This window comes from Stenotrophomonas sp. CASM101, assembly GCF_049384845.1.
In the GTDB taxonomy this organism is placed as follows: domain Bacteria; phylum Pseudomonadota; class Gammaproteobacteria; order Xanthomonadales; family Xanthomonadaceae; genus Stenotrophomonas; species Stenotrophomonas hibiscicola.
The window spans coordinates 1-56365 of record NZ_JBMRFR010000009.1; the positions used below are offsets into that span (position 1 = coordinate 1).

The following is a 56365-nucleotide window of genomic DNA, read 5'->3' on the forward strand; positions in this document are numbered from 1 at the left end:
GGCGATGAAATCCGCGCCAACCATGCAGCCGATAGGTCGCCACCCAGCGCCTGACCGTGGAGGCCTCCAGGCTGTGGCGACGAGCAACGGCTTTGACTGATGTGGAGGTCTTGCAGGCCTCTTTGGCAACCTGCAGTTTGAAACGAGCGTCATATCTGTTCATGTATCCCTCGGGGTTGGATCTGGCGTCCAACTCCCGGGGGTCACTTCACGGACGGGTTTACGGCGTCCCCCGCAACCGGACCCACCCCGCCATCCCACGGAATGCACGCTTTTGCCGTTGATGTTGCCGGCCAGCGGCCGGCACTACCGGGGTGCAGGGCGCAGCCCTGCCAACAAACCCAACCCTCAGAACATCAGGTTGATCATCAACACCACCACGCAGGTGTAGATCAGCGACAACGGTCCGCCGACCCGCCACATCTCGCGCGGGGTGTAATTGGCCGGGCCAGTGATCATCGAAATCACCGGGTTGGAGGCCGTCATCAGGTTGTTGGACGCCGACAGCGCCACGATCAGCGCGAACGCGGTCGGGTTGCCGCCCGCCGCCAGTGCCAGGTTCACCGCGATCGGTACCATCACGATGGTCGCGCCCACATGGCTGATCACCAGCGAGAACGCCGTGGTCAGCAGTGCCAGCGCCACCTCCAGCACCCACACCGGGATGCCGGTGGGCAGCTTGTCGATGGTGTGGCCGGCCACCCATGCCGCCGCACCACTGGAGTCCATCGCCCATCCGAGCGGGATCAGCCCGGCCATCATGAACACCGTTTTCCAGTTGATCGAGGCATACGCCTCGTCCATGCGCAGCACGCCGGTCAGCAGCATGCCGGCCACGCCGGTCATCAGCGTCAGCGCGACCGGCAGCTTGCTGGTCAGCGCGATCAGGATGGTCAGCGCGAAGATCGCCATCGCAATCTTGAACTTGTGCGGGCGCTGCTCGCCGGTCGGATAGTCGGTCACCACCACGAAGTCGCGGCTCTTGGCCGCCTGTGCCAGGTCGGTCCAGATGCTGTGGAAGACCAGCATGTCGCCTGCACGCAACTGCACGTCGCGCACGTCCTCGCGGATCACCTGCTTGTCGCGGTTGATCGCCAGCAGGCTGATGCCACGCTCCTTGCGCAGGCGCAGGTCGGCCGCGCTCTTGCCGATCACGTTCGAGGTCGGCGGTACCACCGCCTCGGAAATACCGGCGCGGCTCGGGTTGAACAGGTCACCCAGGTGCTTCAGGCGCGAAGACATGCGCAGGAACTGGTTCTGCGCGAAATCGTTGATCTGCTGGCGCGGGCCCATCGCACCGAGCACGCTGCCTACCCAGATGCGCATCTCCGCCGGCGGCGCCAGGCGGGTGTCATTGCCGGTTTTCAGGGCCAGCAGCAGCGGGGCGTCGTGCAGGTTCTCGGCCTCGCCCAGGGTCATGCCCACCAGCGGACTTTCCGCGCTGACCACCAGCTCGAACACATCGCCTTCGATGCCATAGGTCTTGGCGAAATAGCTCTCGGTGCGCGCGGGTGTGACCCCGTCGTTGACCAGGGTTTCTTCCTCGATCAGCTTGCGGTCGCCGTAGTAGCGGAAGTACAGCAGCGAGGCGATCAGCAGTGCCACGCCAATCGGCAGCGGCGCGAACATGCGCAGCGGCTCGATGGTGGCCAGGCCGGAAGGCAGGTTGTTGTTGGCCGAGGCCAGCAGATCGTTCAGCAGGATCAGCGGCGAATTGCCGACCATGGTCAGCGCACCGCCCATCACGATCGCCGCCGAGATCGGCAGCAGCAGGCGCTGCATCGTCAGCCCGGTGCGCGCTGCCAGTCGCGAGGCGACCGGCAGATACAAGGCCATCACCGACGGGTTCTGCATGAAGGACGAGTTCAGGCCGGCGATGGCGGTGGTCATCATCAGCAGCCGCTGTTCGACGCCGTGGCCGCGCCGCAGCAGCCATGCGGCCAGCCGGTTCAGCGCCCCGGTGCGGTCCAGGCCCGCACCGAGGATGGTGGTGGCGATGATGCTCATCACCGCGTTACCGGAGAATCCGCCGAAGATCTCCTCCGGCGCGATCAGGCCGGTGACACCGAGTACCACCAGCACCACCAGCGCGACCACGTCGGCGCGGATGCGCTCGAACAGGAACATCGCCATCGTGAAGCCGACCAGCCCGAGCACGAGCTTCATGTCGTTGGTCAGCGTCAGCGCGGTATCCATGTGGGGCGCGGCGTCCTCAGGCGATCGTCAGGTGCGGTCGTACAGCAGGTCCCAGACGCCGTGGCCGAGTTTCTGGCCGCGGGTCTCGAAGTGGGTCTGCGGGCGCCAGTCCGGACGCGGCACGCTGCCACGCGGGCCGGCGCGGTTGACCAGGCCGGCAGTCGCGTCAAGCACGTCCCACATCTGCTCGGCGTAGTCTTCCCAGTCGGTGGCGCAGTGCAGGCGGCCACCCGGGCGCAGCTTGCGCACCAGCAGCTCGGCGAATGCCGGCTGCAGCAGGCGGCGCTTGTTGTGGCGCTTCTTGTGCCACGGGTCCGGGAAGTAGATGCGCACTTCATCGAGCGCGCCATCGGCGATCTCGTTCTGCAGCACTTCCACCGCGTCATGGTGGTACAGGCGCACGTGGTCGGCATTGTCCTCAGCCAGCGCGTTCAGCAACCGGCCCACGCCGGGGGCGTGCACTTCGATGCCGATGTAGTCGCGCGACGGATCGTGCTGGGCGGCGAAGCGCAGCGCGGCACCGTTGCCGAAGCCGATTTCCAGCACCTTGTGTGCCGGGCCGCCGAAGGTGGTATCCAGGTCACGCGGCTGGCCGGTGTAGTCGAGGCCGAAGCGCGGCCAGCGTTCGTCGAACGCGCGCTGCTGGGCGGGGGTGAAACGTCCCTGGCGCAACACGAAGCTGCGCACCTCGCGGCGGCCCTCGCTTACGGTGAAGGGCTTGGGTGGGGCCTTGGAGCCGGCGCTGTCAAAAGGATTGGTCATCAGCCGATCAGCCCGTCCACCGGAGAGGATGCGCTGGCGTAGCGCTTGCGCGGGATGCGCCCGGCCAGGAAAGCCTCGCGGCCGGCCTCGACTGCCTTGCGCATGGCAGTGGCCATCAGCACCGGGTTGCGCGCACCGGCAATGGCGGTGTTCATCAACACGCCGTCGCAGCCCAGTTCCATCGCGATCGCCGCATCCGACGCGGTGCCCACGCCGGCATCAACAATGATCGGCACCTTGGCGTCTTCGATGATCTGCAGCAGGTTGTACTTGTTCTGGATGCCCAGGCCCGAACCGATCGGCGCGGCCAGCGGCATCACTGCGGCGCAGCCGATCTCTTCCAGGCGCTTGGCCAGGATCGGGTCGTCGGAGGTGTAGACCATCACCTCGAAGCCGTCCTTGACCAGCTGCTCGGCGGCCTTGAGGGTCTGCACCACGTCCGGGTACAGGGTCTTCTGGTCGCCCAGCACTTCCAGCTTGGTCAGGTTGTGGCCGTCCAGCAGCTCACGGGCCAGGCGGCAGGTACGCACCGCGTCTTCGGCGGTGTAGCAGCCAGCGGTGTTGGGCAGGATGGTGAAGCGCTCCGGTGGCAGCACGTCCAGCAGGTTCGGCTCGCCCGGGTTCTGCCCGATGTTGGTGCGGCGGATGGCCACGGTGACGATCTGGGCGCCAGCAGCCTCGGTGGCCAGGCGGGTTTCTTCCAGGTCCTTGAACTTGCCGGTGCCGGTGAGCAGCCGCGAGCCATAGGTCTTGCCGGCGATCACCAGCGAATCGGGGGAGACATGAACGTTCATGGCGCGATTATCGCCTATCCGCCTGAAGATGGGATCACGCAATGGCGTGCCGGCCGTGGATCGGCATGGGTAGTGCCGGCCGCTGGCCGGCAAACCCGGACAGGCCTCAGCCCCCGCCCAGCGCGTGCACGATCTCGACAATGTCGCCTTCAGCCAGGACATGCTCGCGATGGCGGCTGCGGCTGACGATCTCGCCGTTGACCTCCACTGCCACCCGGCGCTGCAGCAGCTGCTCGGCCTCGAGCAGGTCGTGAAGGGTCGCCGAGGCGGGCAGGGTGCGGGGTTCGCCGTTGAGCTGGATGTTCATTCCTGCATTGTCGCTTATAGCCCTTCGTGATCGGAACGTTTGCAATTTGATCGGGGCGCCAGCTCCAGCACAGCAGGCTTCGGCGTGCTCAGGCGACAATCCATGCGGCGGCGCAGCGTGAGCAAACGGCGGCCCGGTGAAACCATTGACCGTGCGCCGGCGTACGTGTGCCGGATTCCAACCTATTTACCCCACAGGAGTTCCTAGATGCAGCTCAGCAAACACCCGATCCGCTCCCTGATGGCGGCTGCGATCGCACTCGCCGCGCTGCCGGCCATGGCAGGCGAAAGTCCGTATTCCAAGGCCGTGTTCTTCGGCGACAGCCTCACCGACGCCGGCTATTTCCGGCCGCTGCTCGATCCGGGCGTGCAGCCGGTCACCGGCCAGTTCACCACCAACCCGGGTTGGGTGTGGGCACAGCAGGTCGCCAACTACTACGGCCTCAACGGGGGTGCCAACGGCAACGGCCAGAGTGGCGACAACTACGCCGTGGGCGGTGCCCGGGTATCGGTGGACGAGGCCGGTGGCCTGGGCGTGATTCCGTCGCTGAAGTCGCAAGCAACCCGCTACCTTGCCGCGAACGGTGGCAAGGCTGACGGCAACGCCCTGTACACCGTATGGGGAGGCGCCAATGATCTGTTTGCGGCCACCCGTGCGGCGGCAGGTGGCGCGTCGCAGGCCCAGGTGCAGGGCATCATCGGCGCAGCGGTCACCGACCAGATCGCGCTGGTAGGTGCGCTGAAGCAGGCTGGTGCCCAGTACGTGCTGGTACCGAACCTGCCGGATGTGGGCATCACCCCGCAGTTCCGCGGCCCCAATGCCGCCGCCGCCACCGCACTGTCGGCCGGCTACAACAAGGCGCTGTACGGTGGCCTGAAGCAGGCAGGCATCGAGTTCATTCCGCTCGATACCTTCAGCATCCTGCGCGAAGTGACTGCCAATCCGGGCATGTACGGCTTCACCAACGTCACCAGCACCGCCTGCAGGATCGATCCGAACAACTCCACCGCCAGCATCATCGGCTGCAACCCGACCAGTTACGTCAGCCCGGATGCAGCCAACACCTACCTGTTCGCCGACGGCGTGCATCCGACCACCGCCGGCCATCAGCTGCTGGGCCAGTATGCTGTCTCGGTGCTGGAAGGCCCGCGTCTGCAGCAGGTGCTGAGCCACTCGGCCCAGACCATCGGCCGTTCGCGTGCCGACCAGGTCAGCATGCACCTGGGTGGTCGCCCGGCCGATGGCCTGTCCTGGTGGGGCGGCGTGCGCGGTGACCTGCAGCGTTATGACCATGCCGACCTGTACGACGGCCTGGCGCCCGCCGGCCTGTTCGGTATCGACTGGGCACGCGACGGCATGGTGTTCGGCGGCTTCGCCGGCTTCGGCCGCCTCAACGCAGACTTCGGCAACAGCCGTGGCGACTTCACCCAGAAGGACACCACTGCCGGTCTGTTCGCCGGCTGGTATGGTGACCGCATCTGGATCAATGGCCAGGTCAGCTACACCTGGCTGTCCTATGACGTGAACCGCAAGGTCCAGCTGGGCCCGGCCACTCGTGAGCACGGCGGTTCGCCGGACGGCAGCAACCTGACCGCCGCGCTGAACGCCGGCTACGAGTTCGGCACCGAAGGCGGTTTCCGCCACGGCCCGATTGCTTCGGTGATCTGGCAGAAGGTGAAGATCGATGGCTACACCGAAAGCGCTGCGGCCGGCACCCTGGCCACCGCACTGGGCTACGACCGCCAGAACGTCGATTCGACCGTCGGCCGCATCGGCTGGCAGGCCCGCTTCGATGGCGGCACCGTCAAGCCGTACGCGCAGGTGACCTACGACCACGAGTTCGAAGACACCAAGCAGGCCAGCGCATGGCTGCAGACCCTGCCGGAACTGGGCAGCTATCGCGTGCCGGGCCTGAACTTCGACAAGAACTACGCCACCGTGGTGCTGGGTGCCCGTACCGAGCTGTTCGGCCTGCAGAGCAACTTCGGCCTGAGCGCTTCGGCCGGGCAGAAGCGTGCCCAGGACGCGACGCTGTTCGCCAACTTCAGCGGCAGCTTCTAAGCAGAAACCAGGCGGGGCCGGATCCCTTTCGGGAACGAAGGGGATCCGGCCCCGCTCTGATGCGGGGGCACCATTGCGCAACACCGGCCCCAGCGCATAGACTTTCCACCGCAACGCGGGCGTAGCTCAATGGTAGAGCTGTAGCTTCCCAAGCTACTGACGTGGGTTCGATTCCCATCGCCCGCTCCAATCAACACCGAGATCCGCGCTAAGTGTCTGGAGGCGCGAGGGTTTTTGGATTGGATAACGGCCTCTCAAACGACCTTCCTGGGTATCGTTTGAGGTATCGCCAAACATGCCAAAGCCATTGCTTTTGGCCAGACCAAGCGGGGTCTATGCCCGTTTTCTCGTCCCGAAAGACTTGCGAGCATTGGTTGGCTCGCGCTTCCTCGTTCGTCCGTTGCACGCTCCCTTCGGAGACGTGGCCAGGCTGGTCGCTGCCCGCATGGGCATGGCACTCTCTCAGGCATTCCAAGCATTGAGACAGGGGCAGGCGGTGGACATCGACGAGGTGTTACGCAGGGTGCGGCGGAATGGTGTTCAGCAGCTGATCTTGAAAGGGATCACGTTCCCCAACGGCGCGGGCGTGACTGAGGTGGAGATCAAAACGCCGGAAGACATGGCGTTCTGGCGCGAGACCCTCGAAAAGATGGCCAGCGCCGATCCAGTAGAAAGCATCGGCCTGCTTCCTGAGCATTTTCTGCTCAAGCAGCAGGAGGCGCATGCGAAGAGGGAGGCGACAGGTCGTTCGGTTGGACTGTCACTGTCTAAGGCCATCGAAAACCACCTGACGGATTTGACCAACGCGAAGTTGCAGCCAAAGACGGTTCTGGAGAGCCGTCACACGTTGCGGTTGTTTGCTGGCGTGGTAGGGGAAGATCTGCCTGTGTCCGAGCTTTCGCAAGATCACGTGCGCGAGTTCTTCAGCGCAATTCGATGGTGGCCTTCGAATGCATCCAAGCGGCCTGCTTACCCAGGAATGCCGGTGCTGGAGGTGATGGCCCTGGCAAAGACCAACGATGAGCCCGAGCCGGCCGCCTGGACCATCAAAAAGCACCGCCAGCGTCTGCCGGTGTTCTTTATCTCCTTGGTCGAGGCCAAGCGAGTGGAGGTCAATCCATTGGCAGGCGTTCGAGCGGTGGCGACCCCGGACGAAGAAGACAGGGGATCTCCCTTCACCGACAGCGAGTTGGGCGCCATTTTTGGAAGCGCGTTTGTTCCCTGGGCGTCGAAGTATCCGCATCGGTGGTTTGGTCCGATGCTCGGGCTCTACAGCGGTGCACGGGTCAACGAAGTGGCTCAGTTGCAAGTGGATGACATCGCAACGGTCGATGGCGTTCCCGGATTCTACGTCCGGGTGGTGGCCAGGGGCCAACGGATCAAGGGCAAGCATTCGCGCCGTTTTATTCCCTTGGCGCAACCCGTGCTGGAGGCCGGGTTCCTGGACTACGTGCAGGAGGCCAAGGCCGCAGGCCATGTGCAGTTGTTCCCCAATCTACCGAACAGCACCGGTCTGGGATTTGGCAGGCAGCTGTCGCGCCAGTTCTCCACCTACATCAAGCGGCAAGGCGTCGAGGAAAAGGGGCAGGGCTTTCACGGTTTTCGCCACACCTTGGCCGATCGCCTCGACGCCGCGGGTGCGTCGGCAGCGGCCATAGGCGCGGTCACCGGCCATGCTGCGGGGCAGACGGTTTTGGAGAAGCACTACATTCACCGCTCCACTCTGCCGGACCGCGTGGCGACGTTGGGCAAGTTCTCGCCGCCGGTTGTGTTGCCGCGCTATCAACCGGGGCAGTTTGACTTGGCGTTGCGCTCGGCCGAGCAGAAGCTGCGGGAAGTTGGTCGGCGCGGAGGAAAGAAAAAGGCCCCCAGGTGAGTGGGGGCCTTCCCGAAGCTGCACTGGAGCTTCTACTCACTTGCTGGCGTTGGCGGTGAGCAGAGCGGTTACCGCTCTACAAGCCCATGCTTACTCCAGCGGGCGAGGAGAGCGTTCCACGCCGCCTGAGAACGTCTCTAGCAGCCCTGCCGCTCGCTTGTCTGCTGACAACAGTTCAGCGGTGCCAAGTTTCGGACGATCCAGCAGTTCCGACGCCCTTGAGTCACCCAGTAAGTAGGCGACCTTGAGATACGCGGCGCTGTCCACCAAGGAGCCATGGCTGGGGTCGTCGTAGTAGATCTTGGATAGCCCATAGTAAGCGAACAAATTGCCTGACTTGGCTTGCTCATAGAGAAGCACGGAGCCTTCCGTGAACTTCCCGGCCTCCAGGGCAATTCTCTCCGCGTAGACAACGGCGGCCGGTCTGTTGCCAGACGCTGCCATCTCTTGGAGGGACTGCAGGCTGGCGGCATGCAACTTGGCGTTTTCCTGTTCGGAGGGATAGCCATGCTGAATCAACCACTGGGCCTCGGCCGGAGAGCGAGCGCTCAGCGGGCCGGCGCTCGCACAGGACGGATCCACCGCAGGGCACAGCCTCTGCTGAACTTCGGCAGAGCGCTCGGCTGCGTTTGCGCCGGCGTTGGAGGATGGCGTGGGGCGTGGGGTCTCGCTTTTGGGTGTATGGTCGTCCCGCTGGGCTTTCTGTTCGGTCGTTTGAACGTCCGCTGCGGGGGGGGACTTATCCGCGCAAGCGGAAAGTGCGCAGGCAAGCATGGCCACGATTGCGAAGTTTTTCATGCGCTCACCTGTCAAGGAATTGAACATTGCTGTTGGTCCAGTTGCGTCCACCATGTTGAGCACTGGGCATCTTCAGAAACAAATTTCCATTTCTCTTTCAGGGATTTCTCCAGCTCAACCGCACCTGCCCCTTGCGGGGTGATGTACTCCTCCACGGGCACGCCGTAGCGACGTGCCCATTCTACGAAGGTCTCGACGAGGCCTGGTGCCCCCACCTCATCGTCTATCGCCTTAAGGATGCCGAGACAGTATGACTCAGGAATGGTGATGTTTATGCCCGCCCTGGTCGCGCTTGATGCTTGAAGCTGCTGTTCGCATGCATGCATAACCGCGTAGCGAAACTCCCCGGTTGCGCTGTTGAAGTCCTTTGTCAGGTTGGCGTAATTCTGGGTTTGGCGTTCCAGGGCGTCCTTCATGGAAGCCTGAGCGTTCGGATCAGGCGGCACGGTTCGACCAAACCCGTGAGTTCGGCCTTCGCTGAAGGAAATCGCCATCAGGACAGTAGACTTTGCCCCCCAAGAAGCGCCAGGCAAGCGATCTTTCGCGTAGCTGGCCCCCGACGGGAACGGGATGCGTGCAGGGCAGGAGGCGGGCTTCCTGGCAATGTGTTCTGCGCAAACCCGCTGTTTCCAAGTGTCTGCCGAGGGGGGGGAGGAACTGCCCCCACCACCACCTCCCTCGCCTGGATCGTAGCCCCCAATTCCGGGAACCGAAGGAGGATCCATGGGGGGGGTGTAGGGGGGGACGTAGGGAGGCGGTATCGCATCAACGGGGGGAAGGTTGGTCGTTCCTCGGTCGTTGGTGGTGTCGGCCATGCCTGATTGGGCTGCGAGCAATGACCCGCCCACGATCAGTGAGATGCGAAGGATGTCGCGGATCTGGCGTTTGAGGTTCTGCGATGTGGAGATGTCTTCGGGAGTTAACGTCGGTTTGTTCTTCATGAATCACCATCAGTCCTTGGGGGCTTCAAAGCGGGCGATGCGAGCTTCTTGCACGTTCCAATGCATGTTTGAATGGCTTCTTCGAGGTCTGTTTTGGAGGGGAGGGGGGATGCGGCGTAGGTCGAGGCAATTCGCCGGGCAAGCGGTGGGGAACAGTTCTCGCTGACGGCCCGCACGGCGTCTTCGGTCACGGCTCCCGTGAACAGCAGGGCGTCAGTTGCCCTGACGTCCAGTTCTCTTCGTGCTTCTTGCCACACGGAGACTAGGGCGCGCGCCGCTGCCAACCACCGCTGCATCCTTGCGGGCTCGGGCGTGTGCTGCCCGGTGAGGGAGGCGTCGTTCCACGAAGCAACGGTTGCCAACTTGTCAAACATCAGCAGCCAGCAAATGTAGAGCGGGAACAAACTGCGTTTGCGAGCGGCGAGCTTGATCAGCAAGGAACGTGTGATCCGTCCGTTTCCATCGGCCAAAGGGTGGATCGTCAGCAGCTGATGCGCCAGCGCCTCGTCGAGGTGCTCGCTGCAGTTGGATTGGTGCTGGGAGAGGGTGGCCAGGAGATTGGCGAGTAGCGGATTGACGACCGCGACCGGTGGCAGCACGAGCACCGCCTCCTTGGGGCCTCGTCCTGCCACCCAGGCACGATCTGATCGAAGCGAAGGTGCCTGTAGACCTGCTGCGGACGCCAGTGAGGCGATCAAGGCGTCGGTTGTGCGCAGATCCGCTGGGCTCAGGGGCGCGATTGCCTTGTGGGCTTTTTCGCCGGCGCTGACGGGCAGCAGGAAGTCCCCGTTGTAAGCTTGGGAGTGAACCCGATTCAGTCGTGACGAAAGCAGCAGGAGCGGGTGAAGGTCCGGCTCCAGGAGCTTGGGCTCGTAAGCCTGCCGCAGCTCAAATGCTTCGGAGCGCAGTGGTTGGGGTTGCGAAACCACGACGCCGTGGGTGCCCCAGATCTGTGCTTCGCCCGCTGATCGGATCAGGGGAGAAGGAATGTAGTGCAGTGTCACGGCGCGTTCCAGGCGAGTGAAGTCCAGCGCCTGAGCGTGCACTGCCGTTCGTTACAGTTGTCACCGTCTTGGATGGTTGTGAGTGGTGTGCTTCCCCACGAAAGCGATCGCAGCGCACGCTCAGCCGAGCTGCATGGTTCAAGGGGCGGGCGGGTGAAAGCGGAACTTGGGAAAAAAATTTCGCCCGATCTGCTTTTCGAAAACGGGAAAAGCGTGCACAAGCTTTTCCTTAAACCCCAATAGCTTTGCCAAAGCCCCCCCCTGCTTTGCCCTTCGGCTGTCGGGTCCCCTCCGTGTCCCCTCCAGCCGAAGGGCAAAGTCTCCCCATACCCCGCTGACTAAAGCGGTGGGGTGACTTGGCCCGTGCGTCGGTCCCGTGGCGGCGACCCCCAGCACTTCAGGGCGCGGTGATTCCCTAATCTGCACCGCTTCGACAGGTTCACGCGATCAGTCGCGCCGGGTCCGGGTCCTGTCACCCCCATGCGAGGGCGTCTCTCCGGTGTTGCTTTACTTTTCCCGTGCCCAGGCGCGTTTTTCCTGGGGCTTCTCCTAGCAACGAACCATTGGTAACGGGACCGCGAATGGGAGACGCTGCTGGGGCCAGATTGAGTACTCCCCAGTTACCATCGACATCTGCGTTACCTGGCTGGCGCGAGTTGCCAGGCCATACCGCGCCCTGTGTCCCCTCGCTTTAAAACCGGTGCACGCTGGTGATGGTCAGTCCAAGCCCGCACTGGGCTCCCAGGATTGCGTTGTGCACCGCCGGTCACTCCACCGGCACCGTGATACGGCTACCAACGGCCTTTGGGCTGACAGACGGGGAGGAGAGGAAGAGAGGGAGGCTTGCGGTCCATCCGAGGCTTGCTAGAGTGGCCTTGAGGGGCCAGTGCCTGGGCATGTCGTAGCTGTCACTACCTTGCTCGCCTCCGAGTCGGTCAAACTCGGGGGCCGTGAACTCAAAGTAAAACGCCCTCGGCTTTTGTCAAGCCGGGGGCGTTTTTTTAGCTGGCGGTTCCGTTCTTCCCCATCAAGATACCTGCAAGCATCAGTAGCGATGCAGTGATTGCGTCCATTTGAAGCATCACTCCCTGCCAAATTTCCAAACATGCGGGTGCTAGGAACACCATGCCCTTAACCTGTAGGGCAATCGACAACGCCTTCCTTCTGTTGCTCTCCACTCTTAACCTCCGTTTGCGCGGATGCGCACTCATAGGCTAAAGGCCTCCAGATGCAGGGAAGTGCTGTAACCGAGGCTATTTTTAGTGGGGTTAGGCCGCATTTTGGATTTGTTGCCTCCTATGACCCTTTAGGAATGGAAGTTGGGCGGATGGGTAAGTTTGTGTCGTTGCTCCACAGGAGGCTGTCGAACAAGAGGGCGTCCCGAAGCGTAAGAATGGGGCGAGGTTGGTCGGCTTCAAACGCGCGGATCTGATCTATGACAGCGTCATATGCGTCCAAGGAAAGCCATTCTTTATGCCCTCCGCTTCCATAGGCTACGTAGTTCGGAGGTGGAACTTTATACGCGGAAAATTCCGAAAGCACTGCTTGTTCAGCTGCAAGGGCTATCGCCCTTTCCCCGCTGAAACTTATTCCTACGCTGCGACCGAGGTCCAGTTCCTCCAGTTTTCCCCTGGAAAAAGCATAGGCACGCTGAGTCCAGTATCCAGATTGTCCAACCTTGAGCTTGGCCTCGGCTGGCACGACAAGGACATAAACTCTGTGGAAAGGGATGTTGATTCGTGCGTATATGTGCGTCGGCACGCGAATTTGGAATCGCTTCAGCAGCGTTGAAACAAATATTGGCTTGAACTTGCTCTTTTCGGCGCTTTTCCTGACCTTGGCCTCTCCAACTTGGGCGACTAAGTATTGAAGCCGCTTTGCGTCCATATCACCATCCACATGGACTCCATAGTTGTCTTCGGGAAGATCAGGGAAGACGGGGGGCGCGGGTGCAATAGACATGCCTTGCCTCAGTGGCCGGGGTTTGGCCGGATTCTAGCGTTGAGCGGTGAGTTAGCGGACGGAGGTAGAGTGGATGAGGCTATAGGCGATGCCGCCCAACATGGGCAGCACCACGTGCGCAGGCACCAGTGCGAGCCCGGCCAGTGCCATCCACCCGCGCACCTGCTCGGGATTGGGCAGCAGTTCGGCGAAGCCGCTGATCAGGAACACTAGCATGTGGACAGCGATGACCCCGGCCCAGGTCCAGAGGAAGCCCCGCCAGAAGCCCCCACGGGGGAGGCCCTGTTCTGCGTAGTGGGGGAACGGCTGGCGGTTGATCCACGCCCGTCGACGGTTGGCCCGCTGGGTGATCCAGAAGAGGAAGGCCAGCACCAGCCAGGTGCCAATGCCTCCCAAGACCGCCAGCCACCCAAATGAGCTTCCGTTCTGGAGCATCTCCAAGCCGCCACCGACGAAGACGAGACCGGCCCCTCCGAGAAGAACAGACGCGCAGCCCACGTTCGCGTAAGAGCTCATAGTCAGGGCCTGTGGGCGGTCCAAGTGCCATGGGACTTGCTGAAACGAACGGGCTCCACGATCGGGCGCACCAGTTCGGCGCCTGACACATTGAGGACCACCTCTCCTCCAAGGTCACAAACGACCCCCTCAGAGGGGGCGGCGTTTCGGCAGTTTGAAAGCGTGAAGTCCCGATAGCCGATCACGGTCATGGATCCACTGGAAACCTGAGTGAAGGTGGCCCCGATGGCAGTTTGGGCTTCTTCGACGGACGGCTGGTTGCTGCTGCATCCAGAAAGGCTCAACGCGGCAACAAGCGATGCGAGCACGGTGCGAACGGGCTTCATGATCAATTCCTTGGCAGTCCACCGGATGGCGGCATCTGCCATTTTGGCAGATGCGTGCCTTATCATGCCAGTCCGTGCAGACTAAGGAGCTGATCCATTGCCCGTCCCCCATGCCCGCTCCGTTGCCCGCAATCTCTGTCTTCGGCCTTCGCCTCCGTGCAGCGCGTCAGGCTGCCGGGTTGTCGCAGGTCGAACTGGGGGCGTTGATCGGCATGAATGAGAAATCGGCTTCTTCACGCCTGTCCCGCTACGAACGTGGGGAGCGAGAGCCCGACGGCGAAACCTTGGAGGCCCTAAGCAAGGCGCTTGGCGTGCCGCCGGCCTACTTCCACGCGAGCTCGGATGTGTTGGCGGAAGTCATTTTGTTGGTGGCCAGACTGCCCGTTGAGCAGCAAAAAGAGGTGTTGGGCCTCATCAAGGGATACACCGGCGACAGCATCGCACCCTGACAGGACGCGCATTTGCGTTCTTAGCGCGGTCCCGGCCGTCGAAGGTGCGGGGGCTTCCACCGCGGAGGCAGAATGCCGGTGTCCGCCCCAGGCTGCTTGCTTGGTGACTGCTCTGTTGCGGGCGACGGCGCCACAGGCGGCCACTGGTCCGGGAACCGGAAGTCCTCCGTGGGATGTGCTTTCTGGAAGGCTTGGAGGAGGCGCTGGCGCTGGTGCTCTGCTTCTTGGGTTGCCTTTTCCTGAGCGGTGATCGCCAAGTGCTCGGCTTGCTTGGCGTAGACCGCCTGCTCTTCGGTCAGTTTCACCGCGTCTTGCAGGTCCCGCAGGGTCCTGGGCGTCCAGCCCAAGCGCTGGGCGAGCCTGTCTTTGCCCTTCAATCCCGCTTCGCCTTGATCGCGGTAGTAGCGGGCGTCGTGTCTGGCCCGTCGGGCCTGTTTGAGGTCGGCCGCCGCTTGGGTTCGTACGACGAGGGTCAACTGGGCTTCTCCCTCGGCAGAGAGGTAGTCCCGGGCCAGCGAGCGGGGCAGGGGATCGGCATGGTTCTGAGCCCAAGCCAGGGCACGCCGGATCAGATCGGCCACGTCTTTTTCCACCTGAGCCAGCCACAGGTTGGCCAGGTGGGCCGCTTGTTCGCTTTCCCTCGTTCCGTTACCGGTGACCCGGGTGTGGACCTGCGGAGGCAGTTTGGCCGCTGCCTCTTTCCCCCGGTGACCGATCACCCGAGTGGTCCTTTTGGGCACTGAGGATCCGGGTTGGAGGGAAGCGCGACGGACCTCACGTGCCGGAACGCCCGTCTTGGCTTTGGGTGGGGTGGGAACGAGAAGGGCGTCGGTCGCAGCCTGCAACCGCTGAGCCCCTGCCTTGCGGCGTTCTACCAGTGCGCGGGCATGCAGGGCTTGTTCGTCCACGGTTGCCAATCGGCCTTCGGCAGCGGCCTTGGCTTTGATTTCCTCGAAGCGACGGGAGTGCTGGTTGAATCGCCGCTCCCCCGCCGTCTTCAAGCGATCGTTGCGTTTTGCTCGAGGGAGGCGCTCGCCCCTTCGGCGGGCTTGGGTGACCGCCTTGCCTTCGTGCCTGGAGGGCTGGCGGTCCAGCTTGGCGGCGGCGCAGAAATCGCCCGCTTCGATGGCGCTGCCTTGCTGGTCGCGCAGGCTGCGGTGGTCCACGCGTGCCGATTGGCTGGCAGCGCTCAGGGCATCGTTGATGCGCTCACCGATCAAGGCCCGTAGTGCTTTCAGCTCCTGAGCACCTGCCTTGAACTCATCCAGGACCTTGGCCGCGCTGTCGCCAAACCCGGTTGAGCCCACTTGGCGAGGGGTCATGAGAATGTGCGCGTGGTAGTTCCGCTCATCGCCTCCCTTGTCCGGGGCGTGGAGACCGATCTGCACAGCCACGCTGTAACGTTCCACCAACAGTTGGCCGACGTCCCGAGCCAGCGCCCGGCGTTGTTCGGGCGTAAGTTCGTGGGGCAGGGCCATCAGCACCTCGCGCGCGACACGCGCGTTCTTCCGCGTCTCGTGTTCTTCAACCTTGGACCAGAGTTGGTGCGGATCCAGTGCCCACGCCGGCGCCTTAGTGGGGGCCAGCATGTCCACGGAAAGCACGCCGGTTTTGCGGCTGTAGCTGTGGCGTGCACCGCTGGGATCGTCCAGGTCGAGACCAGCCCGGTAAGCGGCGGCAGCGGTCGCGCTGTCGCCCTTCCCTCGGCTGAGACTTTTCACTTGAACGCTGTAGATCGCCACTGCCCAAAGCTCCGATGCACCGCAGCCCCCTATGGGGGCGAGGATTGGGGAGAAGGCGACGCGCAAGGCGTGGCGTTCGGGTGTCGGGGCGAAGCCCTGACCGCACGGTTTTGCGAAGCAAAACCATAAGTGCGCTATTGCTGGGTTGTTGGGGGCGAAATCGCCCCCTGCCAACTGCATAGAACCGGGCCGCTCGCTGCCGCTCGCCGGGCCCCCTTCTCAGGGTTACATGCACGTCAGAACTGTCAACTTTTTAGCCAAGAGCAAAAGCGATGCTCGCTAACCGCTCGCATCCATGATGGGGCAGGCCCCCCCTTGCGCTCCGCGCCATTTCTGGTTGCATGGATCAACGAAGCAAGAGCAAGCGTGCTGTGGGAAACGTTGAAAAGCAGAAGCTGAAGTTGGAGCGGATGGTCGGAGCGCTGGCCAAGGAGCAAGCCAAGCTGCTGCTCGTCGAACGCGAAGAGCAACGCAAGCGCCGGCGTGCAGAACTGAAGCAACGCGAAGCGGATCGCCGTGCCGATGCCCACCGGAAGATCGAACTGGGTGGTCTGGTAATCGCTGCCGGGGTGGACAGTTGGGATCCGGCAGAAGTTGTCGGAGGATTGTTGGTTGTGAGCGAGCAGCTGTTGCTACAACCGACCCGACGAAATGCCCTGCGCGAGAAAGGCATCGCCCATTTGGAGGCGAGGGCTGCCACTCGAAGGGCAGGGCAATCATGACTTGGACGCCATTACACGAGGCCGTGGTCATGGGCGATGTTGCCGCGCTCAACGCTGCACTGGCCGCGACCATCTTTCCTGATCCGCGCGATCGCCACGGTCAGACACCGCTCCACTTCGCCGCCCATCTGGGAAACGTTGAGGCAGTGTCCGCGCTGTTGCTGGCCGGTGCTTCCCCGAATGCACGTGATCGCCATGCCCAGACCCCGCTTCACTTGGCAGCACGCTCAGATCACTTTGGGTCTTCCGGACCCGCCGCGGCGGCTCTGGCCGCGCTGGCCGATGGGCGCCCCTGGACGTCCGTTCACGCCACTAGGTTTCTGGATGCGTGGGAACGGCGTGACCCTGCCGCCACGTGTGCGACGCTCCTTGCCGCAGGCGCTGAGCCAAACGCCCCGAATTGCCGACACGAGACGCCGTTCGGTCTGGCTTACCCGCGAGCTTTGAAGGCTTTCCTCTCGGCGTGAATTGAGACGCGTTTGCGACATCCGCGGCTGCGGAGTGAATTGGCGTGTTTCTTTGTGAATTAACTATATCTGGTGTTGATTTTGTAATTTTTACACAAGATCACGGGTTTGGGCGGTCGTCGCCCAAAACCATTGTCGAGGTCGAAATGGGCAAGAATCAGCACGTGGTGAAGCGGCCGGATGGCTGGGCGGTGCGTGGCGAAGGCAACTCGCGCGATACCTCTCACCACCGGACCCAGGAAGAGGCAAGGCAGCATGCGCGTGAGATCGCCATCAACCAGCGCAGCGAAGTGGTGATCCACGACCGTCAGGGCCTTATCCGGGACAAGGACAGTTACGGGAACGACCCAAATCCTCCCAAGGGTTGATCAACAAGGCCGCCGTTTGGCGGCCTTGTCTTTTGCTGGAGCTTGGTTTGCCGACGGGGCAATGCGCACCCGAGCCATCCCCAGCAGTGGGAGCAAGTGGGACGCATTGCCCCGCTGCTTGCTGGCCCTTCTGCAAGCCTGTTAGGCTTCCAGGTATCGTTTGAGGTATCGTTTTTTTAGTCGAATGTTCCGGGGATTTTCTTATGGGACAGTCGGTTAGGTGGATTTGGGTTCGATTCCCATCGCCCGCTCCATGTCTCCAGGGTATTCACCCCCGGCAGACGCGGCGTACTCGATGCACCACACCCAGCTCGAGCGTGTGGCAGCAGCGCCGCAATCTCCTTCTCAGTGTTGGGCTGTGGCCCCTTCGAACCATAGCTCGAGTGGCTTATGCGCCCGCTTGCGGCCGGGCGAAGTCCACCAGGTCGGAAGGATAGTGCGGGCAGGTGCGCAGCGCTGCATCGTCGCCGCCATACAGCACCACCAGCGCTGCTACCTCCAGCGCCCAGTAACCCCATGCATGCGGTCCGGTCAGCCGTCGGGTCCGCTTCTGAGCCTGGGGCGACAGTAGAAAGAAGTCACGGTAGTGCACCTGCAGGTAGCCGGTCAGCAGGGATGGAACGAACGCTTCACCGTCGCGCAACGGCGCGAACAGCTCGGCGAACGGGCGCGGATGGAATATCGCATCGCTGGCTTCGGCAAGGCCCAGTGCCGGTGCGCTGAGGTAGTCCAGCACGCGGTCGGTGTCGAAGCAGAGCACCTTCTCCACCAACGCTGGAAGACGGTCCTGCGCATCCAGCAGCACGCCCAGTGACAACAGCTGCAGGGCGTACTCGTAGTGCTGCGTTGTGCGCGGTTGCAACGGCGCGGCCAGCGCGATGTCGTGGCCCTGCTGTTGCAGGCTGTTCCGGGCAATGGCCAGCAAACGTGCATGCTCGAGCCAGAGTTCTGCAACGTCGGCATGCATCTGCTGCAATGCCGTGGGGGCGAATCCACGGTCGATGCCTTTCAGCAGCAGGTTGCTGCCGGTCTGGGCAACCGCTTCCCAGCCGTACGCATGTTCCAGCGCCGCATGCCCCTGCAGCGGTTCCTCCGCAGGTTCACCGCCATTGCGCGCATGACGCGCAAGCAGGGCCATGCCCGCGTTCCAGTCTGCCTGCCAGTCCGGCAGGCGAAGCATGCGGCGCGGTACTCCCGGATCCTTGGCCAGTGCTCTCCATCGCGGTAGTACGTCCAGCAGCAGATTCCGGCGGTTCACGGCAGTCATCGGTTCCATCATCAGGGAAAGTCTAGCGGCAATGCCGGTTCGACCCCCATTGCCTGGCACCGCGTTGAAGGTTTGAATGGTGCGCAATCGCAGTCACCATGCCCGCATGACCGTTGATCGAATCGCCCTCCGCCGTTTCACCCAGTGGCTGCCGTTCCTGGTCCTGGTCGCCATCTGCGTGGCCTGGTGGTCGCCGCTGGGCGTGGTTGTCGCCCTGGCCGCGTGCCTTGCAGTGGGTGGTGTGCTGCAGCGCCTTGATCTGGTCGGCGATACCGTAGGCGGCGCACTGCTGCGCTCGCGGGCGACGCTGCCCTTTGCTACCCGGCCGCCCACGCATGATGTCCTGTTGGATTGGGGCGAACTGGGCATGGGAGGTCCGGCCTACAGCACCCAGATGCTGCGCGATGGCGCCATTGTCGAGGGCGTATCCACTGGAGGCAGCCACGACGCCAGTGGCGAGTGGCAGACGCTGGCGGGAAGCGGGCTGCGTGTGGCCAGTGGCTATGTTGATCGCAGCGAAGCGGTGATCGTCTACGACGAAGCGGACAAGCGGGTGATGCACCTGCAGGCGATTGTTCCCAGCCTGTTCTGGCAGGAACTGCACGAGCGCCGGCAGCTTGGCGGGGATGCCGAAGCAGCAATGTGGTTGCGGGATATCCCCTGTCGATCGACCACGCTGCGGCCCTGCCGGGGTCTATGGCTGGAACCGGAGCATCCCGCGCTGGCCGCCGGGTTGCCGCAGGCATTGCGGCATGTCCTGCCGGATGCCCGGGTGCTGCAGGCCATACCGCTGCTGCCTGACGATCTGCGCCTGACCGCGCATCCGACGCTGTTCGCGCGCGTCTGCCCGTACGCGCTCTGTCTTGATGGCGAGCCCAGTGACCGTCACGCCTGCGATCTGGAAACGGTGATCACCAGCCCGTCCGGACGGTGCGTGGCGGTGGCGGGCAGCGTGCTTGATGGGGATCTGCGTCCCATCGAGGGCGTATGGCTCGTCCGCTGGCAGGGGTGTTGGCAGGCCATTGGCCACCGTGCGACGGGCGGCAGCGGCAAGGCCCGCAGTGGTGCCTGGATCGATGTGATCGAGGCCGGCGATGACGGTTGGCTTCGCTGCGAAGCCTATGAGGAACACTGGACGTTCGACGCGATCACACGCATCTCCACGCCACACACGGCGCTCGCCCTGCCTGTGGAATGGCGGGAAACCGCGCTGGCCGTGCGTGTCCGCGATGGGCACTTCTCGCTGCGCCTGCCCCCGCGCTGATCAGCGGCGGCAGGCATCCCTTGGATGAGCCATGAGGATGTCCCCGGCGACGGTGCGGTCATCGCCGGAGACGGTGCGGCGACTATCGGCTGTCAGTCTGAGTAGAAGCCGTTGCCAAGGGTGCCGGGCAGGCTGGGTTCCGGCCACGGCATCAGTGATGTGCAGGCGTCATACAGCGTGCAGAAGTCCTGCCGCAGTTGCGCAGGCACCCAGCTGCCGTAGGACACGTCGGTCGAGTCGCCCTGGCAGGCGTAGGAAACATCGATCCAGCGGGTGTTGGCGTGTGAGGCAACGCCTTGGTGCTGTGTCTTGCCCGTGCAGTAGCGCAGGCCCTGGCCGATCAGGGTGTTGTTGGCATCGAAGTAGAGCCGGGAGACTGCGTGGGTCGGCGCAGCCCGTACGTCTGCGGCGCCTCCCACCAGGCCAAACAGCAACAACAGCGGAATTCCCATTCGCATCTGTGGTTCTCCTTGGATTGTGCAAGCCGGCCGTTTCTGTCCATCAGCCGGCAACGGCATATTCGCACAGCCCCGGCAGGCATGCAGATGCGGTGGCCTGCGGGGCATCATCCACCCGCCACACGCCCGCGCTATGCTGCGCGCCTGCCGCCCGATCCTGCCGCGATGAAGCTCGCCATCCTGTCCCGCAACAGTTCCCTGTATTCCACCCGCCGGCTGGTCGAGGCGGCACGCACGCGTGGCCATACCGTTCGCATCCTCGACCCGCTGCGCTGCTACATGCGCATCGCCGCTGATGGTTTTTCGATGCACTACAAGGGCCGGCCGATGACCGGCGTGGACATGGTCATCCCGCGCATCGGTGCCTCGATCACCCGCTATGGCACCGCCGTGCTGCGGCAGTTCGAGCTGATGGGCGCACGCACCCCAAACCCCTCCGACGCGATCCTGCGTTCGCGCGACAAACTGCGTGCGCACCAGCTGCTGGCCGCCAAGGGCATCGACATGCCTGTCACCGTGTTCGGTGACAACCCGGATGACACCGTCGACCTGTTGTCCATGCTCGGCCCGCCGCCCCACGTGGTGAAGCTCAACGAGGGTACCCAGGGGCGGGGAGTGATCCTCACCGAAAAGGCCAGCGCATCGCGCGGTATCGTCGAGGCCCTGCGCGGGCTGTATGCCAATTTCCTGATGCAGGAGTTCATCGGTGAGGCCAAGGGCGCCGACCTGCGCTGCTTCGTGGTGGGCGACCAGGTGGTGGCCTCGATGCAACGCCAGGCGCCGGAAGGCGACTTCCGCTCCAACCTGCATGCCGGTGGCACTGCGGTGGCGGCCAAGGCCAGCCGCGCCGAACAGCAGGTGGCGGTGCGTTCGGCCAAGGCGCTGGGCCTGTCGGTGTGCGGGGTGGACCTGATCCGCTCCGCGCGCGGCCCGCTGGTGCTGGAGGTCAACTCCACGCCGGGGCTGGAGGGGATCGAAGCCGCCTGCGGGGTAGATGTGGCCACGCGCATCATCGAGCACGTCGAGAAGCTGAAAAAGCCATGACAAATCAATATTTTGAGATTCTCATGGGCAAATGAGGCCGGCTTTAACATGCCTTTAATCGGCGCCGGCGTAGCCTTTAGCGAACCGCAGCTCTGCCTCTCAGCAGGATCGGTATCGGGATACGACTTCAGATCCAGGCGGGCCACCGCCTGGGTCTTTTTTATACCTGCCGGAAGTCCCTTGTGGAGGCCGCGTGACGGCCGTAGAGTGGCCATCGTTCCTGGATGGATCCGGAGGCTGGCGATGTACCGCATCACGATGATCGCGTTGTTGCTGGGGTTGTCTGGCACTGTCTCCGCCAAGCCGGAGAAGACCGCCATACAGATGGACGGGCAGGCACCGGTGGCCGAACAGGTCCGGCGGGTTGAAAGGGCCCTTGATGACGGCGAGTACAGCGAGATTTCCGCTGACGACCGCGCCCAGGTGCAGCAGGCCCTGGCGCGCATCACCCAGCGCATGGGGGACCACAGCACGCTTCAGGAGCTCCCGCCGCAGGTCCAGGCAGAGGTCTTCAACGACCAGGAGCGGATCAACACCGTTCTTGTCCGCGCCCACGAAGACAGCCGCCAGATCTGCCAGCACACCCGCACCACGGGCAGCAACATGCCCAAGAGCCGCTGCCTGACGGTGGCCGAGCGCCGCCGGATCGAGGAAAAGGGCAAGGCCCTGCTCAACGACCAGCGCACCTTCAACAATCTCACGCCTCCCAGTAACCGCTAGCCGGGCCGATTGCCGCCCGAGCGACCGGCACTTGCTCGCGTGAAGGCGGTGCGAATACAGTCAACCCTCAACTCAAACAAGGATTCGTTTGTCATGAAGTCCCTCCTGATGTCGGCGGTCCTGGTCTCGGGCCTGACCCTGGCCACCGCCGCCTCCGCATCCAACCAGGCCGGTGAGGTCTTTATTCCGGGCAAGCCGCTGCAGCAGCAGATCGAGCGCATCGAAATCGAACTCAACGATGGCGAGACCTACAGCGAGCTGAAACAGGCCGACCGCAGCCGCGTGCGCGAGGCGCTGGTGCGCATGCGTACGGCCGTCGAGCAGCATCCCGACCGCGATTCCATGCCTGAACAGGTACGAACCGATGTCTTCAACGATCAGCAGATCGTGAACACGGTTTTGACACAGGCCCGTGAAGATAGTCGTCTAATATGCCAACGTGAAAAGGCCACGGGTTCGAACCGGTCCACGACGCAGTGCACGACCGTAGCCGAGCGCGCGCGACGGAAGGACAAGGCACAGCGTGATATGGGCCAGGCCCAGCGCGTCGGCAAATTCGTCAATTAGAGGTGACAGTGAGAATCCTGGTAATCGAAGACAACAGCGACATTGCGGCCAACCTGGGCGACTACCTGGAGGACCGGGGCCACACCGTGGACTTCGCGGCTGACGGGGTTACCGGTCTGCATCTGGCCGTGGTGCACGAGTTCGACGCGATCGTGCTGGATCTCAACCTGCCAGGCATGGACGGCATCGAGGTCTGCCGCAAGCTGCGCAACGAAGCGCGCAAGCAGACCCCGGTACTGATGCTCACCGCCCGCGACTCGCTGGACAACAAGCTGGCCGGCTTCGATTCCGGCGCGGACGACTACCTGATCAAGCCGTTCGCGCTGCAGGAAGTGGAAGTGCGTCTGAACGCCCTGTCGCGACGCGGCAAGGGCGTGCAGACCCGCGTGCTGGAAACCGGCGATCTGGAATACAACCTGGATACGCTGGAAGTGCGCCGCCAGGGCAAGCTGCTGCAGCTCAACCCGACTGCACTGAAGATCCTGCAGGCGCTGATGGAAGCGGCCCCGGCCGTGGTGACCCGCCAGGAACTGGAAACCCGCGTGTGGGGCGAAGAACTGCCCGATTCCGATTCCCTGCGCGTGCACATCCACGGCCTGCGTGCGGTGGTCGACAAGCCGTTTGAAGTGCCGCTGATCCAGACCCGCCATGGCATCGGATACCGCATCGCCACCCCGGAAGCCTGATTCGGTGGCAAGCAAGGGGGAGCGCCGGCACACGCCGTATCGGCGGCGCCTGCGCAGCCGCATCATCGTTTCGTTCGTGTTGTTGGGCTTCTGCCTGACAACGCTGTTCGCGTTCGCCACCAACTGGGCCCGCCTGCGCGTGGAAAACCAGCTGGTGGAAGAGCTGATGAACCGAAACATCGACGAGTATGCGCGCCGCTATTACGAGCACCCCGGGCATAACCCGGATGCACCGGTGCTGCAGATCAGGGCTTATGCCTATTCGAAGGACAAGTTCGACCGGGTGCGCGAAGAACGCGCGCAGTGGGCGGGCTTCTCCGATGGCATCCACAGCGTCAGCGGTGATGAGCACGGCGAGCCGTACTCCTACAAGCTGGCCGTGCGCAAGACGCCGGACGCCTGGTTCTTCCTCGCCTATGACATGACCGACAGCGTGCGCGGCGGCAAGCAGCTCAACCGCGCGCTGGTGCTGTCGGTGCTGGTGTTCAGCCTGCTGTCACTGGTGCTGGGCTGGTGGTCGGCCTCGAAGGTGATGAAGCCGGTATCGGACCTGGCCGCACGGTTGCGCGCCTACCGTGGTGGTACCAGTGACCCTGAGCCGCTGGCGCCGCGTTTCCCCGATGACGAAGTGGGGCAGCTGGCACAGGCACTGGACGACTATTCCTCGCGGCTGACCGAAGTTGTGCAGCGCGACCGTGAGTTCAATGCCGACGTCAGCCATGAGCTGCGCACGCCGCTGGCGGTGATCCGGGGTGCCACCGAGCTGCTGCTGACCCGGCCCGGCCTGGACGAAAAGGTGCTGCAGCGCCTGCAGCGCATCCAGCGTGCCGAACAGCAGTGCAGCGATCTGATCGGCGCGTTGTTGCTGCTGTCGCGCAATGAGCGTGGGCAGGGCACCAGCAACGTCGCCCGCGTGGCCGAGCAGCTGCTGGACGCGCATCGTGCGCAGCTGGGTGGCAAGCCGCTGGAACTGCTGCTGGAAGGTGAGCGCAACCTGGTGATCGATGCGCCCGAGGCGGCGCTGTCGGTGGCACTGGGCAACCTGATCGGCAATGCGGTGAAGTACTCGCAGGACGGCGAGGTGCGCGTGTTCGTCGGCGCCAATTCGGTCTCGGTGACCGACAGTGGCCCGGGCCTGAGCGAGGAAGATGCCGCCAAGCTGTTCCAGCGTGGCTACCGCGGCACGCATGCTGGCCATTCGCAGGGCGGCGGCATCGGCTTGTCGATCGTCAGCCGCCTGTGCGATCTGTACGGCTGGCAGGTGAGCGTGCGCCCCGGTGGCGAGCGTGGCGTGATCGCCACCCTGACGTTCTCGCCGAAGCCGTTGTAAGGGCCCCTGCTTTGGTGGGTGCCGACCTTGGTCGGCACGGACCCTGCCGACCTTGCATCGCGCTCTGTGTCGCTTGTGCCACTGAATTACCCTCGCGCGATGATCAGGCCTCAGGCCCAACGCGACACCACCGTGATCGCTGCCGCGCCCCGCGCGTGTTCCAGTGCACGCATTGGCAAGCCCGCGCCGCACTTGAGAATTTCCTTACAGATTGCCGTGCGCGGCGATGGCCTGATGACCTGGCCGGGGCAGGTGCCCTGGCCGGGATTGGCGTCCTGAAAAAAACCAACAAATCAAAAGCTCCGGATGTGCTCTAGCTCATCATGGAAAATGCATCGTCTGCCCTGGCTTTGGCGGACGGTGCGTGGGGATTCGCCAGAATCCGCTGGAGTCTTTTTCCTTCGCTTTTGAGTTGTTGGGTCTCCGGTACGCCAACCCGCACCGTCCGCCACCTTGCATCTGCAGGTGGCCTGCCGACTGCGAGGAGCTCCACCATGTCCACCCACCCGCTGTTCCCCCAGCTGCACGCCCTGATCGGCGATGCGGCCCACCTGCTGCCTGCCGACGTCGCCGAGCGTGTCGAAGTGCTGCTGGATGACCCCAAGGACCTGCTGCCCGCCCTGCTGGCGCGCATGGATGGCCGCGACGCCGCCGACGGCCAGCGGCTGGACGTGCAGGGGGCCAGCCCGGCGCAGGCCGCCACGATGGCCGGCCTCAGCCGCACGCTTGCCGGTCTGAACACCCTGATCCAGCTACTGCACGCCGCCGAAATCGCGCGGGAGCAGGGCGGTGCCCGCCAGCAACTCAATCCCGATGTCGTCGACGGCCTGCTGCTCGGCGCCCGCGAACTGGCCCGCTACGCCCGCCTGCAGCTGGAGTAGATCCACGCCACGCGTGGATACGCTTCGGTAGTGCCGGCCGCTGGCCGGCAACCGAGTCGTCCCGTAGATCCACGCCGCGCATGGATACGCTTTGGTAGTGCCGGCCGCTGGCCGGCAACCGAGTCGTCCAGTAGATCCACGCCACGCGTGGATACGCTTTGGTAGTGCCGGCCGCCGGCCGGCAACCCGGCCTCAACCCCCGGCCAACCCCAGATACCGCGCATGCAGCTGTTCCACCTGCACCTGCAGGTCCTCCGGCTGCCCATCATTGACCACCACGTCATCGGCCAACGCCAACCGCTGCGCGCGGCTGGCCTGGGCAGCAATCATCCGGTCGGCCAGCGCCGCGTCGATACCATCGCGCTGCATCAGCCGGGCGTGCTGCACGGCCTCCGGCGCGTCCACCAGCAGCACCCGGTCCAGCCATGGGTAGGCCTTCCGCCCACCCACCTCGGTCAGCAGCGGAATGGCGGCAACCGCATAGGGGCTCTCAGCTTGCTCGCACTGCTGCTGCATCAGCAGGCGGATAGCCGGGTGGGTGATCGCTTCCAGCGCCGTCCGCTCGGCCGGATCGGCGAACACGTGAGCGCGCAGGCGGGCCCGGTCCAGGCTGCCATCGGCCAGCAGCATGTCGGCGCCGAAGCGCTCGGCGATGCGGGCCAGCGCCGGGCTGCCGGCGGCCACCACGGCCCGTGCGGCCAGATCGGCATCGGCCACCACAATGCCCAGCGCCTCGAAGCGCCGGGTCACTTCGGTCTTGCCGGAGGCGATGCCCCCGGTCAGGCCAACCACATAGCGGCTCATGGGGACTCCCCTCAGCGCAGCCCGCTCATCACCAGGTACTGATCCACCAGCGGTGCGCCCCACATGAAGTACAGCCAGCCGGCGATGGCCAGATACGGCCCGAAGGGAATGGGCGTGGCGCGGTCACGGCCCCGGCTGTACAGCCAGATCGAGCCGATGATGGCGCCCAGCACCGACGACAGCAGGATGATCGGCAGGATGCCCTTCAGCCCGCACCAGGCGCCCAGCGCGGCCAGCAGCTTGAAATCACCGTGGCCCATACCTTCCTTGCCGGTCAGCTGCTTGAACAGCCACCAGACCATCCACAGCGACAGGTAGCCCACCGCCGCGCCGACCAATGCAGGCTTTGCCGGCATGTACAGGTTGTCGATGTTGCCTATCAGGCCCAGCCACATCAGTGGCAGGGTCAACTGATCGGGCAGCAGCTGGGTGCGCAGGTCGATGCCGGACAGGGCGATCAGGAAGCAGGTCAGCACGATGGCGCCAAAGCCCTGCCAGCCGAATCCGAACTGCCAGACGCAAGCCAGCACCAGCACCGAGGTCAGCGCCTCCACCAGCGGGTACTGCAGCGAGATCGGCGCCTTGCAGTGGCGGCACTTGCCGCCCTGGATGATCCAGCTGAACAGCGGGATGTTCTCGTACCAGCTCAGCTTGTGCTTGCAGTGCGGGCAGTGCGACGGCTCCACCACGATCCCCGGTGGGGGTGGTTCATAGAAGTCCGGTTCCTCCAGGACTTCGCGCGCATCGCGCTTCCACTGCCACTCCAGCCGCTTGGGCAGCCGCAGGATGACCACGTTCAGGAAACTGCCCAGCAGCAGTCCCAGGGCGGCCGCGGCGGGGTAGCCGAGGCCGGGGTGCTGGTCGAGAAATGCCATTGATACCTTTAGCCGACGACGGCGCCGAGTTTGAAGATGGGGAGGTACATGCCGATGACCATACCGCCCACCACGATGCCTATGAAGATCATGATCATCGGTTCCAGCAGGCTGCTCAAGGCATCCACGGCATTGTTGACTTCCTGTTCATAATACTCCGCCACCTTGAACAGCATCGAATCCAGAGCGCCTGCCTCTTCACCGATGCCGGTCATCTGGATGACCATGTGCGGGAACAGGTTCAGCTGCTTCATGGCCACATTGACCGGATAGCCGACCGACACGTCGTCGCGCATCCGGAGTACGCCTTCCTCATAGACCTTGTTGCCGGTAGCGCCGGCAACGATGCCGAGCGCCTCCACCAGCGGCACGCCGGCCTTGAAGGTCACCGCCGTGGTGCGGGCGAAGCGGGCGATCGAGCTGTTGTGCATGATCTGGCCGATCACGGGCACCCTCAGGATCAGCCGGTCCATGGTGTGCTGCATCTTGGGTGATCGATTGTAGGCCATGGTGAACGCCACGACGCTGCCAATCGCCACGATCGCCATCAGCCACCACCACGAAACCATGAAGCGCGAAAGGTTCACGATCATCTGGGTAAACGCGGGCAGGTCTGCGCCGAAACCGCGGAAGACTTCCTCAAACTGCGGTACGACGAAGATCAGCATGATGGCACTGACCAGTAGCGCCACGACCACCACCATGGCCGGATAGAACAGCGCCTTCTTGATCTTGCCCTTCAGCGCTTCGATGTTTTCCTTGTAGGTGGCGACCGTGTCCAGCACCGTTTCCAGTACACCGGCACCCTCACCAGCCCGGACCAGGTTCCGATAGAGTTCGTCGAACTGCACAGGATGCTTGCTGACCGCCTCATATAGCGAGGAGCCGCCTTCGATATCGGCGCGAATCCCGTCCACCATCTTCTTCATGCGTGGGTTCTTGTGCCCACTGGCAATGATGTCCAGCGCCGAGACGATCGGCACACCGGACTTCATCATCGTCGCCATCTGACGGCTGAAAAAGGCAATATCCTTCGGCGTAACCTTGCTGCCGGCTGCTCCGAACAGTGGCTTCGGCTTGGGCTTTACCGTGCCGGGGTTGATGCCCTGGCGCCGCAGTTCCGCACGCAGCAGATTCGCGTTCTTGGCGACCTGCTCCCCTTTCATCTTCACGCCCCGCTTGTCGGTCCCCTCCCAGACAAACGGTTGCAGCTCCGTGGTGGCGCGGGCCACGGGCTCTTTCTTGATCGCACTGCGACTGACAGACATGTTGGCTCCCCAAGGCCCGCCATCCCCAGGCGGGCATCATGACCGGCGATGGTAGCTGGTTCGGGGCTGTCAGGGGAGTGTGCCAGCGTGACGCTGCGCAGGTTTTTTGACCTGCGGAGACGAAAGGTGACGCACCGCGTCACATTGCCGCGTCCATCGCAGATTCGGCCAAAGGGGGTTCCCATCCGCGAAATTGCTGCCATCATGGGCGCGGGGAAATCGGGGAGGCGCTGCCATGGGAGATTGGCACGCAACCTGCGTTGATCCACCCGCGGGGACGGGTAGCCTGCTCAACTGGCCATTGGCCGGTCGGCCGCCACCCCGACATCAACCACCACTTATCTTGGGGACGTACCACCATGAAGAACCAGAAGGGCTTCACCCTGATCGAACTGATGATCGTCGTTGCGATCATCGCGATCCTGGCCGCCATTGCCATCCCGCAGTACAACGATTACACCGCACGCGCTCAGTTGACCGAGGCTTTCACCTTGGCTAGCGGCCTGAAGACTCCGATTGCCGAGGCTTATGCTCAGGACAACACTGCGGCCAATTCTTGTGTCGTGCCGACGGGTTCGGTCACCGCTGGTAAGTATGTTGCCGCAGTTAAGGCGACGCCGGCTGCCGCCAGCTGCGCTGTCGAAGCGAAAATGAATGCTGCGGGTGTCAACGATAAGGTCAAGAGTGCGACTATCACGCTGACCTACACTCCGGCCGATGGTAAGTGGGCCTGCAAGAGCAGCGTCGACTCCGCCATTACGCCGAAGGCATGCGAAGCTACCGCTGCAGCTGGCGGCGGCTAATCTAAGTTGCATGCGCCCAAAAAGCCCCGGCAATGCCGGGGCTTTTTGTTGGCATACATTGTCCTGTCTATTCACGCTGCGCGTTGGGGAGCGCCTCCATGAACAAGCAATCCGGTTTTACTCTGATCGAGTTAATGATTGTTGTAGCAATCATCGCCATTCTGGCAGCTATCGCCATCCCGCAATACAACGACTACACCGCACGGGGCCAGTTGTCTGAGGCCGTTGTGCTACTGGGCGGACTGAAAACGCCGGTGGCCGAGCAGTTCGCCAATAGCAACGGCGCCTCTTCCTGCGCCCTGCCGGACAGCGCAGTCGTCACTGGCAAGTATGTCGACGGCATCGAGGCGACAGCAGCGGTTCCTTGTGTCATCACGGCAACGATGAAGGCCACAGGCGTGAACGACAAAGTGAAGTCCGCCACTGTCACCATCACCTATGCCGCGAATTCCGGCATCTGGGATTGCAAGACCGATGCTCCGGCTGAAGTAGCGCCCAAAGGCTGTCCTCACGGTTGATGCCTCTGGGCATTCCGCATAGGCGGTGTGTCGGGTAGGCTGCGCGGGGGAGTAGGAGTACATGCATGAACACAGTCGTCACCGCCAACCTTGTCGGCATCACCGGCCTGGCCCGTCGCCTAGTACAGGACGGCGCCCTTGATGAGGCCACCGCCCGCGACGCCATGGCCAAGGCCACGGCCGCCCGCCAGCCGCTGCCGACGTGGTTCGCACAGAACAAGCTGGTCAGTGCCTCGCAGCTCGCCGCCGCCAATGCGGTCGAGTTCGGCATGCCGCTGTTCGACGTGTCCACGTTCGACGCCAGCCAGAACGCGATGAGCCTGGTCAGCGAGGAGCTGCTGCGCAAGCACAACGTGCTGCCGCTGTTCAAGCGCGGCGGCAAGCTGTTCGTGGGCACCAGCAACCCGACCCATGCGCTGGACGAGATCAAGTTCCACACCAATCTGGTGGTGGAGCCGATCCTGGTTGATGAAGACCAGATCCGCCGTACGCTGGAGCAGTGGCACGCCAGCCACGATGCCATCGGCAACGCGCTGGGCGGCGATGACGAGGGCATGGGCAACTTGGACGTCGCGGCCGGTGACGAAGATCTCGGCGCCAGCACCGGCGACTCCGGCATCGACGCCAAGGGCGATGACACCCCGGTGGTGAAGTTCGTCAACAAGGTGCTGGTCGATGCGATCCGCAAGGGCGCCTCGGATATCCACTTCGAGCCCTACGAAGACGATTACCGCGTGCGCCTGCGCATCGACGGCCTGCTGAAGATGGTCGCGCGCGCGCCGGTGAAGCTGAACCAGCGCATTGCCGCGCGCCTGAAGGTGATGGCGCAGCTGGACATCGCCGAAAAGCGCGTGCCGCAGGACGGGCGCATCAAGCTCAACCTGTCCAAGACCAAGCAGATCGATTTCCGCGTCAGCACGCTGCCGACCCTGTTCGGTGAAAAGGTGGTGCTGCGTATCCTGGATGGCAGCGCGGCCAAGCTGGGCATCGACAAACTGGGCTACGAGCCGGACCAGCAGAAGCTGTTCCTGGATGCGATCCACAAGCCTTACGGCATGGTGCTGGTGACCGGCCCCACCGGTTCGGGCAAGACCGTTTCGCTGTATACCGCGCTGGGCATCCTCAACGACGAGACGCGCAATATTTCCACCGCCGAAGACCCGGTGGAAATCCGCCTGCCCGGAGTCAACCAGGTGCAGCAGAACAACAAGCGTGGCATGACCTTCGCTGCGGCGCTGCGCTCGTTCCTGCGACAGGATCCGGACATCATCATGGTCGGCGAAATCCGCGACCTGGAGACGGCCGAGATTGCGATCAAGGCGGCGCAGACCGGCCACATGGTGCTTTCCACGCTGCATACCAACGATGCGCCGCAGACCATCGCGCGCCTGATGAACATGGGCATCGCGCCGTACAACATCACCAGCTCGGTGACGCTGGTGATCGCGCAGCGCCTGGCACGCCGGTTGTGCCCGAACTGCAAGCGCCCGGCGAACCTGCCGGAGCACGCGCTGCTGGCCGAGGGCTTCACCCAGGCGCAGCTGGATGCGGGTATCCAGTTGTATGAGGCGGTGGGCTGCGATGAGTGTACCGAGGGCTACAAGGGCCGAACGGGTATCTATCAGGTGATGCCGATGACCGATGAGATCGCCACCATCGTGCTGGCCGGTGGCAATGCACTGCAGATTGCAGAGGCGGCGCAGCAGATCGGGGTGAACGACCTGCGGCAGTCTGCGTTGATGAAAGCTGCGGCCGGGATCACCAGCCTGGCGGAGATCAATCGCGTTACCAAGGATTGAGGTAGAGCCGAGCCCATGCTCGGCTGAGGTACCGAAGAGCAGCCGAGCGTGGGCTCGGCTCTACAGTAGATCCACGCCATGCGTGGATGATCGGCCACGGATCCCATAGTAGTTCCACGCCATGCGTGGATGGCGCGGTCCCGACCACCGCGCAGCCGGGCATGGGCTCGGCTCTACTCCATCCCCAGCTTCTTCAGCTTGTAGCGCAGCGCGCGGAAGGTAATCCCCAACTGCGCAGCCGTGCGGGTCTTGTTCCAGCGGTTCTCCTCCAGCGCGCGCTGGATGGCGCTGCGCTCCAGCTGCTCGATGTACGAGGGCAGGGCGGCGCTGCCGGGCTGCAGGTCGGCCACGGCTTCGGCGGGCGCGGCACTGCCCGGCGCACGCGGGGCGTGCTGCGGCAGGCGCAGGTCGTCGGCACCGATGCGGTCTTCTTCGGCCAGTGCCAGCGCGCGTTCCAGGATGTTCTCCAGCTCGCGCACATTGCCCGGGAACGCATAGTGGGCCAGCGCTTCCAGCGCCGACGGCGCCAGCAGCGGGGTGGCGCGGCCGTGGCTGCGGGCCAGCCGCGCCAACACGGCAGCGGCCAGTTCCGGCAGGTCCTGGCGGCGCTCGCGCAGTGGCGGCACCTTCAACTCGATCACGTTGATGCGGTAGTACAGATCGTGGCGGAAGCGCCCGTCCTCGACCAGCTCGGCCAGGTCCTTGTGGGTGGCCGAGAGGATGCGTACGTCCACCGGCTCTTCGTTGGCCGCACCGACCGCGCGCACCGACTTTTCCTGGATGGCGCGCAGCAGTTTCACCTGCATCTGCAGCGGCAGCTCGGCCACTTCGTCCAGGAACAGGGTGCCGCCGTGCGCGGCCTGGAACAGGCCGGGCTTGTCGGCATGCGCGCCGCTGAAGCTGCCTTTGCGGTGACCGAAGAATTCGCTTTCCATCAGCTCGCCGGGAATGGCGCCGCAGTTGACCGGCACGAACGGCCCGGCCGCGCGCGCGCCCTGGGCGTGGATGGTGCGAGCAACCAGTTCCTTGCCAACCCCGGATTCACCGAGGATGTAGACCGGCGCCTGGCTGCGCGCGACCTTGCTGATGGTGGTGCGCAGTACGTCCATGGCCGGCGAAGCGCCGAGCAGGCGTGCTGCCTGTTCGGTGGCGGGGCCGGGCGCAGGGCGTTCGCTGTTGTTGAGTTCCAGCGCGTGCTTGACCAGGCCACGCAGTACCGAGATGTCCACCGGCTTGCTGACGAAGTCGAAGGCACCGGCCTTCAGCGCTTCCACGGCCAGGTCCATGCTGCCGAACGCGGTGATCATCGCCACCGGCGTGCGCGGGTAGTGCTGGGCGATCTCGCTGACCAGCTCGATACCGTTGCCATCCGGAAGCCGCATGTCGGTGATGCACAGATCGTACGGATTGCTGGCCAGCAGCTCGCGGGCTTCGGCCAGGTTGGCGGCGGTACTGATGCGCAGGCCCATGCGGCCAAGGGTCAGTACCAGCAGTTCGCGGATGTCGCGTTCATCGTCGACGACGAGGGCGCTGCGGGTTTCGTTCATGGGCGTGAAAGATAAACGAGGGGGCTGGAAGCGACAAATGTTTGACGCACAGATCTGCAATCAGGTGGGCAGCAGCGTGTGGGGGCCGGGCAGCACCAGGCGGAAGCAGGAGCCGCCGGCGGGCACGGGAATGTAGTCCAGGCGTGCCTGGTTGGCCCGGCACAACTCGCGGGCGATATACAGGCCCAGCCCGGTGCCGTGCTCGGAGGTGGTGAAGAACGGACGGAACAGCTGTGCGGCCACGCTCTCGGGAATGCCGGGGCCACGGTCCATCACGTCGATCACCGCGCTACGTTCGTGTTGTGCCACGCGCAGGCGCACCCGCGCCGGCTGCTGGCCGATGCGGCCGTACTTCAATGCGTTGTGCACCAGCACGGTGAGCACCTGGTACAGGTGCTTGGCGTCGACCTGCGCCATCACCGCCGTATCGCTGATGATCGGTTCGATGCTGTCGGTTTCCAGCGTCTGGCCTTGTTTGTACTCCAGCACGAAGCGGCGCACGAAGGCGACCAGGTCGACGTTCTCGGGCGTGGCGCGTTCGCGTCGTGCCAGCCCCAGCACGCTTTCGACGATGCCATTGGTGCGCTGGCATTGCTGGCGGATGATCTGCAGCAGGCGGCGGTCGCTTTCGTTGAAGCCGGTGCCTTCTTCCAGCAGCTGCACGGCATAGTTGATCGCCGCCAGCGGGTTGCGGATTTCATGGGCGAGGCTGGCCGAGAAGCGGCCCATGGCCGACAGGGTGAGCGATTCGGCGCGCCGCGAGACCACGCTGGAATCGTCCAGGAACACCAGGGCCAGCTCGCTGCCCGCCAGCAGGCGGGCGAAGCGCGGTTGCACTTCCGGCTGGTCGGGGTTGAGCTGCAGCGGCAGTTCGTCCTGCGCCCAGCCGTTGCGCCAGCGCTGCAGGCGGCGCGCCAGTTCCGGCGCGGCACTGGCCAGATCCAGGCGTCCTGTCTCACCGATGCCGTCATTGTCACCGAGCAGCATCGAGGCCGCTTCATTGGCCAGGGTGATGCGGTTGTCGGCGTCTACCACCAGCACGCCAGTGCGCATGCGGCGGATGATCAGTTCGTTGATCTGGAACAGGTTGGCTACTTCGTCGCCGCGCTGGTTGGCCAGCTGCTGGTTGCGGCGTGCGCGGCTGCCCACCTGGTAGCTGATGAAGGCCAGCGCCAGGTAGCTGGTGGCGAACATGGCCAGCTCGGCCAGCGTGCGGGTGGGATCGCCGCCTTCCAGCACTTTCCACAGGTATTCGGTACCGGTGGCCAGGCTGGCCGCGACTGCCAGGCCCAGCCCCCAGCTCAGCGGCAGCAGGGTGGCGGCCGCGGCGATGTTGAACAGCAGCGACATCGAGATGCCGGCGCTGGCGCCGGGCAGGGCGTGCGCCAGCAGGGTGGCGGCGATGATATCCGCCAGCACGCTGGTGACCACGATGGGGCGCAGCCAGCGTTCGTTGCGGCCGATCGCCAGGGCCAGCAGCGACAGCACCAGATAGATGGCCGCAACGGTATCGGCCAGGCGCGGATGGTGGGCCTCGCCGACCATGCCGGACAGGGGGCTGTAGAGCAGGCCGGCGATGACTGCGGCGATCAGCACCCGGTACAGCGCGAAGAAGTACAGCTCACGCCGCGGAATCGATTCGATGCGGTCGATCAATGAAGCACTGGGTGACACGCCGGAACTCCCCTTCTGGCTGCCTGGGTCTGGAATCTGCGGCGGGCCTGCCTGGCATCCCCTGAGGCCGGGCGGGCACGTCGCGTCGATGTAGTGTCGAGCGTGCTCGAGAGGGCCAGTATAGGGCCCCTGCGCTGGCGCCGCGGGACCGCCCCGCATCGCGCATTTGGCCCGCCGCGGAGACCGGAGGCCAGCGCCACGGCGGGCGCAACTGCCTGAATGACCGCGAAAATCCGCCCGCGTCTGGCGTTTTGTACAGACTTCTTTGCGCCCCGGCGCCGGCTCGGCCACAATAGTGGGCCCGCCGCGGTCCGTGCCGGTGCCTCTTCCAGGGGCCCTGAGGAATTGCGTGCGGTCGTTCCTATTCCCACGGTGACGCATGAATTTCCACGAATACCAGGCAAAACAACTGCTTGCCGAATACGGCATCCCGGTCCCGGCCGGCAAGGTCGCGGCGACCCCGGACGAGGCGGTTGAAGTCGCCCAGTCGCTGGGCCAGGGCCCCTGGATGGTCAAGGCGCAGATCCACGCTGGCGGCCGCGGCAAGGCTGGCGGCGTCAAGTTCTGCAAGACCGTCGATGATGTGAAGGCCGCAGCGGCCAAGATGCTCGGCACCAAGATGGCCACCTACCAGACCGCCGGCGTCGAGCTGCCGATCAACCTGGTGCTGGTGACCACCGCCGGTGAGATCGTCAAGGAGCTGTACCTGTCGGTCCTGGTGGATCGCGGCACCCGCACCATCAGCTACATCGCCTCTTCCGAAGGCGGCATGGAAATCGAGCAGGTCGCTGCCGAGACCCCGGACAAGATCCACACCCTGAACGTGGACTTCGTCGAAGGCGTGCAGGGTTACCACGGCCGTGACATCGGCTTCAAGATGGGCCTGACCGCCAAGCAGGCCGGCCAGTTCGCCAACATCATGGTGAACCTGTACCGCATCTTCAACGAAAAGGACCTGGCGCTGGTTGAGATCAACCCGCTGGCCATCCTGGACGATGGCAACCTGTACGCGCTGGACGGCAAGTTCAACAGCGACGACAACGCCAACTTCCGCCACAAGGAACTGGTCGCGATGCGCGACAAGTCCCAGGAAGATGAAACCGAAGTGACCGCTTCGGAGCTGGACATCAACTACGTCACCATGGACGGCAACATCGGCTGCATGGTGAACGGTGCCGGCCTGGCCATGGCCACCATGGACGTCATCAAGCTCAACGGCGGCGAGCCGGCGAACTTCCTGGACGTGGGCGGCGGTGCCAACAAGCAGCGCGTCATCGAAGCGTTCAAGCTGATCCTGTCCTCGGACAAGGTTGAAGGCATCTTCGTCAACATCTTCGGCGGCATCGTCCGCTGCGACATGATTGCCGAAGGCATCATCGCCGCCGTGAAGGAAGTGGGCGTCAAGGTTCCGGTCGTGGTGCGCCTGGAAGGCACCAACGTGGAAGAAGGCAAGCAGCTGCTGCGTGACAGCGGCATGGCCATCATCCCGGCTGACAACATCAACGACGGCGCCAAGAAGGTCGTTGAAGCGGTCAAGAACGCCGCCTGATCCACGACACCGAAGGAAATTCCCATGTCTGTTTTGATTAACAAGAACACCAAGGTGATCGTGCAGGGCTTCACCGGCCAGCAGGGCACCTTCCACGCCACTCAGATGATCGAGTACGGCACCCAGGTTGTTGGCGGCGTGACCCCGGGCAAGGGTGGCACCACCCACATCGACCTGCCGGTCTTCAACACCGTTGCCGACGCCGTGCAGAGCACCGGCGCCAACGCGTCGGTCATCTACGTGCCGCCGCCGTTCGCGGCCGATGCGATCCTGGAAGCCGCTGCTGCCGGCATCAAGGTCATCGTCTGCATCACCGAAGGCATCCCGGTGCTGGACATGCTGCGCGTCAAGAACGTGCTGACCCGTTCCTACCCGGACACCGTCCTGATCGGTCCGAACTGCCCGGGTGTCATCACCCCGGGTGAGTGCAAGATCGGCATCATGCCGGGCCACATCCACAAGCCGGGCAAGATCGGCATCGTATCGCGTTCGGGCACCCTGACCTATGAAGCGGTCAAGCAGACCACCGAAGTCGGCCTGGGCCAGTCCACCTGCATCGGCATCGGTGGCGACCCGATCAATGGCCTGAACTTCGTCGACTGCCTGAAGCTGTTCAACGAAGACCCGCAGACCGAAGGCATCATCATGGTCGGCGAAATCGGCGGTGACGCCGAGGAAGCCGGTGCCGAGTACATCAAGAACCACGTGAAGAAGCCGGTCGTCGGTTTCATCGCCGGTGCGTCGGCTCCGGCCGGCAAGCGCATGGGCCACGCCGGTGCGATCGCCTCGGGCGGCAAGGGCACTGCCGAAGGCAAGTTCGCCGCCATGGAAGCTGCTGGCGTCGTCACCGTCCGTTCGCCGGGCGACCTGGGCGCTGCCATCGCCAAGCTGGTGAAATAAGAACGACTGCCTCTGGCAGCCGATTCTGTAGAGCCGAGCCCACGCTCGGCTTGCTTTGGAAAAGCCGCCCTCGGGCGGCTTTTCTGCGTCTGGCGGCCGCCTGGTCGGCCCATCCACGCATGGCGTGGATCTACTGAGCCGGGGCTGTCCACGCAGTGAACGCCCCCGGCGCGCGCACGACGCGGCGCTACAATGGGCGCATTGCAACCACAGGCTGATTCCCATGGCTTCGATCCGCATCGCGATGGCGCAGTTCGATTTCCCGGTCGGCGATGTCGCCGGCAACACCGAGCGCATCATCGAGATGATCGGACAGGCGCGCGACGAGTATGGCGCCGAGCTGGTGATGTTCCCCGAGCTGGCAGTGAGCGGTTATCCGCCGGAGGACCTGCTGCTGCGTCCCGGCTTCCTGTACGAATGCGAGCAGGCGATGGGCCGTATCGCTGCTGCCTGCCGTGGCATCACCGCCGTGGTCGGCTGGCCGCAGGCGGCTGGTGCGGTGGTCTACAACGCCGCCAGCGTGCTGCGCGATGGCCTGCTGGAGCAGACCTACCGCAAGCGCGAGCTGCCCAACTACGCGGTGTTCGACGAGCGTCGCTACTTCGATGTCGATCCGGACGGCGGCAGCTGTGTGTTCGAGGTCAATGGCATTCCGGTGGGTTTGCTGATCTGCGAGGACCTTTGGTTCGCCGAGCCGCTGGCCGACACCGTGCGCGCGGGGGCGCAACTGGTGGTAGTGCCCAATGCCTCGCCGTACGAGCGGGGCAAGCACGCCCAGCGCGACGCGGTGCTGGCCGCACGCACCCGCGAGAGCGGGGCGGCCATCGCCTATCTCAACGTGGTCGGTGGCCAGGATGCGCTGGTGTTCGACGGCGCGTCGGTGGTGGCAGATGGTGACGGCACGGTACACCCGGCTGCCGCTGCCTTCGTCGACCAGTGGCTGGTGGTGGAGTACGACGGTGAGACCCGCCGCTTCATGCCGCACGTGTGGATGGACGATGGCGACGAGAGCATGGACGCGCTGGCCTGGCGTGCCGTGACCCGTGGCATCCAGGACTACTGCCGCAAGAACGGCTTCAAGAAGGTGTGGCTGGGGCTGTCCGGTGGCATTGATTCGGCGCTGGTACTGGCGCTGGCGGTCGACGCGCTCGGCGCTGGGAACGTTACCGCCGTGCGCCTGCCGTCGCGCTATACCGCCGGCATGTCCAACGACCTGGCCGCCGAGCAGTGCCAGGCACTGGGCGTGAAGCTGGAAGCGGTCTCGATCGAGCCGGCGTTCAAGGGCCTGATGGAATCGCTGGCGCCGATGTTCGAAGGCACCGCGCCGGACGTGACCGAAGAGAACCTGCAGTCGCGCAGCCGCGGGGTGATCCTGATGGCACTGGCCAACAAGTTCGGCGGCCTGTTGCTGACCACCGGCAACAAGAGCGAGTACGCCGTCGGCTACGCCACCATCTACGGCGACATGTGCGGTGGCTATGCGCCGTTGAAGGACCTGTACAAGACCGAGGTGTTCGGCCTGTCCAAATGGCGCAATACCGTGGGCGGCGCGCCGGTGATTCCGCCGGCGGTGATCAGCCGCCCGCCATCGGCCGAGCTGCGCGAGAACCAGCTGGACCAGGATTCGCTGCCGGCCTATGACGTGCTGGACGGCATCCTGTACCGCTACATCGACCAGGAACAGTCGCGCACGGAGATCGTGGCCGCCGGCTACGACGCGGCCGTGGTTGACCGCGTGCTGCGCCTGGTACGCATCAGCGAGTGGAAGCGGCACCAGGCCGCGCCGGGGCCGAAGGTGTCGCGCCGGGCGTTCGGTCGCGAGCGTCGCTACCCGATCAGCAACGGCTACAAGGGCTGAGGCAACGGTGGGTGGGCAGTGCCGGCCGCTGGCCGGCAACCCGTCGGCCCTCTCCGGTGGGTGCGGACCGTGGTCCGCACGGTGGTCGAAGATCATCCACGCGTGGCATGGATCTACGGGACTTCGTCGAGCAGCTGTTCGATGCCGGCAGTTTCCGCAGCGTCGCTGAAGTGGCCATCCTCAAACCGCGCACGTACGAACGCCAGGCCATCCGCCGCCGCCGCGTCCAGCGTGCCGCGGTGATCGACCGGATAGCGCCGGAACGCGACCGGCTCGCCTCGCAGGGCCAGGCCTGCGGCATACAGCAGGGTGGTCAGATAGGGCACATCGCGGTCCTCGCTGCCGTGGCCCAGCATCAGCGGTTGGCTGAAGCCGCGGCGCGGTACGCCAAGGTAGTCGTACAGCACGGCCCAGATGCCCGGCACGTGGGTCAGCGGTGCAGTGAACATGCTGCCGGTGTCCGCGCCGTCCAGGGTGACGGCCAGTTCGCCCAGGCACTGCTCGCGTGCCACCGCCACCCGCGCGCGGCCTTCATCGCTGAGGACGCGGTCGATCTGCGGCGCGGCCTGCAGCAGGCCATCGAGCAGATACGCGTGATACGCGTTGAGCGCGCCCGGATTGGCGGTGCGGTTGTCGGGCTTCATCACCAGCGCGGTCAGTTCGACTGCGGTGGGCGTTCCGGTGGTGAAGCTGCCGCGGTACTGCAACGACGGCCCACCATAGGAGGGGGCGATGTGGCCCGCCGTGAGCGCGGCGGCACCGCCCTGCGAATGGCCGACCGAGACCCAGCGCGGCGACAGCGTCCCGTTGCCGAGGTACTGGCGGCTGGCCTTGATCATGTCGATGGCGTTGCGCGCGGCAGTGCGCACATGCAGATAGGCATGGCTGCCTGGACTGCCCAACCCCTGGTAATCCGCCGCGACCACGGCATAGCCCTGCGCCAGGAACTGATCGAGGAAGCGCCCGTCGCGCGCGGGCTGGTACGGGCCGGAGACCGAAGGCGCACAGCGATCGGCGATGCCCTGCGTGCCATGCGCCCAGGACACGACCGGCCAGCCGCCCGCCGGCGCCGTGCCGGCGGGCAGGTACAGCAGGCCGGTGCCTTCGGCCAGTTGGCCGCGATGATCCGGGGTACGGTAGTACAGCTTGTAGGCGTGCGCGGCCTTGGAGGGCACCCACGACGCGCGATAGGGGGCTGCAGACAGCAGATCGCCCGGTGCTGCCGGTGCGGCAGCCAGGGAGGCCGAGGACAGCGCCAGCAGGGCAGTGGCGAGGAGGCAGGCGCGGGGACGGAAATGGCGTGGCGGTGGGGTCATGAGGCGCTCCTTCACGGCCGGGATGGCCGTTGCGCCGCAGTGTGGAGGGGCTCGCCCGCGCCGATTGGGACCGGCGTCGCATCCGCCGGGGATTCGTAGAATTCCTAGTGTCGTGGTCCATGGGCGCACGAACCATCCACGCATGGCGTGGATAACCGACAAAGAAAAGGCCCCTTGCGGGGCCTTTTTCTTATTTCTTTTCCAGTCGCGCGTTGCGCTGGCCGGTGCTGGCGGACTTCTCGCCAGCGAACGGGTTCAGCTTGCGGATCATCCATGGGTACTTCGGCCACTTGCCTTCCAGCCACGGGTGGTCCGGCTGGTTCAACTGCAGGACGCGGCGCGCATCATCGGCCAGGGTCTTGTTGCCCAGGTGGGTGTAGGAATCGGCCAGGACAGCGATGGCGTCGTACTGGAACGCGCTCTGCGGATAGGTTTCCAGCAGGTAGTTGGCGCGGCCGGCGGCCGAGACCCAGGCGCCGCGGCGCATGTAGTACAGGGCGTTGTCCAGTTCGTGCTGGGCGAATACGTCACGCAGTTCCAGCATGCGCTGGCGCGCATCGGCGGCGTAGCGGCTGTTCGGATAGCGGTCCACCACGATGTTGAAGTCCGAATACGCCTGGTGCGGCGTGGACAGGTCGCGGCGGCTGGCATCCAGTGACCATACGCGACGCAGGAAAACCGTACTGCGGTTGGAGTTCGCCAGGCCGCGCAGGTAGTACAGGTACGCGATGTTGCGGTGGGTCGGGTAGGTACGGATGAAGCGGTCGATGCTGGACACCGCGTCATCGTGCTTGCCGGCCTTGTACTGGGCGTAGGCGGTCTCGATCATCGCCTGCTCGGTGTACGGACCGTACGGATACTGGGCCACCAGGCGGCGGAAGCTGGCCTCGGCGCCGCTCCAGTTGCCGCCCTGCATCAGCTTGTGGCTTTTCTCGTACAGCTGTTCGACCGGCACGCCTTCATCGGGGCGATCACCCTTCTTGGCGCCGCGATGGCAGCCGGTGGCGGCGATGACCAGCACCAGCAGCAGGGCGGTGAGGCGGACGGGCGCGGAGAGCATGGCGGAGCGTCGGATCATGGGGTCGAGGCGGGACGCGGCTGGAATACGAAGGGTCGATGATAGCCTAGTGTCCTGTCCAGCGACTGAAACCGGCCGCCGGGACCCCAAAATTTCAAAGAATGCCCCCTGCCATGTCTGAACAACCCTCTGAATCGGCCCGCCAGGCCATCGTCCCCGACACCGCTGCCGGGCGCCGTTTCGACGCCGTTGTGGCCGAACTGTTCCCCGAATACTCGCGTTCGCGCCTGACCGAATGGATCAAGGCCGGGGAGGTGCTGCTGGACGGTGCCCAGGTGCGCCCGCGCGATCCGCTGCGCGGCGGCGAGGTGGTGACCCTCAACGTGGTACTGGAAACCCAGACCGACGCCCAGCCGGAGGACATCCCGCTGGACGTGCTGTTCGAGGACGAGCACCTGCTGGTGATCAACAAGCCGGTCGGCCTGGTGGTACACCCGGGCGCGGGCAACCACAGCGGCACCCTGGTCAACGCCCTGCTGTTCCGCGACCCGTCGGTGGCGGTGCTGCCGCGCGCCGGCATCGTGCATCGCCTGGACAAGGACACCAGCGGCGTGATGGTGGTGGCCAGGACCCTGGAAGCGCAGACCGCGCTGGTCGAGCAGCTGGCGGCACGTGACGTGCACCGTCAGTACCTGGCCATCGTGATGGGCGCGCTGGTGGCCGGTGGTACTGCCGATGCCCCGATCGACCGCCACCCGCGCGATCGCCTGAAGATGGCGGTGCGTGAGGACGGCAAGGAAGCGGTGACCCACTACCGCCTGCGCGAGCGCTTCCGGGCACACACCGCGCTGGAGTGCCGCCTGGAAACCGGTCGTACCCACCAGATCCGCGTGCACATGGCGCACGTGCGCCATCCGATCATCGGCGACCCGCTGTATGGCGGCGCGCTGAAGCTGCCCAAGGGCGCCAGCGACGAGCTGGTGGCCGCGCTGCGCGGCTTCAAGCGCCAGGCCCTGCACGCCGAGACGCTGGAGTTCACGCACCCGATCACCGGTGAGCCGGTGCGCAACACTGCGCCGGTGCCGGAGGACATGCTGCACCTGATGAAGGTGCTGCGCGAAGACAGCGAAGCCTTCGCCGCACGCGAGCGGGACCGCTGGTGATGGCCGCCGCGCTGCCCTTGCTGCAGGCGGACTGGCCGGCGCCTCCGGGCGTCCATGCGCTGACCACGCGCCGGCACGGTGCGGGCATCTCGCCGGCGCCGTTCGCGCAGTTCAACCTGGGCAACCGGCACGCGGCCGATGGTGATACCCCCGCCAACGTCGAGCACAACCGCCAGCTGCTGCAGCAGGGGTTGGCGCTGCCGTCGGCCCCGCACTGGCTGCGCCAGGTGCACAGCAGCACCGTGCTGCGATTCAACGCGCCGCCGGTGCCGGGTGCCGCCGAGCCGGTGGCCGACGCCGCGGTGACCTCGGTGCCCGGCGTGGTGCTGGCGATCCTGACCGCCGACTGCCTGCCGGTGGTGTTCGCCGCCGCAGACGGCAGCGAGGTGGGCGCGGCCCATGCCGGCTGGCGGGGGCTGGCCGACGGCATGCTGGAGGCCACCGTGGCGGCCATGCAGACGCCGCCGGCGCAGTTGCGCGCCTGGCTGGGACCGGCAGCCGGGCCGGCCGATTACGAGATCGGTGAAGAGGTCTACCACGCCTTCGTCGGACACGATCCGGCCGCCGAGGTGGCGTTCGCAGCGACCCGCGCAGGTCATTGGAAGGTGGACCTGTTCGCGTTGGCCCGCCAGCGCCTGCAGGCGGCGGGCATGGACCCGGCGCAGGTATACGGCGGCACGGTGTCGACCATGGCCGATCCGGACCTGTACTCGCACCGGCGCGACCGCCGCACCGGACGCATGGCGACGTTGGCCTGGATCGCACCCTGACTACGCCCCTGTTTGCACGGGTGCTGGGGCCGGCCTTCGCCACCCTGGCACCGCCGGTGCAGGCGCTGCACGCCGCACCACAGCCGTGCCGCTACGTGGGGAAGGCGCGGATCCAGCGCGGGCGTCACGGGCTGGTGCCGCTGCTGGCCGCAGTGGCACGGTTGCCGAAGAGCGGCGACGCGCTGCCAACCGAAGTGGTATTCAGCACACACGGGCAGGGCGAGCAATGGGCGCGGCGGTTCGGCCGCTGGCCAATGGTGTCGCGGCTGTGGGCGCACGACGGGCATCTGCGCGAGCAGTTGGGCGCGGTGCGCTTCGAATTTGATCTGCAGGCCCGCGAGGGTGGCATCGACTGGTTGGTGCGCCGGGTCTGGGCGTTCGGGCTGCTGCCGCTGCCAAGGCGCTGGTTTGATGGCGCGCGTTGCCGCGAAGCCTGGCAGGGCGAGCGTTACACTTTCCTGGTCGATGTGACGCTGCCCTGGGTGGGAGCCCTGATCCGCTATGAAGGCTGGCTCGAACCGCGGTGAGGCCGCCGCCGAGGCTGGGACCGCGGTGATCGTATTCGATGGCGTATGCGCGCTGTGCAACCGCTGGGTGCGCTTCCTGCTGCGCTTCGACCGCAGGGGGCGCTATCGCTTTGCGGCGATGCAGGGCGCACAGGGCAGCGCGATGCTGCGCGCGCACGGGCTGGACCCGCAGGACCCGATGTCGTTCCTGCTGCTGGACGCACAGGGTGCCTGGACCGATACCGATGCGATCCTGCGCGTACTGGCCGGGCTGGGCGGCGCCTGGCGCCTGGCCGGCGTGCTGCGGCTCGTGCCGCGCGGCTGGCGTGATGCGGCGTATCGCGCGCTGGCACGCAACCGCTACCGCTGGTTCGGCCGGCATGAGGCCTGTTACCTGCCCGCACCGGAGCAGGCCGCGCGGTTCCTGGATTGATCGCCTGTCTTTTGTAGAGTCGAGCCATGCTCGACTTGCTTTTTTCTCCTGCCAATAGCAGCCGAGCATGGCTCGGCTCTACAAAACGCAGCCGAGCATGGCTCGGCTCTACAGGAACGCGTGCTTCAACCCTCCAGCGCGTCCAGGTAGCTGCGGCGCCAGTGGTTGATGTCGTAGGTGCGCAGGTGCTCCATCATCGCGTGCCAGCGCTCCTTGCGCCTGCTCAGCGACATCGTGGCTGCGGTGGCGATCGCATCGGCCACGCCATCCAGATCATGCGGGTTCACCAGCAGTGCCTGCTTCAGTTCGTCGGCGGCGCCAGCCAGCAGTGACAGCACCAGCACGCCCGGATCCTCCGGGTCCTGCGACGCCACGTATTCCTTGGCCACCAGGTTCATGCCATCGCGCAGCGGCGTGACCAGGCCGACCGCCGCCGCCCGGTAGAAGCCGGTGAGCGTGGCATGTGTGAAGTTCTGGTTGACGTACCGCAGCGGCGTCCAGTCCGGCTCGGCATGGCCGCCGTTGATGTGGCCAGCGATCTGCTCCAGCTGGCTGCGCAACTGCCGGTACTCGGTGACATCACCGCGCGAGACCGGGGCGATCTGCAGGTAGGTCAACGAGCCGCGCTGGTCAGGGTGGCGCTGCAGGTAGCGCTCGAAGCCAAGGAAGCGCTCGGGGAGGCCCTTGGAATAGTCCAGGCGATCCACGCCGATTGCCAGCTGGCGGTCGCGCAGGCTGGCGCGAAGATTCTTCACGGCGGTCTTGGTGGCGGCTGTGCCGGCCTGGCGTGCGATCAGCTCGGTGTCGATGCCGATCGGGAAGGCTGCTGCACGGAAGCGGCGCCCGCCCGGCGCTTCCAGCTCGCCGTTGTCGAGCACGCGTCCGCCGCCGAACAGGCGCAGGTAGGTCTGGAAGCGATCGGCATCGCGCTGGGTCTGGAAGCCGACCAGATCGTAGGCATACAGCGCCGAAAACAACCGCAGGTGATCGGGCATCGCCTGCAGCAGGTCCGCCGACGGCATCGGGATGTGCAGGAAGAAGCCGATGCGGCAGCCGATGCCGCGCTCGCGCAGCAGCGCGCCGAGCGGAATCAGGTGATAGTCATGGATCCAGACGATGTCATCCTCGCGCAGCAATGGCGCGAGCTTGTCGGCGAACAGCGCATTGACCTTGTGGTAGGTCTCGCGGGTACCGCGGTCATAGTCGACCAGATCCAGGCGGAAGTGCAGCAGTGGCCACAGCGTGCGGTTGGCAAAGCCGTTGTAGTAGCCATCGACCTCGCGCTTGCTCAGGTCCATGGTGACGTAGTCGATGTCACCGTCCTTCTGCCGGTGCAGCGTGCCGCTGCCTTCCTTTACGGTCTTGCCGCTCCAGCCGAACCACAGGCCGCCGCGCTCCTTCAGGGCGGCCAGCAGGCCGACCGCCAGCCCGCCTGCGCGGTTCTCGCCGGGCACGGCCACACGGTTTGAAACCACGACCAGACGACTCACGATGCCTCCTGCCAGGACCGCGACAGGCGCATCGCGGCGGTGATCAGGCCGACGTGCGAATAGGTCTGCGGGAAATTGCCCCAGGCCTCGCCGCTGTCGAAGGCCAGATCCTCCGACAGCAGGCCCAGGTGGTTGCGCTGCTTCAGCAGCAGCTCGAACATCTCGCGTGCTTCATCCATGCGCCCGATCGCCGCCAGCGCATCGATGTACCAGAACGTACAGATGGTGAAGCTGGTTTCCGGTTCGCCGAAGTCATCCGGCGCGACGTAGCGGTACAGCGAATTGCCGTGCTTGAGGTCGCGGCCGATGGCATCGACGGTGGCAATGAACCGGGCGTCCATCGCGTCGATGAAGCCGATGTCGGCCAGCAGCAGCAGCGAGGCATCCAGGCGATGGCCGCCGAAGGTATCGGTGAAGTGGCCCAGCTCCTCGCTCCAGGATTCGGCCATGATGCGGGCGTGGATGGTGTCGGCGCGCTCGCGCCAATAGTGTGCGCGGTCATCACGCTTCAGGCGCACGGCGATCTTGCACAGGCGGTCGCACGCAGCCCAGCACATCGCGCTGGTGTAGGTGTGCACTTCGGTGCGGCCGCGGAATTCCCACAGGCCGGCATCGGGGACGTCGTGCAGGGCGAAGGCCTGTTCGCCCAGGGGTTCCAGGCGGGCAAACGTGTGCGCGTCGCCGGGATCCTGCAGGCGACGGTCAAAGAACAGCTGCGTGGACGCCAGCACCACGCTGCCGTACACGTCGTGCTGGCGCTGCACCCAGGCCAGGTTGCCGCGGCGCACCGGGCCCATGCCGCGGTAGCCGGACAGGCTGGGCACCTCATCCTCGTCCAGCTTGGCCTCGAAACCAATGCCATACAGCGGTTGCAGCGTACCGTCGGTGGTGGCCAGGTTGAAGATGTAACCGAGGAACTGTTCCATCGTGCGCGTTGCGCCCAGACGGTTCAGCGCGCGCACCACGAACGCCGCATCGCGCAGCCAGCAGTAACGGTAATCCCAGTTGCGCACGCTGCCGGGGGCTTCCGGAATGGAGGTGGTCATCGCCGCGATGATCGCGCCGCTGTCTTCGTACTGGCACAGCTTCAGCGTGATCGCACTGCGGATGACCGCGTCCTGCCACTCCAGGGGAATGGACAGGTAGCGCACCCATTCGCGCCAGTAGTCGCGGGTGCGCTGGAAGGCTTCCTGCACGTAGCCGCTGATCGAGCGGTTGAGCGATTCGTCCACGCCCAGGATCAGGTGGACGGGATGGCTGAGCACGAACGGCAGGCCGTCGCGCACGAAGCGGACCGGCACATCGGTGGTCAGCCGCAGCACGTGCTCGGGCAGGATCCAGCGCACATGGTTGCTGCCCCAGGTGGACTCCGGCACGCGCGCGCCCCAATCGGCCAGCGGGCGGGCGCGCACGGTGATGCGTGGGCTACCGGCCAGCGGGCGCACCTGGCGGATCAGGCTGACCGGCCGGTAGAAGCGGTCGTTCTGCCGCCAGCGGGGCGCGAAGTCGAGGATCTCCAGTTCGCCGCCGTGCGTGTCGCGCAGGACGGTGCGCAGGATCGCCGTATTGGTCAGGTACTCCTGCTCGCTGCTGGCGAAGTCTTCCAGCTCGATGGCGAAGTCACCACCGGTCTGCTGGTTGGGGCCGAGCAGGGCACAGAAGGTGGGGTCGCCGTCGAAGGTGGGCAGGCAGCTCCAGACAACGCGGGCACGTTTGTCGACCAGGGCGCCGAAGCTGCCGTTGCCGACCACGCCCAGATCAAGATCGGGTTGGGTCATCACGCGGTACATCTCGGTTGCGGCCGTGGGGGGGCCGGGTCAATAGGCATTCTCACGCAGCCAGGCGTGCACGCTGCGTATGTCGGGCAGCGCGAACACGGCCACGCTGGGTTCGCGTTCGCCCACCAGCACGCTCCAGCCATGCTGGCCGTTGGCAGCGTCGAAGCCGAATTCGTCGGTGAGGTCGTCACCGAGGAAGACGGGCAGGCGGCCACGGAAGGGCAGGTACTGCATCATCCTCCGCACCGCACGGCCCTTGTCGCTGCCAACCGGGACGAACTCGACCACGTGGTCGCCGGGTTGCAGGCGGTAACTGGAACGGCCGCGCACGTGGCGGTCGGCGAAGGCGCGCACATCGCTGGCGGCGTGCGGCGCGCCGCGCCAGTGCAGCGCCAGGCCGACACCCTTGTCTTCCACCAGCACGCCGGGGTGGCCATGGGCGAAGCGCATCGCCTGCTGGTGCAGCGCATGCAGCCACTCGGCGGTGTCGTCGTCGTGCTCCTCGCGCAGCACACGACCGTCCTCGCCGCGCAATTCATGGCCATGCAGGCCCGCGGCAGGCAGTTGCAGGGGAGCGAACAGTTGATCGAGCTGCTCAAGCGGGCGACCACTGACCAGTGCTACGGCACCTTCCAGGCGGTCGCTGATGCGGCCGATGGCGTCACGCACATCCGGCAGCAGCTGCACGGCATCCGGGCGCGCAGCGAACTCGATCAGGGTGCCATCGACATCGAGGAACAACGCACAGGCGTCGTCCAGCAATGGCGGTGGCGGACGCAGGGGGAGCGGTTCAGCCATGCGGCCCACCTTGCCAGCGTGGGCGTGTACGTGGGGTCGAGGGCAGGCTACGGATCAGCTTCGGTGGGTGCCGAGCGTTGGTCGGCACAAAGGGTCAGCCTGCATTGAACCCAGACAGTGCGGACCAACGGTCCGCACCCACCGAGAGCGATCACTTCCGGTGGGTGCCAACCGTTGGTTGGCACAAAGGGTCAGCCTGCATTGAACCCGGGCAGTGCGGACCAACGGTCCGCACCCACCCATACACCCAGAGCAATCAGAAGGTATAGCGGACGCGGCCGTAGTAGTACGCGCCATTGCTGCCGATCGGCGACAGCACGTCATACGGCAGGTTGCCGAAGTAGTGGATATCGCTGTTGGACCGATCCGCGTAGTTGTCGGTCAGGTTCTGCCCGCCGATGGCCACGCTCCACTGCGGGGTGATGCGGTATTCGACTTCCGCGTCCAGCTGCCACTCGGCCTGGTAGGTCTGGCGCGGGATGTAGCCATCACCGAAGTTGAACACGCGGGTGGCGCTGCCGTAGCGGTTCACGCGGCTGCTCAGCGACCAGTGGTCATTGTTCCAGGCAGCCGAGAAACTGCCACGTGTACGCGGTGTGGCATCGGTCAGCGTGTTGGTCTCTTCAATCCCGAACAGCACATAATCCGGGTCCAGCGCCTGCAGCTGTGCCGGCGTGGCCAGCACGTTCTTCAGCGTGGTCTTGGTATACGCATAGGTGCCGGTCAACAGCAGCTGGCCATCGCCCAGCGACTGGCGCCAGTTGCTCACCAGCTCGGCGCCACGGGTGCGGGTATCGGCGGCGTTGACGAAGAAGCTGGCGCTCTGCAGGCCGCTGACACCGTAGTTGGCTGCCACGTAGCCGGTCAGTGCATCACCGGTGATGCTCTCCGACAGTGCGATGCGGTCGTCGATGTCGATCTGGAAGAAGTCCAGCGAGAGGTCGAAGTGTTCGCCGATGCGGCTGGTGAAGCCCAGCGACGTGTTCAGGGATTTTTCCGGTTTCAGGTCCTGCGCGCCAAGGCCACGCGCGATCGGATTGTTGACCGACAGCAGTCGGCCCTGCACCAGCTGGCCACCAGCGTTATAGCCGGTGGAGGTGGATTCGTAGCCGATCTGCGCCAGTGAAGGTGCGCGGAAGTTGTTGGAGATGGCACCGCGCAATGCAAACGCCGGCGTGAACTCGTAGCGCAGGCCGAGCTTGCCGGTCAGCTCGCCGCCGAAGTCGTCGTTGTGCTCGTAGCGCGCGGCCAGATCGGTGGAGAACTTCTCGCCGAACTGGCTGGACAGGCTGGCATAGGCGCTGGCCACGTCGCGCGACAGGGTGGCGGCGTCCTGTGGGGTCAGGCCGCCACCGGCCTGCGAGCCGGTCGGGCGGTCGGTGTACGGGCCCGCCGCATAGCTGGCCGGGTCGCCGGGGCGGGTCTGGTAGCGCTCATGGCGCGCTTCCACGCCCAGGCCCAGCGTGTGGCTGATGCTGTCGCTCTGGGTGAACACGCGGCTCAGGTCGAGGTTGCCCACGGTCTGCGCGTACTCGTAGTCGGCGGTCTTGAAGCGGGTCGGGCTGGTCGGGCCCAGCGACGCGTTGAGCGAATCACGCAGGCGGTAGGTGAAGTCGTTCTGGCCGTAATCCAGGCTGCTGTCGTAGCTCCACTCGCCCCACTGGCCGCGCACGCCGGCCACGGCCTGTACGTCGCGGTTCTCGCCTTCGGAGATCGGTCGGTAGCCGTTCGGATAGACCTGCTTCCAGTTGGCATCGCCATCGGGATAGCGGAAGTAGTTGGCGCCTTCGGTATCGCGCTGGTTGAAGGTGCCGAACGCGTAGAACGTCGAGGTCTGGCCCACCGGAATCTCGGTGTTCAGCCACAGGTTGATGTCCTTGCTCTTGCCATCGCCCAGCACATAGTTGCGCTTGCCCTGCAGCGCCAGGTTGCCCGGGGTCTGGTCCCATGGCGGAATCTGGTCGAAGCCGGCGCGATTGGTGCCGTTGCGGTGCTTGTATTCCAGGCCGACGCGCAGGAAGCCGCCGTCTTCGCCCAGCGAAGTGCCGACCTTGGCGCTGATGTTGCCGGTCTGGCCGTCGGTAAGGGTACGCCCGATCGGCTTCAGGTCGGTGTGGTTGGCGCCGTAGCTGGCCTCGATCTCCCCGCCGTCGCCGCCGTTGTCGAGGATTACGTTGATCACACCGGCCACCGCATCCGAGCCGTACAGCGCGCCGGCACCATCACGCAGCACTTCGATGCGCTTGATCGCACTGACCGGAATCGAGTTGAAGTCGACCGGGGTGGTGCCCTTGCCGATCTTGCTGTCGGTGTTGACCAGCGCGGTGTGGTGGCGGCGCTTGCCATTGACCAGCACCAGCACCTGGTCCGGCGACAGGCCGCGCAGCTGTGCGGCGCGCACATGGTCGGCGCCACCGGAGTTGGACTGGCGCGGGAAGTTGAACGACGGCAGCAGCGCCTGCAGCGCGCTGCCCAGCTCACCGTTGACCACGCCGGCCTTGCGGATGTCCTCGGCGGTGAGCACGTCCACCGGCGAGGTGGATTCGAGCACGGTGCGGTCGGCGGCACGGGTGCCGGTGACGATCACCGTGTCCAGGTTGGTGGCGTCCTGGGCCAGGGCCGGGACGGCGGCGGAGGAAAGCGCGAGGGCGATGGCGAGGCCGAGCGGCGACGCGGGCAGGCGGGTGGACATGGGGGCTCCAGCAACAACGACGACGGGGAAGGGGGAGATAGTTTCACTTACATCCATCCGGATGAAGCGATATATTATCTTCGCGTGATGGCCGGTGCCGATGCAAGCCCCTGCCAGTCCGGCATGAGCTGATGCCCTGCTGGCATCAGCACGCCGGGCCGGTGGCGCTGTACGCTGCCGGCTCGCCTTGTCCCCCTTCCCCCGGAGCTGTACCGATGAAACACCTTGGCCTCGTCTTTGCCGTGCTGCTGGCCACCAGCGGCTGCGCCAGCCTTTCTTCGCAGGCGCCCAGCGCCTATGCCACGGCCACTACCGCCGAACTGAAGGGCGATGCCGCTCGCCCGTCCGCCGGCCATGGCTGGGTGCGCAGTGAGCTGTACTTCGGCGTGGGCGAGGAGCAGGGTGCCGGCAACCGCCCGCAGGCCGACACCATCAGCGAGGCGCAGTGGCGCACGTTCCTGGACAAGGAAGTGACCCCGCGCTTCCCGGATGGCCTGACCGTGTTCGATGCCTATGGCCAGTGGCTGTTCCGCGGCGATGCCGCGCCCAACCGCCTGCGCACGAAGGTGCTGGTGGTGCTGCATGAGGACACCCCGCAGCGCCGCGCCGATATCGAAGCGATCCGCCTGGCGTGGAAGCAGCAGACCAGGCATCAGTCGGTGCTGTGGTCGCGGCAGCCGGTCGAGGTATCGTTCTGAGTTGAAGGTGCCGCCGCGGTGCCGCAGGGAGCAATGATGAACTACAGGGAATGCCTGCTGGGCCTCGTGTTGGCCGGCTCGCTGGCACCGACGGCGCACGCCGGTGGGGACGACGGCGAAACCTTGCGCTTCCAGGTGGCCGCGCATGTGCAGGCACAGGCCGATCCCCTGCAGGACGGCAGCATTGCCGTGCAGCTGTCACCGTCGGGAAAGCGCCAGACGCTGGCGGGCGCGGCGGATGCCGACGGCACTTCGCGATGGTCGCTCGAAGATGTCGATTTCGATGGCTACCCGGAACTGGTCGCGCGCGCCTCGGTAGGCATGGTCAACGAGGCGGTGGCGGTGTACCGCTTCGATCCGGCCAGTGCCGGTTTCCGCGCGCTGCAGGCCGATACCCACGGCAAGGACAGTTGTGGTGACCTGATGGGGCTGAGCGTGGACGTTGCCACCCGCACCCTCACCAGCAGTTGCCGCAGCGGCCCGATGTGGTACACCGACCAGTACCGGTTTGCAGGCGCGAAGCTCCATCTGTACCGCTCTGAGAGCGTGCTGATGCTGGGCGATACGTTGAACGCCGCGCTGCATTGGGAACAGACCGAAGAGCAGGGCCCGTTGGCGGTCTGGCGCACCTATGACCCCGCCGGCCGTGTGTTGGAAAGTGCCATCGCCGATGGCCTGGGAGCACCGCCGGACGGGCCGTTGCAGGGGCAGCAGGCCACCGTGGTGCCCGCGCGCCTGTTCCTCTTCGACCGACCCGGCGCGTCCAGCACCAAGCGTTACCTGGTGCAGGGCGATCGCGTGGAATTGCTCGATGAACAGAACGGCTGGGTGAAGCTGCGCTATCGCAGCCCGAATCACGGCGCGGTGGAGGGCTGGATCAACGTCAACGATTGACGAGACGTCTACCCGCAGTTTGCACATCGAGGCAATGGGCAACTTGCCCACGGGGGCATCACTTCATCAGGTCTAGCCTCGGACGTTCCCCCGTTCGAGGATGTATCCGATGAGCAAGCGCGTGGCCGAAATCGTGGTGGACGCCCTGCAGCAGGCTGGTGTCCGCCGTTGCTACGGCATCGTGGGCGATACGCTCAACCATGTGACCGATGCGATGCATGGCAGCGAGATCGCTTGGGTGCACGTGCGCCATGAAGAAGTGGCAGCGTTCGCCGCCGGCGCCGATTCGCTGGTGAGCGGCGAGTTGACCGCCTGTGCGGGCTCCTGTGGTCCCGGTGGCCTGCACTTCATCAACGGCGTGTTTGAGAGCAACCGCAACCGTGCGCCGATGGTGCTGATCGCCAGCCAGGTGGTGACCAGTGAGCTGGGCATGGAATTTCCGCAGGAAGTGGATTTCAAGGCGGTCTATGGCAGCTGCACGGTGTTCTGCGAGCAGGTGCACAGCCCGGAGCAGGCGCGACGCGTGGTGGCCCTGGCCTGCCAGGCGGCGATCAGCCGGCGTGGCGTGGCGGTAGTGATCCTGCCGGCCGACATCAGCCAGGCTGAGGTGAAGCACGATGTGCCGTTCTCGGTGCACTACACCCAGCCGGTGCTGCGCCCGTCCGACGCCGAACTGCAGCGCATTGCCGAGCTGCTGGGGCAGGGCAAGCGTATCGGCATCTATGCCGGTGCCGGTTGCCAGGGCGCGCACGCGCAGCTGCTGGAACTGGCCCGGCGCCTGCAGGCGCCGGTTGCGCATACTTCGCGCGCCAAGGATTTCGTCGAGCCGGACAACCCGTACAACATGGGCATGACCGGAATCTTCGGCATCGAGTCTGGCTTCCACACGCTGATGGAGTGCGACACGCTGCTGCTGCTCGGCGCCGACTTCGCCTGGGGCCAGTTCTACCCCGACAAGGCCACGATCATCCAGGTCGACCGTGATGGCAGCCACCTTGGCCGCCGCCACCCGGTGAACCTCGGCGTGGTCGGCGATATCGCGCCCACGCTGGATGCGTTGCTGCCGATGCTGCCGCCGCGCGAGGACAGCAGTTTCCTGGACGAGTGCATCGAACGTCGCGACAAGGCGCTGAAGAAGCGCGAACAGGAGGAGCAGCCGGGCGAGGGCGAGCTGATCCACCCGCAGCATCTGACCGCGCTGCTGTCGAAGCATGCCAGCGAGGATGCACTGTTCACCGCCGACGGCGGCTCGCCGATGGTCTGGGTGCTGCGGCATATCCGCGTCAACGGTCGCCGCCGCACGCTGACCAGCCTGCTGCACGGCACGATGGCCAATGCAATGCCGCAGGCCCTGGGCCTGCAGAAGGCGTTCCCCGGCCGGCAGGTGATTTCGCTGTCCGGCGATGGTGGCCTGGCGATGCTGCTGGGCGACCTGCTGACCGCAGTGCAAGAGAACCTGCCGATCAAGGTGGTGGTGTTCAACAATGGCTCGCTGAACTTCGTCGAGCTGGAGCAGAAGGTGGAAGGCCTGCTGGACAACTACACCGACCTGAAGAACCCGGACTTCGGGCGCCTGGCCGAGGTGATCGGCTTCCACGGCCGCACCGTGACCCGCAGCGAGGATCTGGAGGAGGCGGTGCAGGATTTCCTGGCCCAGCGCGGCCCGGCGTTGCTGGACGTGCACACCAGCCGCGCAGAGTTGGTGATGCCGCCGCAGATCGAGGCCAAGCAGGTCGCCGGCACGGCGCTGTACGCGGCCAAGGCGGTGTTGAATGGCCGCTTCGACGACGTGAAGCATCTGCTGGTGGACAACTTCCTGAAGAAGTGAGGGAGTGGTCGATGCAGGGCTGCGCCCTGCACCCGCTACGAGCCAGAGCCAGAGCCAGAGCAGAAGCTGCTTTCCTGGGGGATGGCGGGGTGGGTCCGGTTGCGGGGGACGCTGCAAGTACGTCCATGTAAGCTCGGTCGCCGCATCCATGCGGCTCACGCCCCCGCAACCGGACCCACTCCGCCTTCGACAGTTTTCCGCTGCTGTTGGTAGGTGTCGACCTTGGTCGACACGGTAGATCCACGCCATGCGTGGATGAACGAAAGAATGATCGGAAAGATCTTCTGTAGAGCCGAACCGTGCTCGGCTCAGAGGCTTCGCGTGCAGCGGCCGAGCAGGGGCTCGGCGCTACAAGGAGCGCCTGCCTTTGCTTTTGATCTTTTGATTCTCTTCCGTGGCTGGCACGCGCAGGAAACTGTGGGAGGCCGGTCGGGATGGGCTGCGCAGGACCGTTGGCGCCATGGATGGCGCCATCGAGCCCCCACGGACGGGTTTACGGCGTGTCCTGCGCAGCCCATCCCGACCGGCCCAACTCGCAATGCCAGTCGAGTAACAGTCGACTCTACCCGCGCCCAGCCACGAGGGGCTCCGCCGTTGGCTGGAACCCATCATTCCACGACGGAATTGGCGCGCCGGCCCCGCTGGGCCTACCATCGGCGGTCCCCACCCCCACCGCCCCTTCCATGTCCGCTCCCGCTTCCGCCGTACCGCGTCGCTGGTTCGTCGCCGGCGACTTCAACGGCTTCTTCGGCCTGGTCGTCGACAACCTCTCCATCCTCGGCTTCATCGCCATGGCTCTGGTCGGGATCTTCCAGTTCCCCGCCGACGTGGTGTTCGGCCGCATGTTCCCCGGCACCGCCTTCGGCGTGCTGATCGGCAACCTGCTGTACACCCTGATGGCACGCCGGCTCGCCGCGCGTACCGGCCGTGACGACGTCACCGCCATGCCGCTCGGCCTGGATGCCCCGACCAGCATCGGCATGGCCCTGCTGGTGCTTGGCCCGGCCTTCATCGCTTTCAAGCAGCAGGGCATGGACCCGCACGCGGCGGGCATCGCCACCTGGCAGCTGGGCATGGCCGCGCTGGTCATCATGGGCGTGCTCAAGTTCGTGCTGTCGTTCTTCGGTGAAGCGGCCACCCGCGCCCTGCCGCGTGCCGCGCTGCTGGGTTCCATCGCCGGCATCGCGCTGGTGCTGATGGGCCTGCTGCCGCTGCTGGAAACGCTGCGCTCGCCGCTGGTCGGCTTCACCACGCTGGGCCTGCTGCTGTACGTGCTGATCGCCAAGGGCAAACTGCCGGTGCGTGGCCCGGGCGTGCTGCTGGCCTTCGTGTTCGGCACCGTGCTGTATTACGGCCTCGGCCTGGCAGGGCTGGGCGCGCCGGGCTTCCATGTGCCGGCGTGGGTGCCGCCGCTGGTGGTGCTGCCGCTGCCGACGCTGGGCTTTCTCGACGGCCTGCCCACCGCGATGACCTACCTGCCGCTGCTGCTGCCGTTCGGCCTGCTGATGGTGGTCGGTGGCATCAACGTATCCGAAAGCGCGCGTGCGGCCGGCGATGACTACCGCACCCGCGACATCCTGCTGGTGGAAGCGGTGGCCACGCTGGTGGCCGGTGTCTGCGGCGGCGTGGCGCAGACCACGCCGTACATCGGCCAGCCGGCGTACAAGCACATGGGCGCGCGCAGCGGTTACACGCTGCTGACGGGCCTGTTCGTCGGCATCGGCGGCATGCTCGGCATCATCTCCGGGCTGGTGCAATGGCTGCCGCTGGCGGTGCTCGCACCGATCATCGTGTACGTGGCCATCGACATCACCACCCAGGCGTTCCAGGCTACGCCGCGTCACCATAGTGGTGCCATGGTATTCGGCTTCCTGCCTT

General features: G+C 65.2%; 52 protein-coding genes and 1 tRNA gene (1 of these 53 cut by a window edge). 28 read left to right on the top strand and 25 right to left on the bottom strand.

The annotated features are described in order from the left end of the window. The 5 genes from VG543_RS13435 to thiS all read right to left on the bottom strand — a co-directional run. Positions 1-163: transposase (locus VG543_RS13435; protein WP_167693009.1), on the bottom strand; the 163-nt coding region annotated here is incomplete at its 3' end. Positions 164-348: 185 nt separating this feature from the next. Continuing rightward, positions 349-2196, bottom strand: a complete 1848-nt coding sequence (locus tag VG543_RS13440) for an SLC13 family permease (RefSeq protein ID WP_019660187.1) — start codon at positions 2194-2196, stop codon at positions 349-351. Between the two features lie 27 nt (positions 2197-2223). Continuing rightward, a complete protein-coding gene (gene trmB / locus VG543_RS13445; RefSeq protein WP_423178728.1) occupies positions 2224-2958 on the bottom strand; it encodes a tRNA (guanosine(46)-N7)-methyltransferase TrmB in 735 nt (244 codons plus the stop codon). Then, the gene (locus tag VG543_RS13450) at positions 2958-3752 is read right to left on the bottom strand and encodes a thiazole synthase (RefSeq protein ID WP_019660185.1); all 795 of its coding nucleotides are present in this window, start codon (positions 3750-3752) and stop codon (positions 2958-2960) included. Before VG543_RS13450 ends, trmB begins: the two co-directional genes overlap by 1 nt. A 106-nt stretch (positions 3753-3858) precedes the next feature. After that, on the bottom strand, positions 3859-4059 hold the full coding sequence (gene thiS / locus VG543_RS13455; RefSeq protein ID WP_019660184.1) for a sulfur carrier protein ThiS: 201 nt from the start codon (positions 4057-4059) through the stop codon (positions 3859-3861). Positions 4060-4299: 240 nt separating this feature from the next. Between thiS and VG543_RS13460 the strand changes: the two genes are divergently transcribed. The 3 genes from VG543_RS13460 to VG543_RS13470 all read left to right on the top strand — a co-directional run bounded on the left by VG543_RS13460 (position 4300) and on the right by VG543_RS13470 (position 7996). Continuing rightward, positions 4300-6120, top strand: a complete 1821-nt coding sequence (locus VG543_RS13460; RefSeq protein ID WP_026347045.1) for an autotransporter domain-containing esterase — start codon at positions 4300-4302, stop codon at positions 6118-6120. Positions 6121-6235: 115 nt separating this feature from the next. Then, a tRNA-Gly gene (locus VG543_RS13465) sits at positions 6236-6309 on the top strand. A 106-nt stretch (positions 6310-6415) separates the two neighbouring features. After that, on the top strand, positions 6416-7996 hold the full coding sequence (locus tag VG543_RS13470; RefSeq protein ID WP_423178727.1) for a site-specific integrase: 1581 nt from the start codon (positions 6416-6418) through the stop codon (positions 7994-7996). Positions 7997-8086: 90 nt separating this feature from the next. Here VG543_RS13470 and VG543_RS13475 read toward each other — a convergent pair whose 3' ends face one another. The 6 genes from VG543_RS13475 to VG543_RS13500 all read right to left on the bottom strand — a co-directional run bounded on the left by VG543_RS13475 (position 8087) and on the right by VG543_RS13500 (position 13543). Beyond that, a complete protein-coding gene (locus VG543_RS13475) occupies positions 8087-8821 on the bottom strand; it encodes a hypothetical protein (protein ID WP_143570068.1) in 735 nt (244 codons plus the stop codon). Beyond that, the gene (locus VG543_RS13480; protein ID WP_188250283.1) at positions 8806-9735 is read right to left on the bottom strand and encodes a hypothetical protein; all 930 of its coding nucleotides are present in this window, start codon (positions 9733-9735) and stop codon (positions 8806-8808) included. The genes VG543_RS13475 and VG543_RS13480 overlap by 16 nt, the downstream gene beginning before the upstream one ends. Then, entirely contained in the window at positions 9732-10739 is a 1008-nt protein-coding gene (locus VG543_RS13485; protein ID WP_329848893.1) for a hypothetical protein, read from the bottom strand. The genes VG543_RS13480 and VG543_RS13485 overlap by 4 nt, the downstream gene beginning before the upstream one ends. A 1296-nt stretch (positions 10740-12035) precedes the next feature. Further along, complete coding sequence (locus tag VG543_RS13490) at positions 12036-12701, bottom strand: hypothetical protein (protein WP_329848895.1); 666 nt, start codon at positions 12699-12701, stop codon at positions 12036-12038. Between the two features lie 51 nt (positions 12702-12752). Then, a complete protein-coding gene (locus tag VG543_RS13495) occupies positions 12753-13217 on the bottom strand; it encodes a hypothetical protein (protein ID WP_312546189.1) in 465 nt (154 codons plus the stop codon). Positions 13218-13219: 2 nt separating this feature from the next. Further along, entirely contained in the window at positions 13220-13543 is a 324-nt protein-coding gene (locus VG543_RS13500) for a hypothetical protein (protein ID WP_224328466.1), read from the bottom strand. Between the two features lie 110 nt (positions 13544-13653). Between VG543_RS13500 and VG543_RS13505 the strand changes: the two genes are divergently transcribed. Further along, a complete protein-coding gene (locus VG543_RS13505) occupies positions 13654-13992 on the top strand; it encodes a helix-turn-helix transcriptional regulator (RefSeq protein ID WP_329848900.1) in 339 nt (112 codons plus the stop codon). Positions 13993-14012: 20 nt separating this feature from the next. Here VG543_RS13505 and VG543_RS13510 read toward each other — a convergent pair whose 3' ends face one another. Continuing rightward, positions 14013-15734, bottom strand: coding sequence for a MobA/MobL family protein (locus tag VG543_RS13510; protein WP_312546187.1), 1722 nt, complete (start codon positions 15732-15734; stop codon positions 14013-14015). 341 nt (positions 15735-16075) lie between these two features. On the opposite strand from VG543_RS13510, the gene VG543_RS13515 reads away from it, so the two are divergent. From VG543_RS13515 to VG543_RS13525, 3 genes are all read left to right on the top strand, one after another. Next, positions 16076-16456 (top strand): conjugal transfer protein TraD, encoded by a 381-nt coding sequence (locus VG543_RS13515; protein WP_231298785.1) that lies wholly within the window; start codon positions 16076-16078, stop codon positions 16454-16456. After that, positions 16453-16923 carry an ankyrin repeat domain-containing protein gene (locus tag VG543_RS13520; RefSeq protein WP_099475868.1) on the top strand — a complete coding sequence of 157 codons (471 nt, stop codon included), beginning with the start codon at positions 16453-16455 and terminating at the stop codon, positions 16921-16923. Before VG543_RS13515 ends, VG543_RS13520 begins: the two co-directional genes overlap by 4 nt. 146 nt (positions 16924-17069) lie before the next feature. Next, a complete protein-coding gene (locus VG543_RS13525) occupies positions 17070-17291 on the top strand; it encodes a DUF2188 domain-containing protein (RefSeq protein ID WP_010481480.1) in 222 nt (73 codons plus the stop codon). 388 nt (positions 17292-17679) lie between these two features. On the opposite strand, the gene VG543_RS13530 is transcribed toward VG543_RS13525, so the two are convergent. After that, complete coding sequence (locus VG543_RS13530; RefSeq protein ID WP_329848905.1) at positions 17680-18570, bottom strand: PoNe immunity protein domain-containing protein; 891 nt, start codon at positions 18568-18570, stop codon at positions 17680-17682. A 94-nt stretch (positions 18571-18664) separates the two neighbouring features. Between VG543_RS13530 and VG543_RS13535 the strand changes: the two genes are divergently transcribed. After that, a complete protein-coding gene (locus tag VG543_RS13535; RefSeq protein ID WP_423178725.1) occupies positions 18665-19822 on the top strand; it encodes a hypothetical protein in 1158 nt (385 codons plus the stop codon). Positions 19823-19914: 92 nt separating this feature from the next. Here the strand turns inward: VG543_RS13535 and VG543_RS13540 are convergent, their stop codons facing one another. Beyond that, positions 19915-20280, bottom strand: a complete 366-nt coding sequence (locus tag VG543_RS13540; RefSeq protein ID WP_227852960.1) for a hypothetical protein — start codon at positions 20278-20280, stop codon at positions 19915-19917. Positions 20281-20445: 165 nt separating this feature from the next. On the opposite strand from VG543_RS13540, the gene rimK reads away from it, so the two are divergent. The 6 genes from rimK (at position 20446) to VG543_RS13570 (ending at position 25508) form a co-directional block, all read left to right on the top strand. Continuing rightward, on the top strand, positions 20446-21324 hold the full coding sequence (gene rimK / locus VG543_RS13545) for a 30S ribosomal protein S6--L-glutamate ligase (RefSeq protein ID WP_026347043.1): 879 nt from the start codon (positions 20446-20448) through the stop codon (positions 21322-21324). A 243-nt stretch (positions 21325-21567) separates the two neighbouring features. Next, entirely contained in the window at positions 21568-22044 is a 477-nt protein-coding gene (locus VG543_RS13550; protein WP_019660178.1) for a hypothetical protein, read from the top strand. 93 nt (positions 22045-22137) lie between these two features. Continuing rightward, positions 22138-22611, top strand: coding sequence for a hypothetical protein (locus VG543_RS13555; protein ID WP_019660177.1), 474 nt, complete (start codon positions 22138-22140; stop codon positions 22609-22611). 8 nt (positions 22612-22619) lie between these two features. Further along, the gene (locus VG543_RS13560) at positions 22620-23297 is read left to right on the top strand and encodes a response regulator transcription factor (protein ID WP_005410804.1); all 678 of its coding nucleotides are present in this window, start codon (positions 22620-22622) and stop codon (positions 23295-23297) included. Further along, complete coding sequence (locus VG543_RS13565) at positions 23260-24627, top strand: sensor histidine kinase (RefSeq protein WP_423178724.1); 1368 nt, start codon at positions 23260-23262, stop codon at positions 24625-24627. The genes VG543_RS13560 and VG543_RS13565 overlap by 38 nt, the downstream gene beginning before the upstream one ends. Before the next feature lie 494 nt (positions 24628-25121). After that, a complete protein-coding gene (locus tag VG543_RS13570) occupies positions 25122-25508 on the top strand; it encodes a hypothetical protein (RefSeq protein WP_423178723.1) in 387 nt (128 codons plus the stop codon). 192 nt (positions 25509-25700) lie between these two features. Here the strand turns inward: VG543_RS13570 and coaE are convergent, their stop codons facing one another. From coaE to VG543_RS13585, 3 genes are read right to left on the bottom strand one after another with little or no spacing between them, the layout of a single operon-like run. Beyond that, complete coding sequence (gene coaE, locus VG543_RS13575) at positions 25701-26312, bottom strand: dephospho-CoA kinase (RefSeq protein ID WP_155030019.1); 612 nt, start codon at positions 26310-26312, stop codon at positions 25701-25703. Positions 26313-26323: 11 nt separating this feature from the next. After that, positions 26324-27187: a prepilin peptidase gene (locus VG543_RS13580; protein WP_058981943.1), complete on the bottom strand. Its 864-nt coding sequence runs from the start codon at positions 27185-27187 to the stop codon at positions 26324-26326. An 8-nt stretch (positions 27188-27195) separates the two neighbouring features. Beyond that, positions 27196-28455, bottom strand: coding sequence for a type II secretion system F family protein (locus tag VG543_RS13585; protein ID WP_423178722.1), 1260 nt, complete (start codon positions 28453-28455; stop codon positions 27196-27198). Positions 28456-28814: 359 nt separating this feature from the next. Here VG543_RS13585 and VG543_RS13590 point away from each other — a divergent pair, with 359 nt between their 5' ends. The 3 genes from VG543_RS13590 to pilB all read left to right on the top strand — a co-directional run bounded on the left by VG543_RS13590 (position 28815) and on the right by pilB (position 31575). Further along, positions 28815-29258 (top strand): pilin, encoded by a 444-nt coding sequence (locus VG543_RS13590; RefSeq protein ID WP_423178721.1) that lies wholly within the window; start codon positions 28815-28817, stop codon positions 29256-29258. A gap of 98 nt (positions 29259-29356) precedes the next feature. After that, the gene (locus VG543_RS13595) at positions 29357-29776 is read left to right on the top strand and encodes a pilin (RefSeq protein WP_423178720.1); all 420 of its coding nucleotides are present in this window, start codon (positions 29357-29359) and stop codon (positions 29774-29776) included. Between the two features lie 65 nt (positions 29777-29841). Further along, complete coding sequence (gene pilB, locus VG543_RS13600) at positions 29842-31575, top strand: type IV-A pilus assembly ATPase PilB (RefSeq protein ID WP_423178719.1); 1734 nt, start codon at positions 29842-29844, stop codon at positions 31573-31575. Between the two features lie 173 nt (positions 31576-31748). Here pilB and VG543_RS13605 read toward each other — a convergent pair whose 3' ends face one another. Beyond that, positions 31749-33122 carry a sigma-54-dependent transcriptional regulator gene (locus VG543_RS13605; RefSeq protein ID WP_021204206.1) on the bottom strand — a complete coding sequence of 458 codons (1374 nt, stop codon included), beginning with the start codon at positions 33120-33122 and terminating at the stop codon, positions 31749-31751. 60 nt (positions 33123-33182) lie between these two features. Next, positions 33183-34796 (bottom strand): sensor histidine kinase, encoded by a 1614-nt coding sequence (locus VG543_RS13610; protein ID WP_288041438.1) that lies wholly within the window; start codon positions 34794-34796, stop codon positions 33183-33185. A gap of 379 nt (positions 34797-35175) precedes the next feature. Here VG543_RS13610 and sucC point away from each other — a divergent pair, with 379 nt between their 5' ends. From sucC to VG543_RS13625, 3 genes are all read left to right on the top strand, one after another. Then, complete coding sequence (gene sucC, locus VG543_RS13615; protein ID WP_005418614.1) at positions 35176-36345, top strand: ADP-forming succinate--CoA ligase subunit beta; 1170 nt, start codon at positions 35176-35178, stop codon at positions 36343-36345. Positions 36346-36369: 24 nt separating this feature from the next. Further along, positions 36370-37245, top strand: a complete 876-nt coding sequence (gene sucD, locus VG543_RS13620; RefSeq protein WP_005418610.1) for a succinate--CoA ligase subunit alpha — start codon at positions 36370-36372, stop codon at positions 37243-37245. A gap of 223 nt (positions 37246-37468) precedes the next feature. Next, on the top strand, positions 37469-39103 hold the full coding sequence (locus VG543_RS13625) for an NAD+ synthase (protein ID WP_021204204.1): 1635 nt from the start codon (positions 37469-37471) through the stop codon (positions 39101-39103). A 113-nt stretch (positions 39104-39216) separates the two neighbouring features. Here the strand turns inward: VG543_RS13625 and VG543_RS13630 are convergent, their stop codons facing one another. Together VG543_RS13630 and VG543_RS13635 are read right to left on the bottom strand one after the other, a co-directional pair. After that, positions 39217-40419 (bottom strand): lipase family protein, encoded by a 1203-nt coding sequence (locus tag VG543_RS13630; RefSeq protein WP_206621696.1) that lies wholly within the window; start codon positions 40417-40419, stop codon positions 39217-39219. A 190-nt stretch (positions 40420-40609) separates the two neighbouring features. Then, positions 40610-41497 (bottom strand): outer membrane protein assembly factor BamD, encoded by an 888-nt coding sequence (locus VG543_RS13635; RefSeq protein WP_423178718.1) that lies wholly within the window; start codon positions 41495-41497, stop codon positions 40610-40612. A 113-nt stretch (positions 41498-41610) separates the two neighbouring features. Between VG543_RS13635 and rluD the strand changes: the two genes are divergently transcribed. Genes rluD through VG543_RS13655 form a run of 4 tightly spaced genes read left to right on the top strand, consistent with a single transcriptional unit; the run spans position 41611 to position 44309 of the window. Beyond that, on the top strand, positions 41611-42600 hold the full coding sequence (rluD, locus tag VG543_RS13640; RefSeq protein ID WP_111098290.1) for a 23S rRNA pseudouridine(1911/1915/1917) synthase RluD: 990 nt from the start codon (positions 41611-41613) through the stop codon (positions 42598-42600). Next, positions 42600-43370, top strand: coding sequence for a peptidoglycan editing factor PgeF (pgeF, locus tag VG543_RS13645; RefSeq protein ID WP_019660163.1), 771 nt, complete (start codon positions 42600-42602; stop codon positions 43368-43370). Before rluD ends, pgeF begins: the two co-directional genes overlap by 1 nt. A gap of 20 nt (positions 43371-43390) precedes the next feature. After that, on the top strand, positions 43391-43897 hold the full coding sequence (locus VG543_RS13650; protein WP_312546158.1) for a DUF4166 domain-containing protein: 507 nt from the start codon (positions 43391-43393) through the stop codon (positions 43895-43897). Next, positions 43872-44309 (top strand): thiol-disulfide oxidoreductase DCC family protein, encoded by a 438-nt coding sequence (locus VG543_RS13655; protein ID WP_423178717.1) that lies wholly within the window; start codon positions 43872-43874, stop codon positions 44307-44309. Before VG543_RS13650 ends, VG543_RS13655 begins: the two co-directional genes overlap by 26 nt. Before the next feature lie 125 nt (positions 44310-44434). Here the strand turns inward: VG543_RS13655 and otsA are convergent, their stop codons facing one another. The 4 genes from otsA to VG543_RS13675 form a co-directional block, all read right to left on the bottom strand. Beyond that, the gene (gene otsA / locus VG543_RS13660) at positions 44435-45799 is read right to left on the bottom strand and encodes an alpha,alpha-trehalose-phosphate synthase (UDP-forming) (protein WP_021202062.1); all 1365 of its coding nucleotides are present in this window, start codon (positions 45797-45799) and stop codon (positions 44435-44437) included. Then, entirely contained in the window at positions 45796-47577 is a 1782-nt protein-coding gene (locus VG543_RS13665) for a glycoside hydrolase family 15 protein (protein ID WP_031269310.1), read from the bottom strand. The genes otsA and VG543_RS13665 overlap by 4 nt, the downstream gene beginning before the upstream one ends. A gap of 39 nt (positions 47578-47616) precedes the next feature. Further along, the gene (gene otsB / locus VG543_RS13670; RefSeq protein WP_021202060.1) at positions 47617-48375 is read right to left on the bottom strand and encodes a trehalose-phosphatase; all 759 of its coding nucleotides are present in this window, start codon (positions 48373-48375) and stop codon (positions 47617-47619) included. A gap of 256 nt (positions 48376-48631) precedes the next feature. Next, complete coding sequence (locus VG543_RS13675; RefSeq protein WP_423178716.1) at positions 48632-51067, bottom strand: TonB-dependent receptor plug domain-containing protein; 2436 nt, start codon at positions 51065-51067, stop codon at positions 48632-48634. Positions 51068-51282: 215 nt separating this feature from the next. Between VG543_RS13675 and VG543_RS13680 the strand changes: the two genes are divergently transcribed. The 4 genes from VG543_RS13680 to VG543_RS13695 all read left to right on the top strand — a co-directional run. Continuing rightward, complete coding sequence (locus VG543_RS13680) at positions 51283-51765, top strand: DUF3574 domain-containing protein (protein ID WP_049410962.1); 483 nt, start codon at positions 51283-51285, stop codon at positions 51763-51765. Between the two features lie 36 nt (positions 51766-51801). Next, positions 51802-52659 (top strand): SH3 domain-containing protein, encoded by an 858-nt coding sequence (locus VG543_RS13685; protein WP_423178715.1) that lies wholly within the window; start codon positions 51802-51804, stop codon positions 52657-52659. Positions 52660-52768: 109 nt separating this feature from the next. Continuing rightward, entirely contained in the window at positions 52769-54487 is a 1719-nt protein-coding gene (locus VG543_RS13690; RefSeq protein WP_423178714.1) for a thiamine pyrophosphate-dependent enzyme, read from the top strand. Positions 54488-55170: 683 nt separating this feature from the next. Continuing rightward, positions 55171-56365: the 5' portion of a hypothetical protein gene (locus VG543_RS13695; RefSeq protein ID WP_423178713.1), read on the top strand. Its footprint extends 416 nt past the window's final position; the window shows 1195 of its 1611 coding nt (coding positions 1-1195); its start codon is at positions 55171-55173; its stop codon lies off the right edge, out of view.

Bases quoted from the DNA above. Each gene is read 5' to 3' on its own strand.
- VG543_RS13440 (WP_019660187.1), bottom strand. From the start codon at position 2,196: ATGGATACCGCGCTGACGCTGACCAACGACATGAAGCTCGTGCTCGGG.
- trmB (WP_423178728.1), bottom strand. From the start codon at position 2,958: ATGACCAATCCTTTTGACAGCGCCGGCTCCAAGGCCCCACCCAAGCCC.
- VG543_RS13450 (WP_019660185.1), bottom strand. From the start codon at position 3,752: ATGAACGTTCATGTCTCCCCCGATTCGCTGGTGATCGCCGGCAAGACC.
- thiS (WP_019660184.1), bottom strand. From the start codon at position 4,059: ATGAACATCCAGCTCAACGGCGAACCCCGCACCCTGCCCGCCTCGGCG.
- VG543_RS13460 (WP_026347045.1), top strand. From the start codon at position 4,300: ATGGCGGCTGCGATCGCACTCGCCGCGCTGCCGGCCATGGCAGGCGAA.
- VG543_RS13470 (WP_423178727.1), top strand. From the start codon at position 6,416: ATGCCAAAGCCATTGCTTTTGGCCAGACCAAGCGGGGTCTATGCCCGT.
- VG543_RS13475 (WP_143570068.1), bottom strand. From the start codon at position 8,821: ATGTTCAATTCCTTGACAGGTGAGCGCATGAAAAACTTCGCAATCGTG.
- VG543_RS13480 (WP_188250283.1), bottom strand. From the start codon at position 9,735: ATGAAGAACAAACCGACGTTAACTCCCGAAGACATCTCCACATCGCAG.
- VG543_RS13490 (WP_329848895.1), bottom strand. From the start codon at position 12,701: ATGTCTATTGCACCCGCGCCCCCCGTCTTCCCTGATCTTCCCGAAGAC.
- VG543_RS13495 (WP_312546189.1), bottom strand. From the start codon at position 13,217: ATGAGCTCTTACGCGAACGTGGGCTGCGCGTCTGTTCTTCTCGGAGGG.
- VG543_RS13500 (WP_224328466.1), bottom strand. From the start codon at position 13,543: ATGAAGCCCGTTCGCACCGTGCTCGCATCGCTTGTTGCCGCGTTGAGC.
- VG543_RS13505 (WP_329848900.1), top strand. From the start codon at position 13,654: ATGCCCGCTCCGTTGCCCGCAATCTCTGTCTTCGGCCTTCGCCTCCGT.
- VG543_RS13515 (WP_231298785.1), top strand. From the start codon at position 16,076: ATGGATCAACGAAGCAAGAGCAAGCGTGCTGTGGGAAACGTTGAAAAG.
- VG543_RS13520 (WP_099475868.1), top strand. From the start codon at position 16,453: ATGACTTGGACGCCATTACACGAGGCCGTGGTCATGGGCGATGTTGCC.
- VG543_RS13525 (WP_010481480.1), top strand. From the start codon at position 17,070: ATGGGCAAGAATCAGCACGTGGTGAAGCGGCCGGATGGCTGGGCGGTG.
- VG543_RS13530 (WP_329848905.1), bottom strand. From the start codon at position 18,570: ATGATGGAACCGATGACTGCCGTGAACCGCCGGAATCTGCTGCTGGAC.
- VG543_RS13535 (WP_423178725.1), top strand. From the start codon at position 18,665: ATGACCGTTGATCGAATCGCCCTCCGCCGTTTCACCCAGTGGCTGCCG.
- VG543_RS13540 (WP_227852960.1), bottom strand. From the start codon at position 20,280: ATGCGAATGGGAATTCCGCTGTTGTTGCTGTTTGGCCTGGTGGGAGGC.
- rimK (WP_026347043.1), top strand. From the start codon at position 20,446: ATGAAGCTCGCCATCCTGTCCCGCAACAGTTCCCTGTATTCCACCCGC.
- VG543_RS13550 (WP_019660178.1), top strand. From the start codon at position 21,568: ATGTACCGCATCACGATGATCGCGTTGTTGCTGGGGTTGTCTGGCACT.
- VG543_RS13555 (WP_019660177.1), top strand. From the start codon at position 22,138: ATGAAGTCCCTCCTGATGTCGGCGGTCCTGGTCTCGGGCCTGACCCTG.
- VG543_RS13565 (WP_423178724.1), top strand. From the start codon at position 23,260: ATGGCATCGGATACCGCATCGCCACCCCGGAAGCCTGATTCGGTGGCA.
- VG543_RS13570 (WP_423178723.1), top strand. From the start codon at position 25,122: ATGTCCACCCACCCGCTGTTCCCCCAGCTGCACGCCCTGATCGGCGAT.
- coaE (WP_155030019.1), bottom strand. From the start codon at position 26,312: ATGAGCCGCTATGTGGTTGGCCTGACCGGGGGCATCGCCTCCGGCAAG.
- VG543_RS13580 (WP_058981943.1), bottom strand. From the start codon at position 27,187: ATGGCATTTCTCGACCAGCACCCCGGCCTCGGCTACCCCGCCGCGGCC.
- VG543_RS13585 (WP_423178722.1), bottom strand. From the start codon at position 28,455: ATGTCTGTCAGTCGCAGTGCGATCAAGAAAGAGCCCGTGGCCCGCGCC.
- VG543_RS13590 (WP_423178721.1), top strand. From the start codon at position 28,815: ATGAAGAACCAGAAGGGCTTCACCCTGATCGAACTGATGATCGTCGTT.
- VG543_RS13595 (WP_423178720.1), top strand. From the start codon at position 29,357: ATGAACAAGCAATCCGGTTTTACTCTGATCGAGTTAATGATTGTTGTA.
- pilB (WP_423178719.1), top strand. From the start codon at position 29,842: ATGAACACAGTCGTCACCGCCAACCTTGTCGGCATCACCGGCCTGGCC.
- VG543_RS13605 (WP_021204206.1), bottom strand. From the start codon at position 33,122: ATGAACGAAACCCGCAGCGCCCTCGTCGTCGACGATGAACGCGACATC.
- sucC (WP_005418614.1), top strand. From the start codon at position 35,176: ATGAATTTCCACGAATACCAGGCAAAACAACTGCTTGCCGAATACGGC.
- sucD (WP_005418610.1), top strand. From the start codon at position 36,370: ATGTCTGTTTTGATTAACAAGAACACCAAGGTGATCGTGCAGGGCTTC.
- VG543_RS13625 (WP_021204204.1), top strand. From the start codon at position 37,469: ATGGCTTCGATCCGCATCGCGATGGCGCAGTTCGATTTCCCGGTCGGC.
- VG543_RS13630 (WP_206621696.1), bottom strand. From the start codon at position 40,419: ATGACCCCACCGCCACGCCATTTCCGTCCCCGCGCCTGCCTCCTCGCC.
- VG543_RS13635 (WP_423178718.1), bottom strand. From the start codon at position 41,497: ATGATCCGACGCTCCGCCATGCTCTCCGCGCCCGTCCGCCTCACCGCC.
- rluD (WP_111098290.1), top strand. From the start codon at position 41,611: ATGTCTGAACAACCCTCTGAATCGGCCCGCCAGGCCATCGTCCCCGAC.
- pgeF (WP_019660163.1), top strand. From the start codon at position 42,600: ATGGCCGCCGCGCTGCCCTTGCTGCAGGCGGACTGGCCGGCGCCTCCG.
- VG543_RS13655 (WP_423178717.1), top strand. From the start codon at position 43,872: ATGAAGGCTGGCTCGAACCGCGGTGAGGCCGCCGCCGAGGCTGGGACC.
- VG543_RS13665 (WP_031269310.1), bottom strand. From the start codon at position 47,577: ATGACCCAACCCGATCTTGATCTGGGCGTGGTCGGCAACGGCAGCTTC.
- otsB (WP_021202060.1), bottom strand. From the start codon at position 48,375: ATGGCTGAACCGCTCCCCCTGCGTCCGCCACCGCCATTGCTGGACGAC.
- VG543_RS13675 (WP_423178716.1), bottom strand. From the start codon at position 51,067: ATGTCCACCCGCCTGCCCGCGTCGCCGCTCGGCCTCGCCATCGCCCTC.
- VG543_RS13680 (WP_049410962.1), top strand. From the start codon at position 51,283: ATGAAACACCTTGGCCTCGTCTTTGCCGTGCTGCTGGCCACCAGCGGC.
- VG543_RS13685 (WP_423178715.1), top strand. From the start codon at position 51,802: ATGAACTACAGGGAATGCCTGCTGGGCCTCGTGTTGGCCGGCTCGCTG.
- VG543_RS13690 (WP_423178714.1), top strand. From the start codon at position 52,769: ATGAGCAAGCGCGTGGCCGAAATCGTGGTGGACGCCCTGCAGCAGGCT.